Here is a 57,671-nt window from a genome sequence, read left to right on the forward strand (position 1 = left end):
ACACGACCCTGAGCTGCATGGCACCAGCTTTAATGATTTTAAAGACGCCAGTGGCAACAGCATCGGCCGTATGGTCGAAAATTTAGTGGGTAACACAACCAATAAAATTATCACCTATCATTGGGATTCAGTGCGTGATGGTGAAACGGTAGATTTAACCTCTGTAGTACAAAAAACACCGCTGTTTGGCTGGTATGTTGGTACTGGCATTAGCGCTAAAGAAGTTGATGAACGTTATTGGAATACCGCTAAGTGGTTGCTGGGCCTTTCCATGCTTATTGCCATTGCGCTGACTTTTGCTATTGCTCGCTTTGGTTCATCGCTGACTAATGCCTTAGGCGGCGAAATTGATGAAGTAATTGGTATTGTTAAAAACGTCTCTCGCGGCAACTTAAACTCACATATTCGCCAAGATGCTCCTCCAGAGAGCATTATTGCTGCCATGCATTACATGCAGCAAGGTTTACGTGGCGTTGTTGGCGGCATTAAAGGCGTTACAGATAGCTTAAAGAATCAAAGTGTCGATAACGAATCTCGCTCTGTTGAACTCGATAAACTGACTCGTAGCCTTAATGAAGAAACTCAAATGGTTGCTTCAGCAATTACCGAGTTAACAGCCTCAGCGCAAACGGTTGTTGAACATGCCGAACAAGCAGCCTACTCAGTGCAAGAAGCTGAGCAGCAAGGTCAAAGTGCAAGTCACTTAACCAGCGAGGCTGCTGACACCATCGCGCTTTTAGAGCAGCAAATTGACAGCGCTGGTAATAATATTCAAGTACTCGATGATGAGGTAAATAACATCGCAAATGTACTCAGTGTTATTCAAGGTATTGCCGAGCAAACCAACTTGCTTGCGCTTAATGCTGCGATAGAAGCCGCCCGTGCTGGTGAGCAAGGGCGAGGCTTTGCTGTAGTTGCTGATGAAGTGCGCGGACTTGCCCAGCGCACGCAAACCAGCACAGAAGAAATTCGTAATATGATTGGCAAACTGCAAGCAGCAACCCAAGATGCCAAATCATCAGTGTCCCTAAGTATGACAACCAGCGAACAAACCGTTGAAAAGTCGAAAAAAGCGAATGACGAGCTAAAACGGGTAGCAAGCTCACTCAGCGCCATAGCACAAATGAGCCATCAGATAGCTATTGCTGCAAAAGAGCAACTAGATGCCGGTGAAGACACAGCCAAACGCATCGTAACTATCTCAGACACGGCTTCACAAACGGCTGATGTATCTAATCAGGCTCATACAGCAACCGATTTGATCAAAGGCCTTACTAACGATTTAGAAACTGAAACCGCTAAATTCAGCTAACCTTCGCTAACTTAAAACGAGAAAGCCCAGCAACTGCTGGGCTTTCTTGTTATAAAATTTGCACTAAGACTTTATTTGTACCAAATCAAAATCGGCCATACCAGGCACCATTTGTTGTAAGCGTGATTCAGTGACATCTAACGAGTTCAAACACTCACAGTACTCAGATGCCTTCATCTCTAACTGCTCTGCTTTCTTTTGCAGTGATTTATCAATTTCTTTTGAGATGATATCCATACGCTGCCCCATATCATTGATACGGTCTTCGATATTACCTTCGCGCGACTTAAAAGCATCCCCTAGCGAGACTAAAATAGCGCCAAGTGAACCGTGAACTGCAGAGTGAATTTTTTGGCTGATTTCTTTGGTAAAAAAATCATCGATTTTCGACAGCGACTGCGGGGCAATAAAGAAAAAGTCATCACCACGCTTAAATTTATCCATTAATGCACGTTCAACATATTGCAGCTGAGTTTTTAGCACTTCAGGCTCTTTGTCTGACATGCCCTCAACAACTTGCTCGATGGCACTTAAGCCAAGGTTTACACCATCTGTTGCCAGGTCAACAAGTTCAGGGACGGTTTGTCTGATCCCTCGGCTGAACTGCTCAACTACTTTGCTTTCTTCGGGACTTAAATCAACCCAATAACCTCGTATAAACAATTGGTTATCGTTGTTAATTTGCACGCGAGTTTGACCCTTATCAACAATACGAATGACATCATCGGTAATGATTAAGCCATGGCTTAGCTCTACATCACATTGTTTTTTTTCTAAGGTTGCGTAGCTGGAAAAGCTAGAGAATGTAATGGCCGCTGCTAACAACGAGCGAGAAAAGAACGCCATATACACCTCAAAAAGACAAAAAAGGAAGGCCGCTAGATTAGCAAATATCCAATTTTATGCAAGTAAAACGCCTAGCTATGCTAGGCGCTTTGAAGTAAAAATGGATTAAATTGGTGAGCCCGGTGGCATTGGCAACACTTTAAAGTTTGCAGGCCATTCACCGCTTTCTAAAAAGAGACTGATTTGCTCACTTAAATATTGCTTAAATGCACTGTTCCCAACGGATGCACTGCCTAGCATTGATTCTTGCTGGTAACTCTTTGCGAGTTTAGCTAAGTAATAACGCAATTGAGCTTGTACTTCGGGTGCCACTTCATTGCTTGCAACTAAATCAGCAAATTGTTTCGCTGTTAAAAGCTGCACACGTTGGCTAATTTTACCAGCCATCCCTGAAGCAACCTGCTGTTCGAAAATTTGCTGATAAGTTTGTGCTAATAGTGCATCTAAACCATAAAGTGCATCACTTCGTGCTTGTTGCTGCGCTAAACGGTTAATGCGTTGGCTATTAAAAAGTAGGCTCAAACTATGTGCAGCTGCAACCTCTGGCAGTGCCATCGCATCAAGCGTTAGTCCTGTACGACCAACAATGCTCTCCCGTGATTTTGATTCACCATAGGCTTTTGGTGGAATAAGCGCTAATACCGACTCAGGTAAAACAAGGTTCTCTGCTTTTAATGTCGCAAGCATAGCATCCACTGCAGCTTGTTGTGTTTGCTTTGCAACAACCTGTGCCCCTTTAGGTTGTGAGCCATCACGCACTTCGTATTCGTAATTCACGCCAGCAATTAGCTTAACAGCAGCTTCAACTTGATAGCGATGGAATAGATAAAGCGGCACCAGCATTTCTTCTAATTGCGACAAAGCAGTGCCTGTTTTGATGTTTTCTATACCAAAGTTAGTCAGCGCTTGCTTACGAACATCAAGTACACGCATTAGCTCATCACTTGGTGAACGACCATTATCCCATAAATGCCCTGTTGGATGAGCACCACCTTGAGCGCGGGCATCACTGTCTGAGATAAACTCCAGCCCTTTGTTTTTATTCTCAGCTAAAATTGCGGCCAATTGCTGTGCTTCATCTTGATTTGTGAAATCGCTATAACCGTATTTAACAACTTGGGTATCCCAAACGCCCATACCAGAAGCATAGCCTCGGCTAACATCTAACTTACCTTGTTCATTAAAGCTAAGTAGCGGGTGTGGATAATCCATCACAGAGGCTCTATCTGCCACTGAGGCTGCAAAGTTATGAGAAATACCTAAAGTATGCCCCACTTCATGAGCACTTAACTGACGAATACGATCAAGTGCCATTGCTTGTAAGCGCTTAGCCACTTCATTCCCTTCAAAATAAGGTGCAGCTAATGCTTCTGCAATTAAGATGTCTTGACGAACACGTAATGAACCCAGAGTCACATGGCCTTTTATAATTTCGCCTGTCCGCGGGTCAATCACAGAGCTACCATACGACCAACCACGCGTTGCACGGTGCACCCATTGGATCACGTTGTAGCGTACATCCATAGGGTCGGCATCATCTGGTAGCACTTTAACTATAAAAGCATTCTTGTAGCCTGCTGCGTTAAATGCATCATTCCACCATTTAGCACCATCAAGTAATGCTGATTTAACTGGCTCAGGTACGCCCGGATCTAAATAATAAACTATCGGCTCAACGGGTTCGCTGATTGGTAGGCTTGGATCTTTTTTCGCTAAACGATGGCGAGGGATGTAACGCACATACATAGACTCACCCAGCGCAGCCGCATAGTCTTTATGTTCAATACTCCAGAAACCTGCTTGAGGGTGGAACTTACGCGGGGTGTAGTTATCATCAGGCAGTTCAATTAATGAATGATGCATATGCACCGTTAGCGCGTAAGGGTCTGCACTCACTTGGCGAACATACTTACCAGGCTTATTACCTTGAAAAGTAAGTACTGCTTCTAATTCAGTATTTTTTTCAAATGCTTTTGAGCGTGCTAAATAAACCGCACTGCGGTTGCTATCTAAGTTAAAACTTCCCTGGCCAGTTGCCGATAAACGACGGCTCACACCATGAACATCGCTTAATAAATAAGGTGTGTAATCCACTAATACGGCGGTTTCTGACTGAGCAACAACACTAAACCCTGCTAAGATACTTGATGCAAATGCCTCTTTAATACTTTGTTGTTCCGCAAGGTTATTAGTGTTAGCACGGTAATAAGTATTTATGGCTCTTAACATCACCTTATCGCCAAAACGTTCAAACTGAACTAAGTGAGTATCACCTAGCTGACCGCGATCTAAGCCAATATCGTTTGAACCGACACCATAAGGTAAGCTTTGTTGTAATAAAAATTGCTGCTCGAGTTTATCCACCTCAAGATACAATTTGCCGTTTTCTGTATCGTAGTAAAATGAAAAATAGCCTGAAAAATGAGTCATTTTTTCAGTAAAATCATTTATAGACTTAATTGCTGCGTGTGCTTGAGTTATCATAGTAAGTAGCACAGCTAAGAGCAGATATCGTAGTAATGGTATTTTTTGCATAATCTTATCTTTGTTATTCGCGTTTTAAATACTGTATAGGTATTAAGCAGTATAAAGTACCGCCAAGAAAAATCAGCTATTTAAGACGAAATTCAGCGCTTGCTAAGACATTCTCTCTCACACTAAAAATGTCTGGCTACAACGTTATCAGGAAAATAGAATGCGTAGACTCCCACCGGTATTGTTAGAAGATGGTTGCCCTCGTGAACTGATCTCATTGATCAGAACGGTACTTGCGGCATGTAAAGAGATTTCATTTCGTGTTGGTCAAGGCGCCCTATCTGGCGTATTAGGCTCAACCCTAGACGAAAACATTCAGGGTGAAACACAGAAAAAACTCGACGTTCTAACTAACCAACTTTTAAAAGATATTTTATTAGAATCGGGCTACGTAAAAGCCATTGCCTCTGAAGAAGAAGACTTCACCGTTGCGGGTAACCCTAATGCCAACTACATTGTTGCATTCGACCCACTTGATGGTTCATCAAATACAGATATCAACTCACTCGTTGGTACGATTTTCTCAATTATGGCGGCGCCTGAAGGTGCAGATCCGGCCGACCCAAGTATCTTTATGCAACCGGGTAAAAACCAAGTAGCGGCTGGTTACGTGTTATATGGCCCATCAACGGTGCTAGCATTAACAACAGGCAAAGGTACACGCTTTTTCACCTTAGATAAAACTCACGGTACCTTCTTATTAACAGAAGACTTTGCAAAAGTACCTGAAGATACTAGCGAATTTGCTATCAATGCTTCAAACCAACGTCATTGGCAGCCAGCGATGCAAAATTACATCAATGACTTAATTGCTGGTGACACAGGCCCGCGTGGTCGTAACTTCAACATGCGCTGGATTGCTGCAATGGTGGGTGATGTGCACCGTGTATTATGTCGTGGTGGTATTTTTACTTACCCAACCGACACGAAAGATCCAAATAAACCTAACAAATTACGTTTATTATACGAAGCAAACCCAATGGCAATGTTAATCGAACAAGCTGGCGGTATAGCCTCTACTGGTACTGAGCGCATCATGGATATTCAACCTGATGCAATCCACCAACGTGTGGCGGTGATCTTAGGTTCGAAAAACGAAGTTGAAACCTGTTTAAACTACCATAAATAGCAACAAGCAAATGCCTTAAGCTAAATAAGCTTAGGGCTAAAAGAAGCTATTTCATCACTTCTAATAGCTTCTTTAGCGTACTTTTACTCAATTCACCCATTTGCTCGTTATTGCTTAAAGCGTAAATAGCCCCTTCTACGGCACTTTCGTCTATGTCTTGTCGTGACTCTAGTACGTTCGCCCAAAGTTCTAATTCATCAATATCTATTTCGCCGTTAATAGCACGCTGTAGAACCTGACAGAACACTTCTTGCGTTAGAATATACACATCATCTTGGATGTCAGGAGTGCTTGTAATAACTGAAATTGCCTCAAATCGATTATCACCAAAACGAGCAAACTCTCCTAATGCGTCTAATTTATCCATTTGCTATGCTTACCTTTTCAATCTCAAAGCACCTTTTAATTAATGACAACCCTTACATGCTCACGATGCAAAGCAACCCTTAACTGCCAAGCCGACAATATTAATGCCTGTTGGTGTAATGAGCTACCCAACATTTTACCACTCGATGAGACCGCAACAGAATGTTTATGCCGAGACTGTACTATAAATAAAATAAATTCATTTTTATCAGAACTTTACCAAAAGCCTCTTGAACAGCAGCTTGCCTTTGCTAAGCCTTATTTTACTCAGGGTAACTTAATAGAAAACCTCGATTACACTATGCAAAACAATTACATGGTATTTAGCCGCTGGTTCTTTTTAAAGCGCGGCCATTGCTGTAGTAATGGTTGTACGAACTGCCCTTATTCCGATAGCTAACACCTAAACAGATTATTTATTCAATTATTTTGCATTTAATTGCAAATAACGCATGGACGATGAGAATAAAAATACATTATAATTGGATATAAATTCACTAAATCATCAATTTTTAAGCTTAAATTACTAGTAACGTCTATTTTTTGAGCATAAATTTACTGTAACTAACTCGGAATCTATCATGAACACCTTTAAGCCTGCTCTACTTGCAAGTGCAATTTCTGCGGTTTTAATTAATAGCAATATGGCGTTTGCTGCTGAAGATGCTATCGAAGTTGATAAATCAATTGAAACTATCCAAATCACTGCAACACGACGTGCAGGTTCTGTGCAAGATGCACCGCTTAATATCACAGCCCTAAATGGCGATGTAATTAGCGACCAAAACATTGGTGATCTTGAAGATGTCGCTCGTTGGGTACCCGGTTTAACAATTTCTGATCAAGGTGGTCGTGAAGGTTCTCCTATTATCGTTCGTGGCCTGAACACAAATACCTCTGACCGTATTTCTGACAGTGGCACTGTGGCAACTTATGTTGGTGAAATTCCACTTAGCATTGATTTACGTTTGACTGATGTTGACCGTGTTGAAGTGTTAATTGGCCCACAAGGTACACTATACGGAGCTGGTACTTTAGGTGGTGCAATCCGTTATTTATTAAAACAACCTGAGCTTGATATCACCGAAGGTAAAGTAACAGGCGATGTATTTAGCATCAACGAAAGTGACGGTACAGGCGGTGAGTTTGGCGTGGTATTCAATACTCCGCTAATTGAAGAAAAACTAGCCCTTCGTGCTAGCTTAAATTATTACGATAACCCAGGTTACATTGACTACACTCACGTGGTTCTAGAACCTGGCGTATCAAACCCTAACCCTGATTTTTCAGACAGCAGCGATGTAAATGCCAACTTAAAAAGCGTAAGCGATGTTAACGATGAGCAAATCACCACAGCACGTTTATCACTACGCTGGCTTGCCACCGAAGATGTTGATGCAACGCTAAACTACTTCTATCAAAAGCAAGAAAATGGCGGTAATTCGACGTCTCAATACGGCTCACTTGCAGATAGCAGTGCACTACAAGGTATCCCTGGAAAATACGAAAATGTAGCTCGTCTGCTTGAACCCGGTGAAGAAGAAAACGATTTATTAAGCTTAGAAGTAAAAGCAGATCTTGGTTTTGCTGAGCTGGTATCTGCATCTGGTTGGTCTAGCTATGAGCAATCTGGTCAGCGCGATCAAACTGATCTTCTTTACGATATTTGGTCAGGGTATGCCGACTTCCCTTCTTTTGTTGGCTACACGCACGACACCTCAGATCGCGATACCTTTACGCAAGAGCTTCGTTTAGTTTCAAATAGCAGTAGCGCTTTTAACTGGATTGTAGGCGGCTTCTATAACAAAGTAGAAAGTCACTCAGATGATCGTGAGTACACGCCGGGTCTGACTGAGTACTGGGGTGGCGGTATTCCAAATGTTGAACAAGACCTTGAGTACATTCTAATTTCTGATAGCGAAACCACTGAAAAAGCACTTTTTGGTGAAATTGGCTACAGCATCACAGATCAACTTGATGTCACTGTTGGCGCTCGTTTTTATGAATACGATGTATCAACAACATCAGGCTCTGCAACGCCGCTTTATTCTGGTGACTTTGATTCACTAGATAATCTTGTTATGGAAAATGTAAGCGCAAGCGATAGCGGTAACTTATTTAAGTTTAATGCTAATTACACATTTGATAATGGTGTGCTTGCTTACTTTACCGTAAGTGAAGGTTTCCGTATTGGTGGTGGTAACGGTATTGCTCCTTGCCCTGATGTATTACCTGAGCAACAAATTGTTTGTGCCCTGCCAAACGAAGAAGATTACAAACCAGATACAACGGTCAACTACGAGCTAGGCTTTAAGTCATCATGGTTACGTAACCGCCTACATTTCAATGCAGCGCTATTTAATGTTGATTGGAAAGATGCGCAAGTTGGTAGCAGTACAGTAAATGGCCAAGAGTTAATTACTTCGAATGCAGGCTCTGCTAATTCGAAAGGTGTCGAACTTTCTACTCGCGCAATGATTGGTGATAACTGGGCAGCTTATGCAACATACGCATATGCAAAAGCCGAATTAACCGAAGATGCACCTTACTTATTTGGCGTATTAGGTGACGACTTAGCGCAGTACCAAAGCTACTATGATGGCGCTAAAGGCGACCGTTTACCGGGTGCTCCTGAGCATCAATTCTCTTTTGGTCTTCGTTACGAGCAAGATATCCTAGGTGATAAACTATTAAGCGTAAACTACGGTATCACAGCACAAAGCGATGTGATCACCAAAGTAGGCTTAAAAGCAGATGGCGAAGTATTACCAGGTTATGCACTAAGTAACTTATCTGCCAAAATTACTGGCGATATGTGGTCTGCAACCCTTTACGTAGACAACTTATTCGATAAGTACGCGTTCACTTCTGTACGTCGTGATAAGTCTTGGGCTGGTATGTCGCAATATGCTGAGCTTAACAAAGAGCTACCTGAGCTACAGCGTGTTTATGGTCACTACACCACCGCACCTCGTACAATCGGTATGAAGTTTAGCTACAACTTTGAGCTGTAATTAAATACTGAATAAAAGCCTTGCCGCTTTTAGGCAAGGCTTTTAAGATAATCTCATGCTAAATACCCAACAAGCGCTTCGCGCTAATATCCAACAGTTGTTAGCCAACAAGCAACTACATGATGCACATCATCTACTTGTGCAGCGCCTAAAGCAAAATCCTGAAGACCACGTTTGTTACTTTTTACTGAGCGAAGTCAACACTGCAGCGGGCGATATCAACAAAGCCATTAAGCTGCTTGAAAAAGCGCTTAATTTAGCGCCTTTGCCGATATATCATTTAGCACTTGCCAAGCTGTATGTACTGTTAGGTAAAGTAAGTAATGCGGCTGTGCATTATCAAGACGCTTTGCAAACAGCTGACTTTAGTGCCGCTGACTTTGATACACTAGCCAATATTGCTAACCGTTTAGGGCATTATGAAGACGCCTTTAGCTTTCAAAAGTCGGCTTATAAACGCAATAAATATAACCCACAAATTAGCTATAATTTGGCGGTATCATATAAAATTCACGGACTGTTTGATGAAGCAAAAAGTTTGCTACAGCAACTTACTACCCAGCAACCTAGCTTTTATCAAGCTCATTACTCACAGGCTGAACTAAATACTGATGTAGAGTCGAAGCTACAAATCCAGAAACTACAAACCTTGGCGAATAAAGAAAAAAGCATTATTGATCAACAAGTGTATTTTCATAGTCTTGCTCTTAATTATGAGCATCTTAATGACTACAAAAATGCATTTAAATACTTTGTACTAAGTAAGCAAGCCATAGCCTATAAACTTAATTATCAAGCCACGCAACATCGCTATTTTTGTCAAAAGCTCATTACTCAAAGCACACAGCAAGTGCTTGAAAGTAGTGACTCTGAGTTCTCACCCGTTTTTGTTGTTGGCATGCCCCGCTCTGGCACAACTTTAGTTGAAAAAATCCTTAATCAAAGTTCACAGCTGCAAGGGATTGGAGAATTAAACGATATAGCGCAATTGATACAACACGCCACGCAATCGGCTCGAGTGATTGATAGCGAATTGCTTGATAAGGCATATGAATCTGAAGCGATAAAGACAGCGCTTGCTAACTATCAACAAAGAGCCCAGCTGCTCAGTGATGGCCTTAGAAGCTGTGATAAACAGCCATTTAACTTTTATTATATTGATTTTATATTAGCGGCATTTCCTAATGCTAAAATTGTTTGTATGCAGCGAGACTGGCACGATTGCAGTATCGCCAATTTTAGGCAGATGTATAGTCCGCAAAGTGTGTTTCATCACTACAGTTTTACTCTTGAAGATATTGCCTCATTCCATCAAGATTACTCGGCATTAGTCAGTCACTTTGCCAACAAGTATCCTGAAAACGTTTTTTTACAAAGCTATGAGCAATTAGTGGCAGAGCCGATTAAGCAAACACAGAAGCTCTATGCTTTTTGTGATTTAAGCTGGCAGGAAAACTGCCTAACTTTTTATAAAAACAATGCGGCTTCAGCTACGGCGAGCAAAAAGCAAATTCGCCAGCCACTGAATAAAAACAGTATCGGCAGCTGGCAAAATTACGCTGAATTTATTGATGCGGACCTGTTTCAATAGGTAACTCGTGACGAGCGCCCCACTCACTCCATGAGCCATCGTAAACACGTAAGTTAGAGTAACCGCATTCATCGGCGCACAATGCAATTGCACAAGCTGTTACACCTGAACCACAGCTAAATTGCAACTGAGTATGATGCGCTGCAATATGTTGATCAAATAATATCTGCAACTCGCTAAGCGGTTTTAGCTCACCGTTATTTAGTACACTTGCAAGTGATAAACTGCGACTATTTGGAATATGCCCACTACGCATGCCTTCACGCGGCTCGGCCTGTTCACCTGTAAATCGCTCATAAGGGCGAGCATCGAGTGTTAGTGTGCTTTGCTCATCAAGTGAGTTAAGTACTTGCTCAGCACTGATAAAGTAATTAACACGAGGGCTTGCAACAAAGTTGCCTTGACCAGAAGCAGCTGAATAGCTGGCTTGTGTTGCAAAGCCAAGTGCCTGCCACTTAGCTAAACCACCACTTAAAACCTTTACGTTATCAAAGCCCATTGCTTTAAACATCCACCACGCACGCGCTGAACTGAATAAACCTTGGTCTTCATAAATCACAATCAGTGAGTCTTGATTAACCCCAGCACGCTGCATATGTTCTGTGAACTGCTCGCTACTGCACATCATACTTGGTACAGGATTGCTGTTATCTGCCAGCGTCTTTTTGAAATCAAAACGCTGTGCATTAGGCAGCATAGCTTTAGGTGCGTATTCTCCCGGTAAACCAGGGCGTACCATTCCAGCATCAAAAATGATCAAATTATCATGGCTTAAATGCTCGTTAAGCCATTCTGGCGAGACTATGTTCTTCATTAGCTTTCCTTTTGCGATAGCTGAGCGAATGTATCTTGTTGAGTTAAGCGCTTTTCAACCGCTTCAACATGCTCAGTTGTACATTCTTTCCAAACACCGGGCAAGCAATACACATGCTTTAAGTAGGTAAAAAATTTATCTCTCAGAATACTGTTGGACTGCCAGCCATTTTGTAGTTTTTCTAAGCACTTAATCAAAGTAGCTTGATCACTTGCGTGTAGTACAAGCTCATCAATGTTGTAACAAGCAAGCCCTAAGGTAAGCACTTTTTTATCAAGTAATAAAGATTCTAAGCCAACGGTCGAGTTAATAGTGATCACGGCTTCAGCGTTATTGATAAGTTCTCGAGTACAATTTCCGTTGGCAAAAACGGCAACATCATCTTTATCGTACAAGTGTTCATAGTGCTTATGCCATGAAGGATGTTCTTTAATAACAACTTTAAGTTCTGGATCATTTAACTTTTTTACGGCTGAAACAACAGCATCGTAATACTCTTCCATTGACTTAAGCCAAGGTGAGTAACAAGCTATTTGTGTATCGTGTGGAACTTGAAATGGCACAAATAAGTATTTTTTTGGTAACTCAACTGCGTCAAATTTGCAGCGCTTTTTGTGATTCGCTCTAGGGATTAAATCAGGCGCAGAAAATGGCAACTTCCCTTGTGGATCAAAATTTAAATAGAATTGACTATCTCGCGGTACAGAAGCCGCAAAGTTAATACCTTGAGGGTCTAAACTTGTTGTTCCGGGCAATAACCCATTTTCATAAAAGTAGGTAGTCACTCCTAGTGATTTCGCAGCTATACAAACAGTAACATTCGGTAGTTTATTACCATTCCAAATGACTAACGCTTCAGGAGGTTCTGACTTCAATAAATCATAATACTTAGCGTACCGACATTGCTCTACAAACTGCATCACTTTAGAGTAAGCTTTGATAAGTAATGGGTTACACCAAAGATCATTTCGGGCTTGCTTACGTAGTAGTTGTTCCGAAATTATTTTACTAAAATCAATTTTAATCGCTTTGCTAAAGTATTTTAAAGCAGTTAACCTGAGGAAGCCCATACAGTGCACTTTACAATTTAAGGGGAGTTTCCTAATTAATTTTTTGTAATAGCGGGCGTGCACATTATTGCGAGAGATAAATAAAAAAGCCATATACTGATCTTAGTTTAGATTGAACTTAAGCGCATACAGCTATTTTATTAATTATAAATGACAGTTTGAAGGCTGCCTTACAACTTCTATTATTTCTGTTGTAGAGATAGAGGGAGTACGCTCTAAATAAATCACATCACAAATTTGCTTAAATTGATCAAACCGACCAGCCCAATCATCCCCCATAACGAGCAAATGGGCTTGATGGTCTTTTATGTACTCACCTTTCAATTCTAGAGAGTGCTCTACAAATACTTCGTCAACACACTTTAAAGAACTAATAATTTTCAGCCTATCAGCTTCACTGTATACAGGCTTTCGACCTTTCTTTGAGAAGTTTAGTTCATCAGAAGATACACCAACTATCAAATAATCTCCCAGTGCTTTAGCTCGCTCTAAAATATTGATATGTCCCACATGAAAAATATCAAACGTGCCAAAAGTAATTACCCGTTTCATTGATGTTCCTCTAAATAAGAAACAATTCTCTTAGCAGAGTGACCATCCGTAAGACCTGCCAGTTTATAAACTATTTCTTTTCTTTTTTCTTTAAATTCGGCAGATTCATTAAAACTTGAACTTAATAACTGCTTTAACTCTTTATAACTTTCAGCACGCGCACATAACTCATTGAAGTATTTGATATCTTCATCCAATCGAGCTTTCAATCTATAAGAAAAAATACCTCTGTATGACCAACGCAGCTTGTAAAAATCACACCAGATAACAGGTTTTTCTAATGCTGCAAATTCAAAAATGGCTGACGATGCATCAGAAACCATAATATCAGCAAGTTCTAAAAAAGGAGTAAGATCAAAATCGAATTCATTTGCAAGGTAAACATTCTTAGCACTAGCCCACTTCTCAAGTTTTAGGCGTTGCTTTTTGTACTTCGGCTTAAATAAGCTAAAGAAATGAGGCTTAACGATAATATTAAATTCATTAAAGTGCTCAGGGAAATCATCGCTAAAGCACTCTAAAGAGCTTGGATAAAAAGTAGGCGCATAGAGCAAAGTTTTCTTTGACGGATCTAAGCCGAGATTTTTGAGGTTAATGCTTTCAAGAGTCTGATTAAAAATAGGGTCTAACTTGGCGTAGCCACTATCAATAAAGTTGCCTTCAGGATAAAGCGTTTTTAAACGTTGAAGCCGGTGCTCTCCCTCAACAAACCGTACTGTCATCTTATTATTCGATACATCGTAATAGCATTGTTTTGGACCTATTCCATGTTGCATCAGTACAGTCTTTTTATTTAGATCCTCAGCGCCAGCAAATGTATTTCCAAACACAACCCAATCTGCATCTGAACTCTGATAAAATTCAAAGGTTTCTCTTGCACTTGTTAACCATTTTGCAACTATTGCATTTTCATAGATAAAGCCACGACATACACCAAGACTACGCTCATCTTGGTCTTCATAGAAAACCATCGAAACTTTGTGGCCTTTTTCCTTCAACTCCTTTAAAACAGGCAAATACTGTGGAATGTAATATAGATGTTGAACATCAAAATATAACTGCATTATTTACAACTTAATAACTTCAACCAATAGCTATTGTACATAAATTACATTTCTGTTTCAGCCCACAATTAAAGTTTGTTCTAGCTAGATATTAATTACCTCAGGGCGAAGTGGCGCAAGTCTGCTAAGGATTTTATTTTGTACCGTTTGCGAAACGTGTTGTTCATCCATCGCATTGATTAAAAGCTCTACCACACGGTTAAAGTCTTTTTTAGAAATATTCATTCCGGTGTGAATATCAACCATATTATCGCCTTCGTATTCACAAGGGCCATCGGTGACACTGCACAAATGAGTGATAAAGCCTTGGCGAAAATGCGCAACATTGGTTTGTTTAAAATAAGCTAAAATTTGTTCGTCACGGCCTATTTGATTGATAAAACTATCAACTAGTTTTTCGATCCCTTGTTCGCCATTTAGTTGCTGGTATAAGGTGCCGTTGTTGCTACTTGCACAGCCGACTAACATCACGGCAAATACAAACGTAAAAAATGTTTTCATCATTACCAATACCCTGTAACAGAAAGATACCAACCTGTTTGATCCTTAGCCCCAGCAATACTTCCTAAGTCTAACCAAGCAGCGGTGACACTAACATACTTATTGGGAAACCAAGCAACAAACACATCCTGCCAATCTTGCTCCCCTAAGCCAAGATTATTAGACTTTTCCCGATACTCAACACCAACGGCTATTTGATGGGTTAAAAACACCGCGGTAGACGCTTCAAATAACAACTCTTTATCGCTATCAGGGCCGCCAAAACCTAACAAACCTAGTTGATTAGCATCGCTATAACGAAAAGTGGTATTCCAAAACCAGTTATACCCAACAAGCGCTCCTAAATGTAATTTACTAGCAGCAAGATAAATATCAGTACCACTGGTGTCTTCTGCGCCTAATAGGTTAGCGATACTGCCGTCATCCAGTGATTTATGTTGTACACCCAAGCTCAACTGCGGCCATTTACTGTAAACGATATCGCCGTATAAGCGTACTTTTGCCCCTGTAATTGATTGTTCGATATCGGTATTTAATGCGGGAACTTCGAAGCGTTGCTCTGCGTAACTAAATTCAACGCGATCATAAATATTTAGTTGCGCGCCACAAACATCTAAGCTGTAATCACTCACATCAGCGCGACTACAAAAGCCATTTATAGCTATTTCATCATCACTTGCATAGCCTGCAAGCTGTGCCCAAGGAACAATACCACCACCCGCACTACCTTCAACCTGGGAGACACCAGGCGTTGCTAATAATTTACCCGATGCTGCGAGCCCTGAACTTGCAAAAGCAAGGCAAATTAACCCAAACAACCAATTAAGACGCTTCATTGTACACCTCTAACCACTGCAAAAACTGCTCTGATTTTAGTGGTCTACTTAAGTAATAGCCTTGTGCATAATCGCATTTATTTTGCACTAAAATATCCAGTGACTCTTTGTTCTCAACGCCTTCCGCTACAACCGAAAAACCCAGCTGGTGACCTAGAGTAACTGTAGATTGCACTATGTATTGATCTTGTCGTGACTGATCTAATTGCAAAATAAAACACTTATCAAGCTTTAGCTCATCAATCGGTAATGACTTTAAGCGCCCGAGAGATGTTTGCCCTACACCATAGTCATCCAACGAGATTTTAACACCCAAGGTTTTGAGGTTTTCGAGTGCCTTAATGCCTTGATCTTCGTTCTCTATCATATCTCGCTCTGTGAGCTCAATCGTAATTAAACGCCCATTAACATCATGTTTCTCAAGTTGTTTAGCAAGGTGAGAGTAAAAGCTAGGGTATGCAATATCTTGTGCAGAGACATTAATTGCAGCCTGCATGGTAACACCTTGCTGTTGCCATGCAGCAACTTGAGACACTACGGTTTTCACAACCCAAGAAGTAAGCTCAACAATCACCCCCGATTGTTCTGCTAAATCAATAAACAGCTCAGGCGAAACCCACTGACCATCTTTACGCTGCCAACGAATTAATGACTCAACTTTATCAATGCAATTGGTTTTAATATTTAGTTTTGGTTGATAGGTCATGAAAAGCTGGCCATCATCATCAACGAGGGCTTGTTTAAGTTCATCGATTATTGCAAGGCGCTCAAGGTGCTCTTCGTCTTCACCTTCTTGATAATAATGAATAGTTTTATGCTCGCAAGATGCGGTATCAACAGCAATTAACGAGCGACGCATTAAGTCCTCAGGGCTGACATTTTGTGAAAGGCAATGCACCACCCCAACACTAAAGCGTAAAGTAATATTTAAGCCTTGAATTAAGTAGCCAGCCTGTAACTGAGCAACAAGCTTCATTACTGCATCTTTAAACTGCTTAGTTTCATCTGCTGGAAGTAAGGTTAAAAATTCATCGCCGCCAATCCGAGCATTCACACCATTATGATGTGCCGAGTATTCACCAATACGCTCAGCAACTGCTTTTAAACAATCATCACCAATACGCGGGCCTAATTTATCATTGATATGACGAAGACCTCTTATATCTATGGCAACGAGTGTGTATTCAGCGCCTTCAGCAAACAAGTTCTCCATGTTTTCTAACATCGCAGAACGGGTATAAAAGCCAGTTAATGAATCATGGCTAGCTTGAAAACTTATTTGCTGTTCACGTTCTTTGATGTCGTTACCCATGTTGTTAAAGGCATCGACTAACGTGGTGATTTCGCTGCTTTGCTTTTTACCTACAAATTCAGCTTTATAATTGCCACGAGCAAATTGCTGAGCAAGTAAGGTTAGCTTTGAAAGCGGTGTCGTGAGGTTTTTAGCCAAGATACCACTGGTCAATACGCCTATCACAACCGTAATCGCAGCAAGCACAATAATGGTGAAAAATAGCTGTTCAAACTCACGATAACTCTGGGTTAAATCAGCACTTAACAGCACTGAGACTATGTGCCCGGGCAAGGATGGCAGTTCAACCAGTCGATTTCTATAAACCGGCTTTTCACCAAAAATACGTTGCGTTGTCTCGTTATTAAAATGCGCTAATACTGAATTAGTTTGAGGTTGCTTGGTTAGTGAGGTCTCTACAACACCATCATCTTCACCAATAAAACTCACATCCATTGTGGTAAGGTTTTTTAGCTCTGCAGCAACAAGGTCATTAATTTCAAAGCCCACTAAACTGTAGGCAACAGTACGAGGCGCACGTACCGGCAATAAGATAACTTGGTATAGGGTTTGATCAAGAACAATAAAATTAGATTGCTCTGCATTAATGAGCAATTCATTCATCAGTGCAGAAAACTCATCAGGTGTATGGTTAAATTCAGTATTTGCAGAGACCAATTGCCCAGATAAATCAATGAGCAACATCAAATCAGCATTTATTCGACGACTATGGTTATTCAATACACTGCTAATGGTATCAGCATCTTGGGTAGCAATAGCTTGTTTAAAACCAAAGTCTGCTGTGAGTACCTTTGCAGCCGTTAATAGCAGGCTTTCTTTAGCGCTTAAATATTGCTTAAAAACATTTTCAGCGACATTAATATCTTCACGTAACTTTTGATCATTAAACCGATTAGTCGACCACCAAGAGCTCGCTAAACTGACTAAACTAGTTAATAAAACGAGGCTTACGCATAAGGCTATGATCCGCCCTCTTAAACTATGAATCATTATCTGCCTTAAACATCTCACCAAACGTATTACGCGGTGCAGGTGCATTTGTTTCAATTGTAATATCAGCAGCTTGTTCAGTTACAGTGACTGATAATTTTTTATTAATTTCACTTGCTTGATTTGGGTGCCAAATCGTTATATTCGTTGGAACTGTAATATCTTTTAATTGTACTTTGCCATCTTGTGCTGTTTTTAGTGTATTAGCGCCATTTGCTACATAGATATAACCCACCATAGAATCGTGAATATTACAGCCTAGGACTACCACCCCGGCGTTATCAAATAACTCTGGTTTTTCTGGACGGTCAGCATATAGCTTAATATTGAAAGGTTTAGCGCTGGAAAAAGAATAAACATGATGGCGAATATTATCACTATTAGGAAAATCAACAGACTGACCTTGCTGTATTACCAATACATTAGGTGAAAACTGCTTATTAACCTGATCCATCACTGCGACAGGCAACTGCGTGTGCACTAAATTTTTATTACCTTGTAATTCAATTACAGCATCGGCTAAAGGCTCACCAAATTGATCTCGAACGGTAAATGAAATATCCGCTGCAAATACATTCGCAGCGCAGCACATAAATACAAAAGAACATACCGTGCGAGCACAGTGCGCAAAAAACGTCATAATTGAACCTTGCTTAGCTTAGTTTGCTAATAAGTATAGATTAATCTTAGCTTAAGTTAATGAGAGAAGGTATGAAAAGCAAGAAAAAAGCCAAGCAGTTTTACTAGAAAACCAACTTGGCTTTAATAATATTGACTTAGAGCATAACTAAGTTAAAAAACAGCAATTAATCGTGCTTAATTAAGCCGTAATCGTTATCTAATATAGCGATGACTTCACTTCGTGGATCGCTTGGAATAGTGATTTTTTGCCCAATAATTTTACTCGCAATACCAACGTAGGTATCAGACACTTCAAGCATCACTGATTCTGGCAAGGTGTAGTCTTTAGCAAGCTGCTCACGCTCGCCCATACGGTCTTTATTTAATAACACATCGCTGTCTGGCACGTTATTAATTAATAACTGGCGGAAACCCTCTTTTGAGTTTTCAATGATTTTACCGTCACGGTAAGCTGGGCCATCCCAAATACGTGATGAATCAGGCGTGCCCACTTCATCAATGTAGATAAGCTTATCTGAACCATCAATGTCTTCAACATAACCAAATTCAAATTTAGTATCGACAAAGATTTGGTCTAGCTGTGCAAGTTCATCACTAATCAGCTTGAAGCCTTCAACAAGTAATTGCTCATATTTAGCAACATCATCTTCAGACTTAAAGTTAAAAACAGCTAAGTTATTCGTGATGTTTTCACGGGTAATGTTCACATCATCTACTTCAGGAATGTCAGCAACACCTGTGATAATGCCTTTTGTTGATGGCGTGATTAACACTTCATCTAGCTTTTGATTCGCAGCTAAGCCCTCTGGTAAATCAATACCGCAGAAATTACGGGTGCCTTTTGCATAATCACGCCACATGCTGCCAGTAATATATTGGCGCGCAATAGCTTCTACTTTTACAGTGCTTGCTTTACGTACAATCCATACATAAGGATGAGGAATATCAACGATATGATTACCAGCAAGACCTGCTTTATCAAATAACTTAAACCAATGAGATGCCACTGAGTTTAATGCAATGCCTTTACCTGGCACACCATTTAAACCGTTTTCACCTTGCCAAATACAATCAAACGCAGAAATACGGTCAGAAATAACCATAATAGCTAGCTCAGTTCCTTTTGGAACTTGATAACCTTTTTCATTAATTAAACGAGCGCTGTCTTCATCAGTTAACCAATAAACTGAACGCACTTTACCGCTGTGTACTGCACCTTTAGTACGGATCGGTAAATCATCGTTTACGTCTAAAACTTTATAGCTAGTCATGCTATCTCCGAAAGTATTTGGCATGCTCTTGTGAGCACATGTATGGGATTGGGGTTATGGCCGCCTATAATAATCTAGACGCCTTGAAAGCTCAATCATTGCCCGATTATCTACTTACAATTGACCGCACCAAATACAATAAAAACTTAATTATTCTGCAATTTTGCTGTCATAAACAATATTTCGTTATAATATTGCCTCGCAATAGGAGGTTTTCTTGGATTACTTAGCAGCTACAAAAGAAAAAAAATACTTAATGTATATTTCGCAAAACTATTCGTACGCGATTTTGCGCCCATTACAACGGGAGATTTTAGCGCGTGGCGGTGAGGTTAAGTGGTTTTTAGAGGGTGATGAAGTAAATAAGCATTTCTTGCATCCAGATGAATCTAGTTTAGAAACTATAGAAGATGTCATCCAGTGGCAGCCGAATATTTCATACATCCCAGGAAATGTCATCCCTAACTTTATACCCGGAAAAAAAGTAGCTGTCTTTCATGGATTTAACTCTGGAAAACTAAATAGAAAAGGGTACGAAGATCATTTTAATATTAGAGGCTGCTTTGACCTATATTGTACACAAGGCCCTAATACAACTTCTAGATTTGAGGAACTAGCTGAAAAGCATGGTTTCTTTTTAACTAAAGAAACAGGTTGGCCTACTCTAGATCCATTATTTTCAAAAATAGACAACAATCCATACGTAGATGAAGGCGATAAAAGACAAACTCTTTTAATTTGTTCAACTTTTTCTCGAAATCTCTCTCTAGCACCTAAATTATACGAACAAATTAAAGCATACAGTGAGCAAGGTAAGTGGCGAATTTTAATGCAATTCCACCCAAAAATGCCAAGCGAGCTTGTTGATAAATACAAGGCTCTACAAAACGAAAATCTAACCTTTGTAGAGACAGATAATGTATTACCGCTGTTGCAAGCGGCGGATGTCATGCTGTGTGATACTTCCTCTATATTGCTTATGTTTATCTTACAAAGAAAACCTGTCGTGACTTTTTGTAACCAAGCACCTGGAGAACACCTTATAGATATCACTGATGCCGATAAGCTAACTGAGGCAATTGATTATGCTTTCACACGACCACCTGAATTAATGGCTAAAATTGAACACTTTTGCCAACAGTTACACCCGTATCAGGACGGCTTATCGAGTCAACGTGTACTTGCTGCAAGCAATGAATTACTATTGAGCAATCCAGCACTTAAGCCAAAACCACGTAATTTTATTCGTAACTTTAAAATGCGTAGAAATTTAAATTACTGGCGATGGTAACAATTGATAGGTCGTTATGATCACGCTTGCAAACGTGCTATTCAAGTGGCACACAAAACAACCTGAGCCAACGATCAATATTACTGAATTACATATTGATCAAGGCGAACATGTTTTTCTTCACGGCCCGAGTGGTTGTGGTAAATCAACGTTATTATCACTGCTCGCTGGTGTTACAGTGCCAACACAAGGGAGTATTGAACTCCTCGGTAAAGCGATAAACCAATTTAATAATAGTAAACGAGATCGTTTTCGTGCCGATCATATAGGCTACATTTTTCAAAACTTTAATTTACTCCCTTATTTATCGCCTATTGAAAATGTGACCTTGGGGTGCCAGTTTTCAAAGCAAAGGCAAAAAAAAGCATTAGAAAATAGTACAACAATAACAGCAGAGGCAAGCCGCTTACTCAGCGCTCTAGGACTAAACGATACCCTGCAACATCAAGCTGTTGCTGAGCTTAGTATTGGTCAGCAGCAAAGAGTTGCCGCAGCACGAGCCTTTATTGGCAGCCCTGAAATTATCATTGCAGATGAACCAACTTCAGCACTCGACACGCAAAATCGCCAAGCTTTTGTAAAGTTGTTATTTGAGCAAGCAAGTGCGGCTAACAGCACGCTGGTGTTTGTTAGCCATGATGAAACTCTACAAACACTATTTAGCCGTAGTATCAGCCTTGTCGATTTACAAGGAGGTACACATGCTACTCGTTAAACTCGCCGTAAAAAGTTTATTAAACCGTAAGGCCAGCGCCCTACTCACATTATTTACAATAGCTATTAGCGTAATGTTACTAATGTCGATTGAGCGCGTTCGAGTTGATGCTAAAAGTAGCTTCAGTAATACAATTTCGGGCACTGATTTAATTGTCGGTGCTCGTACCGGTGACATTCAACTGTTGCTATCTTCGGTGTTTCGTATTGGTCATGCTAACAATGGCGTGAGCTGGAAAAGTTACCAATACATCACTGAACAACGTGGTGTTAAATGGGCTATTCCTATGTCGCTAGGCGACAGCCATAAAGGTCTTGCTGTACTTGGAACAAGTAAAGACTATTTTGAGCACTATCGCTTTGCTAAAAAGCAGCAGCTAAGCTTTTCACAAGGTCATGCATTTAATCATTTGTTTGAAGTGGTATTAGGTGCAGAGGTTGCCAATACCTTAGGTTATCAGCTAGGCGATGAAGTGGTGATTGCTCATGGTATGGGCAATACCAGCTTTCATAATCATGACGATAATCCATTTAAAGTGGTCGGTATTTTAAAGCCAACAGGTACACCTGTTGATAAAACATTGCATATTCCGCTAGCTGCAATTGACGTAATTCATGGCAGCCATTCGCATCAGCATGAACCAGCCCTAACTGCTACAGACGACCACGACCACGACCACGACCACGACCATCATGATGATGTTGATCTCGTTGGTACACCAAAACAAATAACCGCTTTTTTACTTGGCTTTGATTCACCGCTTTATACCTTACAAGTGCGTCGTAATATCAACCAATACAAAGATGAAGCACTGCTTGCCATCATGCCAGGTGTTACCCTGCGTGAACTATGGGAAATGCTTTCTATCGTGGAAAAAATCTTGCTGTTATTTTCTATTGTGGTGGTACTGATCAGTTTACTTGGCATGTTAACGAGTCTCCTTTCTAGCCTTAATCAACGCCGCAGGGAGCTTGCTATTTTGCGCTCTGTAGGGGCCAGACCATGGCATATTTTCACTTTGATCAGTGTCGAGTCTTTACTCATAACAGGGCTCGGCTGTGTTGTTGGCACCGCTTTGTTCTATGCCTTAATGTTGCTCGGCGCAGATTACTTGCAAAGTCATGCCGGAATAAGCCTAAATATAGCTTTATTGTCATCCTATGAACTCATGTTATTAGCTGCGATAATGGTCGCAGGCTTTATTGTTGGGTTAATTCCTGCAACCCGCGCGTATTTCTACTCTCTTGCTGATGGCATGAGTATTAAAATTTAAGGAATGTTATGCCGTTTTTTCGAAAATTCGTCGCTTTAGTCGCATTATTCGTGTGTGTAGCTGCTAATGCTGGCGCTCCAAAAGAAATCTTCTGGGAAGATTTAATTCCAAAAGGTCATGTACAAATCGACACTCAAGCACAAGCAAACCATGAAGGTAGCGAGCAAAACTGGGTTCAACCTGACCTTGATGCGCCAGTAGTTAAAGAACTTGATGGTAAATCAGTGAGTTTACCAGGCTTTGTTGTACCACTTGAAGGTGACAGCGAAGTGATCACTGAATTTTTACTCGTACCTTATTTCGGCGCATGTATTCATGTACCGCCGCCACCGCCAAATCAAATTGTGCATGTCACCATCAAAGGCGGTGTACCAATCGAGAGCCTATACGATGCGATTGTAGTGACAGGTGTTATCAGCACAGAAACTTGGTCTGGTGACATTGCTCAAGTTGGCTACAAGATGAAAGCGGTGGGTGTAGCACCATTTGAGTTATAAACTTTAAAGAGCATGCTTTAGCATGCTCTTTAAATTAATCAACCACCTTTTCTTTTTCTAATTCCTGTTCGCTCAATTCATACCATCCGCCACCAAGAGCTTTATAGAGGGTTGCTAAGCTTTGTAAGCGATCATTTTTGGCTTGTGATAAGGCGATTTCTGCCGAAAATAACTGACGCTGCGCATCCATTAAATCAAGGGAACTGGCAACACCATTGCTATACCTAAGACGTGCTAATCGATAGTAATCTTGACTACTGAGCACCAAACTCCGTTGCGCATCATAGCTTTGCTCTGCCGACTGATAATTAGATAGCTGATTGCTCACTTCTTGCAGTGCCACCAGCACTGTTTTTTGATATTTAATACTGGCCTGGTATGCCCGCTGTTCCGCTACCGTTAAATTTGCCTGATTGCGTCCCATATTGAATATTGGCATTAACAACTCTGAACCTAACAGCCAAACCTGCGAATTACTGGCGAGCAAATCACTAAAATCAGTACTTTCACTGCCAAGTTCAGCATACAAATTAAGTTTTGGAAATAACGCTGCTTTTGCGACACCAATCTCAGCCATTGCCGCTTGCCATTGATACATTGCTTGCTGCACATCTGGCCTGCGTTTTAGAAGCTCGCTAGGTAACCCTGTTGGTAGTTGCTTAGGAAGGGTTTGCACAGATAACTCATTGCCACCTTGCACATCGGCATTGGCATCACCAATTAAAAACTTCAACTGATTAGTAATGCGCCTTTCATTATGCTGCAAAGGTGGGATTTTAACCTTCGCTGATTCAAGTTCAACTTCAGCTTGGCGCTGCTCTAGCCCAGAAATAATGCCGCCCTTCTTGCGAATACGCGCAATTTCAAGCTCTTTCTCGCGAAGTTTAATTGTACTCAGGCTGATCTTTAATTGCTCTTCAACTTCTTTGAGGGCAAAAAACTGCTGCGCTACATCAGCAATCAAGGCTAACTGCAACGCAGTTCTAGCTTGTTCTTGGCTATAATAATTTGCCAGTGCGGCTTCGCTTGCGCGTCGGTTGCTGCCAAATAAATCTAGCTCCCAGCTTAAGTAACCTTTTAAGTCAAACGTGTTTTCTGGACTGCTATTAAGCTCTTCTTCCCGCTCCGAGGTGAGACCTACATTCACATCAGGCCATAAGGCTGCATCAGCAATCCGATACCGAGCACGCGCTTCAATAATTTTCGATTGTGCAATTAACATATCTTGATTATTGATCAGCGCTTGGCTAATCAGCTTTTGCAAATGAGGGTCGCTATAAATTTGCTTCCAGCCTGCTAAAGCCTCCGACTGAGGCGTAGCTGTTATCCCCATAAAATTAACAACTTCACTATGTTCAGGTACTTCAAAATCAGGCCCTACAGCACAACCTTGAATGCAAGCGAAACAAAGCAATGGCAACAGTTTATGCATCAACTTGCTCCTTTACTAATGCTTTATAGGCCGGTGGTGTTTGCTGTTTTTTTACAAAGCGTGCTGCGGTAATAAAAAACAGTGGCACTAAAACGATGCCGATAGAGCTTGCTAATAACATACCTCCTAAAATAGGCATAGATACCGACTGCCGACCAACTGCTCCGGGGCCAGATGCTAGTACTAAAGGCAAAACACCAAGTACAAAAGAGGCTGCGGTCATTAAAATAGGTCGAAACCGTGAACGTGCCGCTTCTATCGCGGCATCAGTGGCATTCATGCCTTCTTGATAAAGCTGGTTTGCTACTTCAACAATCAATATAGAGTTCTTAGCAGCAAGGCCTATCAAAGCAATAAAGGCAACTTGAAAAAATAAGTTATTTTCGTGCCCCGTCATTAAGGTCAATACAGAGGCCCCTAACATGGCAATGGGGCTTATTAGTAGTACAGCAAACGGCAAGCTCCAACTTTCATAGAGCGCTGCTAAAAATAAAAATACAAACACGATAGCAAGAGTTATCGCGATACCAAGCTGACCCGATGAGCGAATTTCTTGATAGGTTAAACCGGTCCATTCATAACCAAGGTTAGGTGGTAGCTTTGCCATTTCTTCTTTGATCACGTTAATTACATCACCCGATGCATAACCCTCAGCAGGCGATACATTCACCATCGCACTAGTAAACATATTAAAACGGTTTATCGCAGAAGGACCGGTTGTTAAATTAAGTTTAGCAAGCACATTTGATGGCACCATAGCGCCATTCTTTGAACGCACATAAAATTCATTGAGGTTTTCAGGGCGTGCTCTGAATTCATCTTCGGCTTGGACTTTAACTCGATAAACCCGGCCAAATAAGTTAAAATCGTTGATGGTTGAAGAACCTGTGAGTACTTTCATGGTACTGTAGACATCCGCAATCGGCACTTCTAATGCCATGGCTTTTTCTCTATCTAGCTCTAAAAACAGCTGAGGTACTGAGCCGCGCAATGAGCTACTTGCTTTAGCAACTTCAGGACGGTTATTTAAGTTAGCGAGCAGTACCTCTAGCGATTCAACCAAACTAGTTAAGTTGCCACCCGTTTTTTCTTGTAATGCGAACTCTACACCAGATCCGGAACCAAGCCCTGCAACTGCTGAGGGTTGAAACACATTAAACTCCGCATCAGGGATAGCATACAGTTGTTTGCGAATATCATTCATCACACTTGTAACACTAAAACCTTGTTCTGCACGCACTTGCCATGGCTGTAAAATAACTTCCATTTGACCATGTGATTGCGCACTCCCAGCACGGCGGTTTTCCCCTGCTAACGTGAATGAATAAGCAACCCCAGCATGGTTCATAACAAATTGGTTTGCTTTACTTATTACCTCATTAGTACGTGAAACCGTTGCCGCATCTGGCAAAGTAATATCAACAAAAAAGCGCCCTTGATCTTCTTGCGGCATAAAGCTGCTAGGTAGTTGGCTAAACACAAAATAGCAGCCTCCTACCATAATAAAAAAACCAATATAACTACGTTTTGCTTTTTTTGAGCATACCTTAACAAGCCATGTATATTTTTTACCCACACTTTCAAGCCAGGTATTAAACTTAACAAATATCTTATTGTTTGAGGGGGGGCTAGGTTTTAAGAAAACCGCACATAAAGCGGGGCTCAAGGTTAGCGCAACTAAGGTTGAAATAAGCACCGCAACCGTAATTGAAATCGCAAACTCTCGATACATGATGCCTGTAATACCTGCTAAAAACGACACAGGTACAAACACCGCGGCAAGTACTAAGGAAGTTGCAACAATTGCCCCAGAAAGCTCTGTCATCGCTTGCTTAGTCGCAGCAACAACATCCATATTTTGCTCATTGATCAACCGCTCAACACTTTCGACCACCACAATAGCATCATCAACGACTATGCCTATCGCCAAGACCATGGCCAATAAACTGACATTATTAATAGTAAAACCAAATGCAGCAAGGGCGATAAAAGTACCAATTATAGACACCGGCACAGCTAAAGCAGGTATCAAGGTCGTTCGCCAGTTTTGCAAAAATAAATACACCACTAAAATCACTAAGATCAGCGCTTGAATAAGGGTATTGATCACTTCATTAATCGACAGCTTGATAAACTCTGATGCATCATAAAATAACTGCCATTTCACTCCTTTCGGAAAAGCCTCGCTCAGTCGTTCCATCTCAGCCTTAACACGCTCAGTAACCGCTAATGCATTAGAGCCTGGTAACATATAAACCTGCAAAATAGTGGCGGGCTGCTCATTAAGTTTTGAATTTAAAGTATACGCAGACGACGCTAGCTCAACTCTTGCAACATCTCGCAAGCGGATCATCGAGCCGTCGCTGTTAACTCGCAGCATAATGTTATTAAACTCATCAACCTTATTAAGCCTTCCTTGCGCTCGTACCGGAAAGTTAAGCTTAATTGCATCGCTCATTGGCTGAGCGCCAATCTCCCCTGCAGCGGCCTCTTTATTTTGTGCTTTGATTGCTGCGGTCACATCATTCACGGTTAACTCGTAGCCCGCTAAAATATCAGGCTTTAACCATACCCGCATAGCATACGAACGCGAGCCGGTGTTACGCACTTTACCAACCCCCGGCACACGCTTTAAAGCCGCCTCAACATTGATGCTAGCGTAGTTACTCAAATAGATTTCGTCATAGCGAGGGTCATCAGAGGTCAGTGCCAGTTTCAATAGCTCAACCGAACTTTCATTAGAGACATTCACCCCTTCAGTTTGCACATCAACCGGTAAATTACTGCCAGCTTGGCTTGCTGTGTTTTGCACATCAACAAGAGCGAGATCAGGATCGGTGCCAACATCAAAGGTGAGTGTAATTCCAACGCTGCCAGAGTTAGTTGCCTTTGACTCCATATACAACATATTCGGTGTGCCATTTAATTCTTGCTCAAGAGGAATGGCTACCGACTCAGATGCTGTCTCTGCCGTTGCGCCAGGGAATGAAGCAGACACTTTAACCGACGGCGGAGCAATATCTGGGTATTGATCAATCGGTAGGGTAAAAAGCGACACCAACCCTGTCAGTAAAATAACTAACGAAATAACGATAGCAAACACTGGGCGCTTGATAAAAAAGTGCGAAAACATAGTTAAGCTCCCTGCTGATTTTTTTCATCATCTTGTTTGTTTGGTTTATCTGGAGCGAGTGGAATATTGTCAGTGTTAGGCGTTATTTGGCGTTTTTCAAACTCTTCTAAAGGAATAGCTTTAACTTGCTGGCCATGGCGAATGCGATGCAAACCTTTAACCACTACTTGCTCACCAGCACTCAAGCCACCGCTGGCAACAATTCCTTGTTCACCGTAATGTTCAACGACAATAAAGCGCCGCTCTATCTCACCTGAATCAAGCACGACCATAACATAAATACCGCCCTGTTCTACTTGTGTAGCTTCCTCAGGAACGACAATAGCATCAGTTAGCTCTGATAATTTAATGCGTGCTTTTGTATATTGCCCAGGTAGCAATTCACTGTTTGGGTTAGGCAGTTTTGCTCTTACTTTGAAAGTACCAGTTTTAGGGCTGATTTTAGGATCAGTAAAGCTCACATCTCCCCAATATCGATACTCGCTGCCATCAGGTAATGAAATTCGTACAAACCCTTCAAGCGCTTTGCCCTTTTGTTCGGCCTGTAATTGTTCCATCATGCTATTCATGCGCCGCTTAGCATTCAAGTAATCAAGTGCCGACATATTAAAATTAACGAAAATAGGGTCTATTTGCTGGATGGTCGTTAATAAAGAAATACCATTACTGCCGACCAAAGCACCAAGATCGGCTTCAGAGCTGCCAACCATGCCGCTAATTGGTGCCGTAATACGGGTATATTCTAAATCGAGCTTAGTTTCTTCAAGTTCAGCTTGGGTTGCTGATAATGACGCTTGCGCTTGCTCTTGAATAGAAATTGCATTGTCATAGTCGAGTTGGCTTGCTGCGTCTTGCTCGTAAAGGGGTTTTAGACGGGTAACATCTCGCTTTGCTTTAGCAAGCGCCGCTTGGTCTTTTTGTAGTGCAGCTTTAACGCGATTAAGCTTAGCCCGGTAAGGCCTATCATCTATGGTATAGAGTAAATCACCTTCGTTTACCCAGCTACCTTCAACAAACTCAACGCTTTGCACAAAACCAGTAATCCTCGCTCGCACTTCAACATCAAGCGAAGCATCTGTGCGTGCCACGTAATTCCCATACAGAGGCACATCAAACTGCTTAACCTCAGCAGTGACCACTTCTTCAACGATAACTTGAGGTTGTTCTTTAGAGCAACCTACCAGTGCCGCCAAGTACACACATCCTATGACGTATTTGTTTAATAGCATACAACCTTCTCATTCCTTAAGCCTGTCTCTATCTTGCTACCTGTTGCAATACTACATAGATGAAGGGTTCATTGTTATTTTTGACAATTAGAACAATACACTGTGCTTCTTTGTCCCAATCTAATTTCTTTTAATGGTTCTTTACAATTTACACATGGCTCACCCTTACGACCATAAACCAGCAATTGCTGGGCAAAATAACCTGGCTTACCATCACTTTGGGCAAAATCTTTTAACGTTGTGCCGCCTTGCGTTATAGCTGCAGCAAGTGTTTCTTTAATAATAGGCACTAATTGCTGATAACGCTTTAAAGACACCTTGCCAGCTTCTCGTTTAGGATGAATTCCAGCCTTAAATAACGACTCATTGGCATAGATATTACCCACGCCAACCACCACAGCGTTATCCATAACAAACTGTTTAATAGGTACTTTTTTATTTCTAGACTGCTCGTAAACACGCTTTGCAGTAAACTCATCTGTTAGCGGCTCTGGTCCGAGCTTGGTCAGCAAAGTATGGCATTCACCTGGCGCTTGCCATAAGCAAGCGCCAAATCGACGCGCGTCGTTCAGCCTTAATGCTTTACCAGAGGCTAAAATAAATTCAATATGATCGTGTTTTTTTAATGGTTCATCAGCACCCACAACACGTAAATTACCCGACATACCTAAGTGCAAAATTACACTACCTAGCTCACAACCAAGTAATAAATACTTTGCTCTGCGCTCCACTGAAGTAAGTTTAAGTCCTTGTAATTGATATACATCATCAGGCACTGGCCAACGCATACTGGCGTTATGAATATTTACTTTGGTCACTGTTTGGTTAAGCACATGCGGCGTTATTCCCAAACGGCTAACTTCAACTTCTGGTAATTCAGGCATCTGTGACTCTCTTAAAACGGATATAACGGAAATAACTTAGCTGCATCAGCTTGTTCAAGCTCAAATACCCGTTGTAATCGCTTATCTAATAAATAGTATTGCTGATCTATATTGTACAATTGGTACACTGCAGGCAACTGCTCCCCGGCTAACCACACTGAAGCAACATAATCAGCCGACGTCTGTGAAATTTTACTAACAGGAAGACTGGCAATAGTTAGTTGCTGATGCTGCCACAGCTCAACAAGTTGCTCGAGCTGCTGCTCATCGCCTTGCCATGTGGTTTCGTGCAGTGATTGGCTACGCCAAGAGGTGCCGATACGCTCAATTTTTAATTCAGGAAAGGCCATTGCCAAAATGAAGCTTTGCTCTGGGAGTAATGCTTGTACTCCTTCTTCAACGGGCTGTGTATTGAGCTTTTTATGGAGGCCATTGAAGAAAAAAATCATCAATAGCATCGAAATAATCACCACATTATTCCATGCTTTTCGGCTCAAGCGCATCAGTATCTTCCTCAGTTTTCAATATCTTAAAGTGTAACCAAAAAGGGCATTAATTGGCAGTTGTAATTGATCAACAAAATTTCATGTCTGTTATGTATCAATCTGTCGATACTTTGCTAAAATATCCGCCAAATTTAAAGGAGTTCCGTCAATGTCAATGTATGTAGTGGGTCATAAGATCCCTGATTCAGATTCAATTTGCGGTGCAATTGCGCTTGCTTACTTAAAAAACCAGATCAATGAACCTGCGATCCCGACGCGTTTAGGTGAAGTATCGCCTGAAACACAATTTATTCTAGATAAATTCGGTTTCGAAGCACCTGAGCTAAAACTTAGCTATGCAGGCGAAGACGTTTATATTGTTGACCACACAGAAAAAACACAAGCACCTGATGACATCGATGAAGCACGTGTTGTGGGTGTTGTTGATCACCACAAACTAGGCGACTTAACATCGTCAACACCACTTGAGTGTTGGATCCGCCCAGTTGGTTGTTCAAACACTATCATCAAAATGATGTATGACTTCTACAACGTAGAAATTCCAAAAGATATCGCTGGCATCATGTTATGCGCTATCTTAAGCGACACTGTGATCTTTAAATCACCAACATGTACAACGGCAGACATCAAGTGTGTTGAAGCACTTGCTGAAATCGCTGGCATCGAAGATTTCAAAGAGCTTGGCATGGAAATGTTCAAGGTTAAATCAGCTGTTGAAGGCACTCCAGCACGTGATTTAGTTATGCGTGATTTTAAAGACTTCAACATGAACGGTAAGCTAGTAGGTATTGGCCAGCTAGAAGTTATCGACCTTGCTGTATTTGATGAAATCAAAGCAGACCTTGAAGCTGACATCGCAAAGCTTAAAGAAGAAGGCGGTCGACACTCAGTATTACTACTGTTAACTGATATCATGAAAGAAGGCTCAGAAATGCTAATTTCGTCTGATGACGTATCAGTAATCGAAGCTGCCTATGATGCTAAATCAGAAGATGGTCGCGTTTGGTTAGATGGCGTATTAAGCCGTAAGAAGCAAGTAGTACCACCACTACAAGGCGCTTTCGCAAAAATCTAATCTAAACTATTAGATACAAAAAAGCCGATGTATCATCGGCTTTTTTTGTGTCTAAAATTTTCGCGGTAGTTAGATTTGCGTTGCATTACGCTGACGTAACACTTCAAATAAACAAATACCGGTCGCAACTGACACATTTAAACTAGATACCGAACCAGCCATTGGGATTTTAACTAATAGATCACAATGCTCACGAGTAAGGCGGCGCATACCATCACCTTCTGCCCCCATAACAACAGCCATTGGCCCAGTTAGATTTGCATCGAATAACTCAGTATCAGTTTCACCAGCAGTGCCAACAACCCAGACACCTGCGTCTTTAATTTCACGTAACGTACGCGCAAGATTAGTGACTTGTACCAATGGCACTGTTTCGGCTGCACCGCACGCTACTTTACGCGCTGTGCCGTTGAGTTTTGCAGATTTATCTTTAGGAACGATAATCGCGTGTACGCCAGCAGCATCAGCACTACGTAAACATGCACCTAAATTATGCGGATCAGTAATGCCATCAAGCACCAATAAGAAAGGCGTTTCTTCACGGGCTATGATCTCATCAAGATCTTTTTCGTTATACATACGCGCCGCTTTTACATTAGCGATAATGCCTTGGTGCTGCTCACCATTTGCTTTGTTATCAAGCGCTTTACGCTGCATAAATTGTACAGAAATACCGAATTTACGTGCTTGGTCAATAACCGGGTTTAAACGTTTATCTTCACGCCCTTTTAAAGCGTATATTTCTAAAAAGCGCTCAGGCTCTTTTGCTAATATTGCTTCAACTGAGTGAAAACCAAAAATTAATTCATTACTCACGTATTGTTTGCTCCTCGGCTACTTTGTTTGCGGGCATTCTTACCCGGTCTTTTTGCCTTTTTGGTGGCTTTTTTCTTACTCTTCTTCTTGCCAGCTTTTACAGCATCTGCTTGTTTACTATTGGGCTTTTTTCGCCCTTTAGAAGAAGGAGAAGACTTGCCACGTTTTTCGTTCTCTTTGTCGCCTGATTTTGCCTCAGGGCGGCTAGATTGTGCTTTTTTACCAGGAATTTTACCTGCTTTAAGCTGTGCACGAACACTTGGTTTTGACGATGCACTACGACGACGCGCATAACGGTCTTGTTGCGCTTCACCGGCTAACACTAAATTTATGCGTCGCTCATCAAGACTTACAGATGAAACCTGAACCGTTACTTTATCGCCTAATCGAAAAACGCTGTGTGTTTGTTCACCAATTAAGCAATGCTTAGCACCATCGTAGTGGAAGTATTCATTACCTAAATTGGTTACATGGATCATACCGTCAATTTGTAAGTCGTCTAAGCGCACAAATAAACCAAAGTTAGTCACCGATGAGATCACCCCACCAAATTCGTCACCAACATGGTCTTGCATATATTCACATTTGAGCCAATCAGCTACTTCGCGAGTTGCATCATCTGCACGGCGTTCAGTGGTTGAACACTGCTCACCTAAAATATCAACTTCGTCATCAGTGTATGCATATTCACCGGATGTTTGCTGACCTTGTGCTTTAAGCACTGCTTTGATTGCACGGTGTACTACCAAATCAGGGTAACGACGAATAGGTGATGTAAAGTGCGCATAGGCCGGTAAAGCTAAACCAAAGTGGCCAATATTATCAGGCTGATAAACCGCTTGCTTCATCGAGCGTAGCAACATGGTTTGAATAAGCTCAGCTTCTGGGCGGTCGCCTAGTTTTGCCAACACTTGGGTGATTTCTTTTGGTGTTGGTTCATCAGAAATCGCACTTTCGATGCCAAGCTCTGATAAAAAGTTTCTGAAAAAGCCAAGCTTTTCAGCATCTGGTTCATCATGTACACGGTAAAGCGCACTCGCTTCATGCTTTTCTAATAAACGTGCTGCCGATACGTTTGCTAAAATCATGCACTCTTCGATAAGTTTGTGTGCATCATTACGAACCACTGGCACAATTGATTCGATCTTACGATGTGCATTAAACACAAAGCGCGTTTCTAAGGTTTCAAACTCAATCGCACCACGGTCTTGGCGAGCAGCTTTAAGTGCCATGTACATTTGCTGTAAGTCAGTTAAATGTGGCACCATTTGGGCGTACTCTTCACGCAGCTTTTCATCGCCTTGTAAAATCGCATTCACTTTAGTGTAGGTAAAACGAGCGTGTGAATTCATCACCGCTTCGTAAAATTTATACCCAGACAACTTACCCGCTTCTGACACCGTCATCTCAGCAACCATACATAAACGGTCAACTTCTGGGTTCAATGAGCACAAGCCATTCGATAGCACTTTTGGCAGCATCGGAATAACTTGCTCAGGGAAATAAACTGAGTTACCACGTTCAATCGCTTCTTTATTCAGAGGCGTATTCATACCTACGTAGTGCGACACATCGGCAATAGCTACCCATAAACGCCAACCACCTGATGGTTTGCGCTCACAGTAAACGGCATCATCAAAGTCACGGGCATCTTCACCGTCGATTGTAACTAGCGGTAAGTCACGTAAATCAACGCGACCTTGCTTTGCTTGTTCATCAACAAACTCACCTAAATGAGCAACTTGCTTTTCAACCGCTTCTGGCCAAACGTGGGGAATATCGTGATTGCGTAGTGCAACTTCAATTTCCATACCCGGTGCTAAGTGCTCACCCAGTACCTCAGTGACTTTGCCTACCGCATTCATATGTCGGCTTGGGTTTTGGGTAATTTGCACCTGCACCATTTGGTTGTGGCGCGCGCCATTTTCACTACCCGGTAGTATCATAATATCTTGCGTTATACGTGGGTCTTCTGCCACGACAACAGCAATACCATGCTCAACAAAATAGCGACCAACAATCGGGGCACGTTCATTGGTCAGTACCTTAATGATACGTGCATCGCATTTACCACTTGAGCCTTTGCGATTGCCTTTAGCAAGCACAATGTCACCGTGCAACACCATATTCATTTGGTGCTTTGCGATAAACCAATCTTTACTCTCACCTTCAACTTCTAAAAAGCCGAATCCGTCACGATGACCAATGACCTTGCCTTTAACTAGGCCTGATTCATCTATCAATGCGTAGCATTTAAACTTATTGAAATACAGTTGACCATCGCGCTCCATAGCACGTAAACGACGTTTGAACGCTATTTGACGCTCTGTATCATTCACATGTAATTCGTCACAAAGTTGTGTGAAGTTTGCTGGTTTGGCGCGAGATTCTAAGTGAGTAAGTATAAACTCACGGCTAGGGACGGGGTTTTCGTACTTTTCTTGTTCTCGACTGAGATTTGGATCCTGTTTTGACATTCACTATCTTGTTAGTTGGTTATGTTGTTATTTTAACCCATAACCTAACAATGAGACAGGCAAAAGCTATGAAACTTTTAAGAAATTGATTAATTCTGCCAAAAATGACGCTTTGATATTCTTTGCAACAAACACTCTGTGTTAATATTTTCGGAAAATAACAACAAGCTAACATAATTATATGGATATTAACTTAACCCACTACCTCGCAACGATGGCCTATAACAGCGCCTACATTGGTCTATTCATTGCGATCATAGCCGTTGCAAAGCTATCGTATAATTTAGCGACCCCTTATAACACCACCAGCCAGTTAACCGATAATGCCAACAGTGCTTTAGGTTTATCTATTGGCGGCTACTTAGGGGCAATTACCATTATTTATGGCTTTGTTTTAGCTGGACCTAGCCAAGGTTTGCTAAGTGATTTAATGAATGTATCACTGTACAGCGTATTAGGTATGGTGCTGCTGACTTGCTCACGTATTTTAAATGACAAATTACTGCTGCGTTTGTTCTGTAACCAAGAGCAATTAATTAACCAACAAAACGAGGCTGTAGGCCTAGTACAAGCGGCAAACTATATGGCCGCGGCACTGATTATCGGTGGCGCATTAACCGGAGAAGGCACCTGGTTATCGGCCATTGTGTTTTACTTTTTAGGGCAACTAATGCTGATCATTTTTGCCAAAGGCTATGATCACCTCACTGCTTTTAATCTTCACGAACAGCTCGAAAAAGGCAACAAAGCCGTTGCACTTAGCTTTTCTGGCACCATGTTGGCGTTAGCTATTATCTTGTGTCATGCGCTCATTGGTGGCTTTCATACTTGGCAACAGAGCTTAAGCTTATTCTTTATTGACGCATTATTTGGCTTTTTAATTTTACCAATTGTGCGTTACCTCGTTGATAAAATTATCTTTAGCAAAATTTCGCTCGACCAAGCAATGCACGACAAAAACACCGCTGTTGCGGTTATTGAAAGCAGCATTGCAATCTGTGTAGCTGTTATCATCACTATCGCTATTTAAGCTTATTTATGGAGTAATGGATGAACATCTATAAGCTTTTTATAATTGCCGCTATCACATTTGTTGTTTGCTTAGTGATACGAGCAGATCTACAAGCGCCACTTATTAGTGGCCAATATGGCAACTTTAAAGACTACGACGGACAAGACAAAGCCTACCTATTTACAGTGCCAGAAGATGGCCAAATGATGCGCTTAGAAATAAAAGGCAGACTGCCTTTAAACTCATGGAAAGCCATTGATATCGAAATTTTTGACCCTGATGGTCACTATTTATTTAGTTACTCTGATGAACTTTGGGCTGAAACCGGACACGATTCAGATGGTAAATGGACTGAGTACCGTGACTATACTCACCACGATGTTCACTTCCCTAAAAAGGGACAATATAGCGCCTACGTCAGCAGTACTTTCGGCCCAAATAAACGTGCCAAACATTTCAGCTATACATTTCGTATTATCCCAATCAAAGGTAACAGCAATTTCATGCTACCGCTGTTATGGATTTCTGGTTTTATTGGTGGTGTAGCGCTGTTTGTAATGCTGCATCGTTTAGAGGCAAAGCGTGAAGGAACTGATATCACTTATAAGCCAATCAATAAGTTAAATCCTGAAGCTATAAAAGCAATGGAATCACGTATCTCAGTTTGGCCTATTGTCTTACTGTTTTTAGCCCCCGTGCTCTTCTTTTCTTTCTTGGCATATGGCAAAGGTGACAAAGAGCAAGATTGGCAAGTTTACTCCTATCACCACCTCACAATAAGCGTTGATAAACAATTACGTGAACAAAGTATTGGTAGTGCAGGTTTCCGTTCACGAGGCGGCCCAGGTGGTAAATAAATCAATTCGCGAAAGCCACATTTTACTGTTTAGTATTTTTGTTGCTGGCCTTTGCTCTATTATCTATGAGCTACTGATTGCAACTACCGGTGCCTACTTTTTGGGTGATAGCATCACCCAATTTTCCCTGACAATTGGCGTCTATATGGCGGCAATGGGAGTTGGCTCTTATTTTTCGCGTTTTGTGCCTGATAAGCCATTGCTGGTGTATTTTATTGGTTTTGAGCTACTGCTTGCACTACTTGGCGGCTTGAGTGTGCCATTACTGTATTTCTGTTATGCGTTTGGCTTACCACTGCAAGCAATTAGTATTTTACTCACCACGTTAATAGGGGTTTTGATTGGCTTAGAAATTCCGCTTTTAAGTCGCCTAATGGAAAAACATTATACGCTAAAAGCAAACCTCGCCAACGTGTTATCTATTGACTACTTTGGTGCACTGCTCGCGACGTTACTGTTTCCTTTTTTATTTTTACCTTGGCTTGGGGTTTTTAAAACAGCCCTAAGCTTTGGCTTAATGAATCTGAGTATTGCGCTATTATTGCTGTGGTACTTTATCGACCATATCAGCCCAAACCGTCGAAAAGTACTGAGGCTCACTCTTGTTTTAGTTAGCTCAATATTGGTGCTTTGTTTATTTGCCAGTAAACAGCTCACCCATATTTGGCAAAGCCAAATCTACGATGACCGTGTTGTACACTCAGAACAAACGCCCTACCAACAAATTGTACTGACTCGTCATAAAGATGATATTCGGCTTTATTTAAACGGTGGCTTACAGTTTTCATCGATTGATGAGTATCGCTATCACGAAGCGCTTATTCATCCAGCTATGGTGCGTCATGGCAATGCAAAGCGTATTCTCATTTTAGGCGGTGGCGATGGCTTAGCAGCGAGAGAACTTTTGAAATACCCGCAAGTAGAGTCTATTACCCTCGTCGATTTAGACCCAGCAGTCGCTAGGCTTGCGCAAACTAATCACAACCTCACAACACTTAACAAGCACTCACTCAGTGACCCTAAAGTGACTGTTATTCATCAAGATGCCTATGTCTTTATTGAGCAAAGCGAACAGCTGTTCGATATTATTTTTATTGATTTACCGGATCCAAAAGCAATCAATTTAGCACGGCTTTATAGCCAGCAGTTTTATCAACTGGTAAAAACACGAATGCTAAATAACGGTATTGTGGTAACCCAAGCTACCAGTCCATTTTTTGCGAAACAGGCATTTTGGTCTATCAATAACACGCTCAGTGCTGCAGGCTTTGCTCATACCTTGCCTTATCACTTGAATGTGCCTTCTTTTGGTGAATGGGGCTTTGTTATGGCTTGCAACTTAATGTGTAGCAACCACCAAGTATTGCCTGTTAACACCCGCTATTACCGCCCTGAAAATGACGCACAACTGTTTATTTTTACTCCAGACATTAGCGCTAGCAATGAAAAAGTATCGACACTTGATGAGCCAAATGTGCTGCACTATTACTTACAAGGTTGGAAATATTGGAACTAAACGAATGGATTAGCCCATTTGGGGAGTTTACAAAGTAAAGGATTACCGTTAAAAAGAGAGTTAATAACAACAATAATAAGGTTTGTAATGCAGGCGCACAAACAAAGCCTAATGTACTTACACATTGCAGTACTCCTATTTGGTGGTACTGCATTATTCGCCAAGCTGGTTAGCCTGAGCGCATTAGATATTACCGTTTACCGAACAGCAATTGCAGGCTGTGCGCTACTGGTCTTACTCGCATTGCAAAAGAAAGCCATCAAGCTTCACTCTCGTCGTGATTACCTTATAGCCTTATTACTTGGTGTAACTGTCGGAATTCATTGGCTCACCTACTTTGCAGGCATGCAATTGGCAGGTATTGCTGTCGGTATGATTGCCTTTTTTACTTACCCTGTTATCACGGTGTTTTTAGAGCCTTTTTTTCATGGCAGCAAACCGCAGCTCAAGGATATTTTTAGCGCCTTGGTGGTGATGCTGGGTATTTATTTACTTATTCCTGATGCCAGCTTAGGCAATGATGTAACCTTAGGAATTGCAATTGGTATATTATCAGCGTTCTTTTTTGCTTTTAGGAATATCGTTCACAAGCGTTATTTTAGTCAATATGGTGGCCCACAAACCATGCTTTATCAAACGTGGATCGCCTGCATTATGTTATGCGCCTTTGTAGAAGTGCCGCCATTACAAGTTGATACAATTAATTGGCTGTTATTAATTACTGTAGGGGTTATTTTTACAGCAGCACCGCATTCACTGTTTGCAGCAAGTTTAAAAAACTTATCAGCTTCAACCGCTGGTTTGATATCGTGTTTGCAACCTCTATACGGTACGTTTTTCGCTTTTTTGATTTTGCATGAGCAACCTTCAATTAGCACTCTTATTGGCGGCGCAATGGTGATTAGTGCCGCTTTTTATGAAACATGGTCAGTGACTCGCAGGTATAAGCAATGATGAAAGTTTTCGCTCACAGAGGTGCCAGTGGTACCTACCCAGAAAATACCCAGAGCGCCATTATCGCCGCTGTAGACTTGGCAGTAGATGGTATCGAAATTGATGTGCAAAGCTGCCTTGATGATTACATGATTATTCATGACACTTGGCTTGATCGCACAACCTCAGGTCGCGGTAAAGTAAACGCCTGCTCAAAAGAGCAAATTCAGCAATACGATGCAGGAAATGGCGAATGTGTGCCGACTTTACAGCAAGCAATCGATTGGGTTGGTGATAAAACCCTACTTAATCTAGAGCTCAAACATACTTTTTCGTTAGACAAGTTTGTTGAGCTTATTGAGTCAAATGTCAGTACCGGGAAAATTTCTAGGGATAACCTGTTAGTCTCTTCGTTCGATCATCACCAACTGATGTGGCTAAAGCAAAAACTGCCTTGGGTAAAGATTGGCGCACTCACCGCTTCTATTCCTATTAATTACAGCGAGTTTGCGCAAAAACTCCATGCCTATAGCATTCATGTAGATAAAAACTTTATAAACCATGAATTTGTTGCTGATGCAAAACAACGCGGCCTTCAAGTTTATGCTTACACGGTCGATAAAGTAGAAGATATCGAATTAATGCTAGAGTATGGCGTAGATGGTATTTTTACTAATTTTCCATGTCATACACAAATGACACTACAGTCACTGTAACTCAACAAAACTAAGCTATACTGTTGAATTATGTGACATTGAATAATAAAAAATTACGCCAAAATGAATCAACACACCACCTTAATGAGTAGCTATATGCGCATTTACAATTTTATCGAACAAACATTCTTTTACACCCTTACACGTAAGATTGTCGGTAATTTAGGTTTTGTGTTTGCGTTTCAAGCGATTACTTTGATCTGGTTATACAGCAGTCTTTCAGAACAACAAGCGAGTATGGGGCTGTTTTGGTTGATGGCGCTCATTATCGTCGCGAGTTTTATTTTTACTATTTTCTACATGCGCTTTTTGATTGTACGACCGGTGCAGGCCATGCGCGATACACTTGATCAAATCAATCGCCATGATGCTGATTTATCTGCCAAGCTACCGCATTTTACCTACGATGAATTTCGTGATTTAAGTGAGCAGTACAATACATTTACGACTCATTTAGCAAAACTATTAGCCACCACTTATCAAAGTGCACAAGCCAGTGCCGATAGTAGCTCTAAGATGACTCACTCGATGCAGCAAACCGCCCAGATGAGCCACAAGCAAATAGAATTCAGCCAAACAATTACCGACTCAAGTAATCAAATAACATCGAGCCTTGAGAATATCTCTGCCAATACTGACAGCGTTCATCACGTTAATAATGAACACTTAAACTTTGTTAAGCACTCGGCCACTGAGCTATCGGCGCTGGTTAAAAAAGTCGCGATGATAAGCCAAATTTTGGGGAACTTCTCAGCGACAGTATCTGGCCTCAAAGAAAACAGTGAAAATATTCGCACTATTTTAAAAATGGTCGAAGAGTTTTCGGATCAAACCAATTTGCTTGCTCTCAATGCTGCAATTGAAGCAGCACGAGCTGGTGAAGCCGGCCGTGGTTTTGCTGTGGTTGCCGATGAAGTCAGATCGCTATCTGTCAAAGTGAACGACGCAACCCGCCAGATCAGTGACTTTATTAATCAAATGAATAGTCTGGTAAGCGAAACAAATAAAGAATCTGAGCAATTAATTAGCCATTCGAGTGAAGCTGAAACCGCGATTAGTAATACCTCTACAGGTTTTACTAATATGCTTGGTGAATTTGAGCAAAATCAACAGCAACTGCAGCAAATTGTTAGCGCAGTGCACTTATTAGAGCAAACCCAAACCCACACTCATCAAACGGTTGAGCAAATAGTTGCTTTAGGCGAGCAAGCGAAACAACAAATTGATGAATCACTCGCGGATTGCCAACAGTCGCACAAACTAAGCCAACAAACCCAAGAGCAATTAAAACGCTTTGTGTAATCGGCTTTTAACTGCTGCTCTGAGTCAAACTATGTTAAAGTAGCCGCTTCTTGGCTACTTTTTTATTGACCGTGACAACACCCGCTATTGATTATGAACAACTCGCACTGCAAATAAAGCAATGGGGTAAAGACCTTGGCTTTGCAGAAGTCGGGATCACTGATATTGACCTAACTAAGCACGAAGCTCAGCTACAACGCTGGTTAGATTTAGGCTATCACGGTGAGATGGAATACATGGCAGCCCATGGTATGAAGCGAGCGCGCCCTGCAGAGCTGGTCCCTGGCACGCAGCGAGTCATCTCAGTAAAAATGAACTACCTGCCGCCTGATGCGAGTTTTGCTAAAAACCTTAAACAAACCGACAAAGCGTACATCAGTCGCTATGCATTAGGTCGTGATTATCACAAGTTAATTCGTAACCGTTTGAAAAAGTTAGGCCAGCAAATAGAGCAGCAAGTTGGCCAGCTCGGTTTTCGTCCTTTTGTTGACTCTGCCCCTGTACTTGAAAGGCAACTGGCCGAAAAAGCAGGCTTAGGTTGGCGTGGAAAACATAGTTTATTAATCAATAAAGAAGCGGGATCTTGGTTTTTTTTAGGTGAGCTGTTTGTTGATATACCGCTGCCTATTGATGAAGAAAATAGTTTTGAAGGTTGCGGTAAATGTGTTGCCTGTATGACACTGTGCCCAACTGGTGCAATTGTCGAGCCTTATGTAGTTGATGCCCGTAAATGTATCTCTTATCTTACTATTGAGTTGCAAGGCGCTATTCCAGAAGAGTATCGCCCACTATTAGGTAATCGCGTCTATGGCTGTGATGACTGCCAGTTAGTGTGCCCATGGAATCGCTATGGTCAGCTCACCGATGAAGCTGACTTTCACCCAAGAAAGCAGCTTAAAGATCAAGACTTACTGACTTTATTTGCATGGGATGAAGCAACCTTTCTTAAAAATACCGAAGGCAGCCCTATTCGCCGTATTGGCCACGAGCGTTGGTTAAGAAACCTAGCAGTAGGACTCGGTAACGCTGATTACCACGAGCAAATAATCGAGGCTTTAGAGCAAAGATTAACAACAGCCACGCCTTTAGTCGCAGAGCATATCGAGTGGGCACTTGCTCAACAAAAAAATAAGCGCCAGTTAAAGCTTCGTAAAACTGCGCGCTTAATTCGTATTGTTGAAAAAGGTCTGCCAAGAGATGCTTGATAGCTAGCTTTACTCTATCGTTTTAATAATTGCGATAGGTCATTCTCAATCTCTTTAAAAGCCGCTTTTACGCCTTTAACCGACTCTTCACGGGCCACTGAGTTTTGAATGGTTTCGTCGACCTTTTGGTAGATAAACACCTCCTGATCTTCATCTAAGCCCATAGTCGGTATACGTTGCTCTAAATCTTCTTGAAGCTGCTTAAAAATCGCTTCGTTATTGATACGGTTTTCGTTTAAAAGCTCAATCAAGCCAGTAAATTTACTATGCACCTTACTCACGGCATCATTCAATTGTTGTTGCTGCTCAAGGAGCTCTTTTTTTGTAATAATCGCTTTAAGCTGCTGCTCAGTAACACTCACTAAAAAGCAAATATGATCTCGAATTCGACCGTGTTTATCTGGATCTTGCTCCGGCATGTTCAAGATAAGCAAACTAATCATTTCATAGTTAACTAAAATCCGATTTGAGAACTCATGCAAACGCCCTTTACTTTTCAGCATTTCAAACAGCTCAATCACAATTGGCGAACACACACCCGACACCGAAAAATGTAATATTTCATTATGTAACCGAAACTCAACGTTACTTTGCAACTCAAATGCGCTTAGGCAATTTAAAAAGGCTCTACCGAGTTCTTGTTCATTATCAATCGAGCCTATATGCTCTATATAGTTAACAATTTGACCCATTTCGCTGCTATTTGCCATAGCATTAAATGCAGTTGAAGTCGCATCTTCAACTTGCTGTTCTAGCGATTCTTTTTCAATCAGCACTTGATTTAAATGCTGTAGCTTAAGCTTGAGCTCATTATGGCTAAATGGCTTCACAATGTAGTCTTCTGCTCCGACGGAGTAGCCTTCCATGCGCTCCTCAACAGTGCCTCTGGCTGAGACAAACATCACAATAATTTTTTGCGTATTAGGGTTTTCTTTCAGCTTACGGCATACGTCATAACCACTCATTTGTGGCATACTCACATCAAGTAAAATCACTTGTGGGTCGAACTTCTCTACGACTTCTAAACATTCAGGGCCGCTATTAACCATTTTCAACTCAAATTCAAGATCCTCTAAGATCTCTTCAATTATCTCTAAATTAAATGGTTCATCATCTACCGCTAAAATACGTTTCAAGGCCATAATTATCTCTTCCCTTTTATTAATTGATCGATATAGATTGCTGCTCGTTTGCCAAGTGTTGCGGCAAGTCTATTTCTAAGGGTAACCGCACCAAAATAGTGGCGCCCCCGTACTCATTGTTACTTGCCGAAATAGTGCCTTGATGTAAGGCTACAAATTCACGACAAATAGCTAATCCAAGCCCGGTGCCTCCCGCACCACTGTTGGTTTTACTGCTTTGCTCAAACTTAGCAAAAATCTTTTCGAGCTCTTGTTCAGGAATACCTATTCCTCGGTCAATAACAGCGATTTCGGCCATCTGCTCATTGACCGCTAAACTAATATCAATTTCACTATTCGGTTCACTAAATTTCAGTGCATTACCTATCAAGTTACGCATAATTTGGTTCACTTGTTCTTCGTCGCAATCAAGCACAATACCTTGTTCAAAACCTATCGGCCGAATTGCTATATTTCTTTCAAGGGCTGTGCCTGACACATCATCAATACTAGTTTTTATAATATTGCTTAAGTTATGCTTTTGCGGATTGAACGGGAATTTCCCGACATCAAGTTTCGATAGATCGAGCAAGTTATTTAGAAGCGACAATAATCGTTCACCACTTTGCTCAATTCTCGATAGGTATTTGTTTAACTTGTCTTTACTTAAATCGTCGTTGGCAACCTTATCAAGCCCAAACCGAGCAAAGCTAAGAATTGAATGCATGGGGGTTCTTAGCTCATGAGACATATTAGCCAAAAACTCAGATTTACTATGGCTTGCTGCTTCAGCAACATTTTTAGCATGCTCTAGCTGTGCGGTACGTGCTTTAACCTCTTCTTCAAGTAAGTCTTTAGCTTCAACGAGTAAATCTTCTTTCTCTTTAAGGTGCGTTACATTTTTAAAGATCACCGCTAATGCTATTTCACCATGATGATCAATTTCGTTAAACGAGCCAACTAAAGGTACCTCGCTGCCGTTTTTCTTGAGTAGTCGCAAGTCACAACTAAACTGACGGTTCTTATTTAAAGTCGCGATCTTATCTTTAATTCGCTCAGTTGAAGCAACATCAAAAAACTCAAATACCGAGCAATTCTCAAACTCTTTTAACGGTTTTTCAAAAAGCAGCTCACAGGCGTCGTTAGTTTCTATAACCTTACCACCGCGTTCAAATAAAATAATGGCATCTGGGGTATGTTTAAAAATGACCCGAAGTAAACTGTCTTTTTCAATGAGTGCATCAACGGTATTTTGCAAACGCTCAACTAATTCAGTGTTGTGGCGTCTTAATAATTCGGTTTGCCAAAGTTTATGTACTGATTGCAATAAACTATTATCATCAACCGGCTTAATAAGAACATCTTCCACCCCTTGGCGAATAGCCGCTACCATTGAGACTTGGTCAGGCTTTGAGGTATAAAGCAAGCAACGACTATTTGGCTGATGTGTTTTGAGCTTATTAAAGAGCTCAAGGCCTGTACCATTAGGAAAAGTAAAATCGCTGATGAGTAAATCAATATTGTGCTCTTTAAAAACATCCAGAGCTGATGCTGTGTTATCTGCGGTGTAAGTTTTAATATGTGCCCCTTTGAGATTTAGGGCAACTTGAGCCAAACGTTCTGCGCTATGGTCAACAAGAAGTACTGTAGGAAGTTGAAGAATATTGTTACTTTCTAACTCAAGCACCCCCTCTAATAAAGAGCTAATTTCTTTATTTGCAAAAAAGGGGTAAATCACCACAGCATTAGGTAACAAGCGATTTACTTCACTAAAATGTTCAAGTAAATCACTACGCTGCGCTTTAGGCGCTAACAGCAAGAAGTGCTCTTGTGAGAATACCCCCATTAGCGTTTTAATAACTGTGGTTGGCACACCATGAGACGCAGCCACAAGATCAAAGTCTTGCTCTAAAACAGCATCATCGACCATTGCAAAATGTAATAGCTCAACCCTACAACCAATGAGCTCAAGTAGAACCTTGACCCGCATTGCTAAAACACTATTGCTATCAACAATTAAAATTCTTCGCACAGTAGACTAGACTCGCTTAATAATAAATACCTATTTTAGCGTAGCCTAAAATCGCAATGGGTCACAATTTGTACCGCATTTTTTATTAGCTTTTAACGAATTAACTGTCTAAACGCTTACCTAAAATTGTCAGACTGTATGCTTTATTATCCATAATCGCAATCTCAGGAAGTTCTCCCCAGACCTTGTAATTAAAACGATTAAACAGATTTATGCTTGGTAGATTATGACTAAAAATAAAGGCCAACAAAACCTTAATGCCGAGCGTTTTTGCATGGTGTTCTGAAAATGTAAGCAATTGTTTTCCAAGCCCCTGCCCTTGAGCTTGTTGTGTGATATAAATGCTAATTTCAACAGTACCATCATAGGCTGGGCGGCCATAAAAAGACTTATAGCTTAACCAAGCGAGCACTTTACCTTGTTGCTCAAAAACAAAGATCGGTCTTTTTTCTGTGTGACTTTCAAACCAAGCTTGTTTGTCTGCAACCGATACCTCTTCTGTATCTGCGGTTACCATACGCCCAGGAATGGTCTCGTTATAAATAGCGACTATGTCAGTTAAATCGTTTTGTGTTGCTTTTCGAATCGTCATAAATAGCTGAAATTAAATGATCACTTTGCCGCATATTAGCGTATATTCAACACAAATAACTAGCGGGAAATAACTATGTATAAATATGCCTTGTTACTTGCAGCAGGCCTAATAACAACAAACCTTGCAGCACAAACCACTGAAGCCGCAGAAGCGCCTAAAGCAAGCAGCCAATGTGACGATTTCACCAATGTTACGATGAGGAAATTGCGTTCGAAAGAGTCTATTAATTTTTGCGAATTCAAAAACAAACCACTTTTAATCGTCAATACCGCAAGTAATTGTGGCTTTACAGGTCAATTTGAAGGCTTAGAAGCTCTCCATAAGGAATACAAAGACCAGGGCTTAGTTGTATTGGGTTTTCCATCTGATGACTTTTTCCAAGAAGAAGACGATGAAAAAGACACTGCAAAAGTATGTTTCATCAATTATGGGGTGACTTTTAATATGTTGGCTACCAGTGCCGTTCGCGGAAGTGATGCAAACCCCATATTCAAACATTTAAACGAAGTTACAAGCTCACCTAACTGGAACTTTTACAAATACTTAGTGTCTGCAGATCGTAAGACAGTGCAGCGCTTTAACAGTAAAACCAAGCCACAATCGCAGACTTTACGCGATGCAATTGAAGCTGAGCTGACTGCAAAATAAATTTAATTTTTCGTTCGGTAAATATTGAACTAAACTAGTAATTTAATACTAAAACACACATTAGGAGATGTTATGGCAGTAGCCAGTGCAAGACACATTCTCGTAGACAGTGAAGCTCACTGTTTAGATTTAAAACAGCAAATTGAGCAAGGAGCTGACTTTGCAGAACTTGCTCGTGCTCATTCTAATTGCCCATCAGGTCAAGATGGCGGTGCATTAGGTGAGTTTGGCCCTGGCATGATGGTTCCTGAATTCGACAAAGTCGTATTCTCTGCACCAATTAACCAAGTACAAGGTCCAGTGCAAACCCAGTTTGGTTATCACCTTCTAGAAGTAACAAGCCGTACTGACTAATTTACAAATTGATTTCAAAAAGCCGCTTCACAGCGGCTTTTTTTTGCAAAGGATACCATCATGCAATTACTAGGCTCGACCACATCACCTTTTGTGCGCCGTATTCGAATTTGGGCGGCACTTAATAACCTACCTATTGATTTTATTAATTTGGATATTTTCTCTGAGCAAGACAGACAAACCATGATTGCCCACAACCCTGCCAGAAAAATTCCTGTATTAATCGACCATGATTTTACCTTATGTGATTCCAACTCAATTATTCGCTACTTGCTCGAGAAAGCTGATCAGCCGTTACTTAGCTGGCAGCAAGAGAACTATTTAACCATTATCAATGCCTGCAATGATTCACTGGTAGAAATTTTACTTTGTCAGCGTTCAGGGTTTGATACCAACAGCGACAAACTATTTTTTAATTTACAGAATGAACGAATTGTTGAAACATTAGCCTATTTAAATAGTCATTTATCAGAGCCAGTATTTAAAAGCTGTGAATACCTCAACATCAGTTTATACTGCTTGCTAGATTGGATCCGCTTCCGTGAATTAACTGATTTTAGCCAACTAAAAAACTTAGTTGATTTTTATCATAAATTCGCCGACAAAGCGGCGGTACAACAAACAGATCCACGAATATAAAGATAAGGGTTACGCAAATGAGCGATATCGAAATTGAATCAGAATTAGTTAGCTTTGTAGAAAAAGTTCGTTTGAACGAATCTATGTGGGCACTGGGTGCCGAAGATGGTGGTTTTGTTGTCTGTGAATCAAACCAATTTAGCGACACAGATGTGCTATTACTTTGGGGCACTGAAGACGCTGCAAAAGCACAATGTAAAGATGAGTGGCAAGACTATACGCCCGTTGAAATTGGCCTAGACGAATTTCTTGATGAGTGGGTTGAAGACCTTAACGAAGATGATGCACTTGTGGGTTTAAACTGGAACGATGATCAAGTTTGCGTTGAAATCGAACCGGTTGGTCTAGCTAAAGCGCTTTGTGATTAATAGCAATCCTTAGTCTTACAACGACACTGCTACTTTTATAGCAGTGTCGTTAAGCTGGAAACTTGATACTTATACCCAAACCTCCTCAAGATGCAGAATTCAGCGTTTCACAGGTGCTTAATATCAAGGCGTTACTTTGCAACAATGGCAGTCCCTTTTAAAAAGTAACAACGATGAGAGTAAGTGCCTGTGAAGCGCCCGAAGGGTTGGTTTAAAAGCGATTTATACTGCGTTATTGATTTTAACAATAGAACCACTATTACTTGCAATCAATGCCTTGCCTAAATCGCTTTTAATTCCAACTGAAACTCGCATCTTGAGGAGGTTTGGGTATATCAGGTATACTCTTCGACACATCTTTATTATCAAGGTATTAGGTTGAAGTCCCATCTTGGCCGTAGGCCCTTTTCGGCTATGGAATTACATACCCTATATAATGGTTACATTTACGGTGATCAGCGTTTGGTGCGTGAACAAGCTAAGCACTGGCACTTTTGGCTTCCTTTATTTGCCTACTACACCGGTGCATACAGTGATGAAATTGGCCATTTAACCCTTGATAATATTGTCACCCTAGATGGTGTCCGCTGCTTTGATTTTCATACTCATGGCAAGATAAAGCCCCGCTATGTGCCTATCCACAATGCATTACTCGATGCAGGACTTAACCAATACTTAAGCTATTTAAGCGAACAAAACCAGCAACGGCTGATGTTTGATTTACCTGCTAAATCAGGTCGCTATAGCGAAAAAGTGCGTATTTGGTTTTCTGGTGAAGGTGAACGCGCTGGTTATTTACAAAAATGCGCTATTCCCAGTGTTGATCAACAAGGTATGAAAACTGCGATTAGTAGCTTACGACTTAACTTTGAACAACAAGTTCGCATTCACGCACTGCAAGCCAACTGTAAAGACGCCTTTAACTACTTACTTGGTTTTAAAGATTACAATGAGCAACGCTTTATTGATATGCAGTTATTAAATACCGTGCTACAAAATGTGCGACAAATAAACCCACAACTGCATTGGCAACGTTTCATCGACCGCCATAATTAGCTGACAAACTTTGTTACTAACTATTTATTACTGTTCAAATTAAAACCTGATAGCATGGTGATTCGCCCCTCATAGCAGGTGCCTTTCTAACAACAAAAAATCAGGGATACTTATGTTCTTAAAATGCCTATTAACGGTGAGTGTTGCACTTGCTGTTAGCTCTGCCCATGCCAATGAATATGTTATCGAAAAGCTTGCCAAGCCTAGTTCACAACAAGTAGCACTTACGCTTGATCCTGCAAAGGACAATTTTTCTGGTCATACCGAAATTGCCCTAGAAGTTCTAAAAGCGACAAATTATATCGAATTAAACGGTATTGATTATGCCGTTAGCATGGCAAAAATTTTAGGTGCAGAAAACTGTGACCTAAGCGCTGAAATGCTAAAAACAGGTAAAGTTAAATTTTCTTGTGATGAAAAAATTCAACCTGGGAAATACACATTAAAAGTTGATTTTACAGCACCTTACAACCGTCAAAGTGTTGGTTTATATAAAACTCTAGATCAAGGTACGCCTTATCTTTTCACACAATTTGAAATGAGTGATGCTCGTCGCGCATTCCCTGTTTTTGATGAGCCAAGTTATAAAATTCCATTTCAACTAACAATCACTGCGCCAACATCACAAAAAGTGTATGCCAATACACCGGTATTAAAAACCAAAGTTGATGGCGATATGACAACGCACTTTTTCGACAAAACACCACCGATTCCTTCTTACTTAGTAGCAATGGCTGTCGGCCCATTTGAAGAGCTCGAAATTAAAGGCATGCCAATTCCTGGCCGCGTTCTGACTCCACAAGGTAAAATTCATCTTGCTGACTACGCAAAAGAAAATATGCCTCGAGTGTTAAAAGCACTGGAAGATTATTTTGGCATTCCTTACGTTTACAAAAAACTAGACTCAGTGGCAGTGCCAGAATTCCCATTTGGCGCGATGGAAAATGCTGGTCTAGTTACTTACCGTGAAGACATTTTACTGGTAGATCTAGCAACAGCAACGCGCAGTAAAAAAGAGCGTAATGTATCAATCATTGCCCATGAATTAGCGCACCAATGGTACGGTAACCTAGTTACCATGAAATGGTGGAATGACTTATGGTTAAACGAAGCGTTCGCAAGCTGGATGGCAGCGAAGATCACTGCGCAAATCAACCCAGAGTTTGAATCACACTTAGACTTACCACAAAATTATGTAATGGCATTAGACGCGCGTTTAAGTACTAAGCCTATTCGTAAGCCAATCAAAACCGAAGCAGATATCATGGATGGCTTAGGCCTTGCTTACAGTAAAGGCAGCGCAGTGTTATCTATGGTTGAAAACTGGATAGGCGAAGAGGCATTCCAACAGGGTATTCGTGCTTATTTGAAGAAATTCTCTTATAAAAATGCAGAAGCAGCCGATCTTTGGCAAGCATTAGGCGAAGCGTCTAATAAAGATGTAGCAAGTGTTCTGAAATCGTTTATCGAACAATCATCTTTCCCTCTTATTAAAGTAACGCAAGATGGTAAGAAAATTAATATCAGCCAAAGCCGCTTTGTAAATGCTGGCGTTGATGCACCTGCACAGCTTTGGAATGTTCCGGTTTCTATTAAGTATGGTGCGGGCGACAAAGTTAAAACCGCAAGTGTACTGCTGAACAGAGAAACACAGCAACTAACTCTCGACTTTGAACCTGAGTGGATCTACCCAGATCAAGGGGCTATGGGTTATTACCGTTGGGTGTTAAATGATGCACAGTTTAATGCTCTATTAGAGAATGCTGCTGACAAGCTAACGGTGCGTGAGCGCTTAGCGCTACTTTCTGCAGTTGATTCATTACTTGATGCAGGTGTTATCTCTGCGGCTCACTTAATGCAAACTTTAGAAGCTTTTGTGAGTGATGCTCACCCATTAGTGGCAAACACAGCATTAGGTTACCTTGCTGCTCAAAAACGCGTATTCGAAGACGACAGCAACCGTGACCTATGGCCTAAGTTTATCCGTAACAGCATTGCACCTGCGGCGAAGCAGTATGGCTTAACAGCAAAAGTAGGTGAAGACGCTGCGGTATCGCAATTACGTGCGCAAGTTATTGCCCGTTTAGGTTTTGATGGCCAAGATCAAAAAGTCATTGATACCGCAAAAGCACAAGCGGCGTTGTACTTAAGCAACCCTGAAAATGTTGACCCATATTTAGCATCAACTTACTTAAACCTTGCGGCTTACCATGGTGATGCCAAGTTACTTGAAAAGTACAAGCAAACCTTTAAAACCACCAAAGATCCTCAAGTTCGTACTAAAATGCTGGCAGCGATGGGTTACTTTGGTAAACCTGAGTTACAAAAAGCGGTTCTAGAGTACAGCTTAACAGATAACGTAACAGCCTCTGATATGCGTACGTTATTAGGTGGTTTGGGTTATGGTAAAGAGCGTGAAGCACTGTTTATTGAATGGATTTACAACAATTACGATGCTATCACTAAGAACTTACCTCCGTTCTTTGTTCCAAACTTACCATTCTTCACAACCGCAAGCTGTGATGCGCAAAGCCTAGAGAAAACTAAAACCTTCTTCAACGATAAAATCACTGAAGTACCAGGTTATGCTCGCTCTCTTAGTAAGCTTGAAGAAAGTGTTAATGATTGTATCGCACTGAAAAAACGTGAGTTAAATTCAGTGAATAGTTTCCTAAAACGCTAATTAAAGCAAATACGAAAAGGGCCACAATGTGGCCCTTTTTTATTGCGCTAAAATAGCAGTTAACTTAGTTATAAATTGCTCAGCCGCTTCAGGTGAGGTGACTTTAAATGCAATACCATAATGAATGGGCTGTGCACTTTTATAAATGCGCGTTGGAAAACGGGTCATTTCACTACTGTGAAAGTAGTCTTTGATACGCGTAATGCCCTCTATTGACTCGAAATCAGCACTGAATACTTCAAAAATAGGTCTAATAACGATTTTTGCTTGGCCACTTTGCTCATGAACATAAAATGCCTCTTTTGAGCTAGCTGGCATAAATTCGTTAATATTCTTAATTTTAAAATTACTGCGGCAGCCCGCTTTTACCAGCTGTACACTCACTTGCTCGGCAGAAAAAGACAAAGGCGTTCCTTACATATAACGTGGATAGTTTAGCCACAGTACAGCAATCAGGCTGAAACCGTTACTCATTTATTACATACAAATGCCAGCTTGCTCTGTTTGTAATTTAAACGCGAGATTGAACCTTCACAAAAGCGTCTTAAATCGAGCCACTGTGATACTACTTCAGGCTCTGTCAAACTGCGCTTATGAACTCGGTTATTAACCGCATAGGCTACAGTGTCTTTGTCAATTAAAGCAAAGTCTTGCACCGACTCCGGTAATCTAAATAAATCATTAACTTCCTCAGTTTGCGGCGTAAAGCGTGCAACCCAGTTTTGGCTATCTTTGTTATAACTAAACAAATAACTGTTTGTGTGTTCATCAAAAATTAAAGTACGGCCAATATCACCGGCAATGACACGCGGTTTAGCAGCTGCAACACGAGTGTATTGCAACGTATGCGGCTCACCTAAGATGAACATAATCAGATCTTCATCAGCGCCCCAAGCGTGGTAGCCAACCGGCTCAATCCATTCAAAAACTCGGCTAGCAACAGATTCTTCTGCTAATGGATACTGCCATAACTTTTGCTTGCCATCTGCTTCGACCACGATTGCCGACAAGGCTTGCTGATTTGGCATCAGCGTAGGCGAGTATTCACTGACAGGCGTGTTGGTGATATTCACGCTGCTCTTAGATGTAAAGTTATAAAACGCAATATCGGTTTGTGACTGGCCATTTTCGTCAACAACCTCATGGGTATAGTAAAGCCCTGTATCAACTAAAAATGGTTGATTATTATAAGCTTTATCATCTGTTACTCGCGACACCTGCATACCATATGGGGTGTCTAACTCGGCAAGTAATATTTCGCTTTTAGGCATCGCTGCATGTAAGTGACTGGTAAAAAATGTCCCTGCTGCGACGAAAAGTAAAGACGAAATCAATTTCATGTTGTTCTCTCGTTTTAATTTTTATCAGCCCATGATAGCGTTAATTAATCCGCCAGTCACTTGACCTTACCATGCTCGACCTTTATAACTAGGACGTGTTCGTTTTTTATCAGTTTCTACTGATTGATTTTATGCACGATAATACCAATCGAGCTAAGTAACTGACCATTTAACACGCTAGAATGGTTAACAATTTAAGCCGACTGGTATCAACAATAACGAGAATAATTATGTCAGCTAAACACCCAATCATCGCTATTACCGGTTCATCTGGGGCGGGGACTACCACAACCACCAATGCTATTAAGCACATTTTTAGAAGCTTAAGCATTGATGCAGCCTTCATCGAAGGCGATAGCTTTCATCGTTATACGCGTCCAGAGATGGATAAAAAAGTTCGTGAAGCACAACAAGAAGGCAAGCATATTAGCTACTTTGGCCGAGAAGCTAACGATTTTGGCGCCCTTGAGGAGCTTTTTTACCAATATGGCGAAACCGGGCAAGGTAAAATCAGACGCTACTTACATACCTTTGACGAAGCGGTTCCTTATAACCAACTACCGGGCACCTTTACCCCTTGGCAAGATTTAGAATCAAATACAGATATCTTATTCTATGAAGGTTTACATGGTGGTGCTGTCGATGAGAATCATGATGTTGCTAAGCATGTTGATTTATTGATTGGCATGGTGCCTATTATTAACCTTGAGTGGATCCAAAAGCTCATTCGCGACACCTCTGAACGAGGCCACTCTCGTGAAGCGGTAATGGGCTCTATTGTGCGTTCAATGGACGACTACATAAACCATATTACTCCGCAGTTTTCGCGTACTCATATTAACTTCCAGCGAGTGCCTACCGTTGATACCTCAAACCCATTCAGCGCAAAAGATATTCCTTCTTTAGATGAAAGCTTTGTTGTTATCCGCTTTCGCGGCATAGATGACGTGGATTTTCCCTACTACTTGAGCATGATTGAAGGCAGTTTTATGTCTCGTATTAATACGCTTGTGGTGCCTGGAGGCAAAATGGGCTTAGCAATGGAGCTCGTTTTAACGCCGTTAATTAAAGATATTATTTTGAAAAAGCGCGCACTTGAAAATTTAGCCCCGGTTGACTTGCCGATTTAACTCACTCGGGTACACTGCTGACTCTGTCGAAAATAATGGAGTCGTCGGCTTGAAACAAACATTACGTGTTATTGTCGGTTCAAAGAACCCTGTTAAAATTAACGCAGCTAAACATGTCTTTAGTCTTTACTTCCCAAACCATACGATTGAATGCCTAGGCGAACATGCGCCTTCTGGTGTTCCAGATCAGCCGCTAGGCGAAGACGAAACCCGTATTGGCGCTGAAAATCGTGTTAAATATTGCCAAAACCACTTTGATGCCGACTTTTATGCAGCAATGGAAGGTGGCGCAGAACAATTTAGTTATGGCGCAGCAACCTTTGCCTTTGTGGTGATTGCAAACACGCAACAATTTAGCGTTGGTCGCAGTAGTAACCTGCCGTTACCGCAACCTTTTTACGATGCCTTGCTAGCTGGTAAAGAACTAGGTGATGTCATGGATGATGCATTCAATACCGTTAATATTAAACAACAAGGTGGCGCTATTGGCTTACTAACCAATCACCTTGCTACGCGTGAAAGCACTTATGTACAAGCGCTGACACTGGCAATGGCGCCATTTTTACACCCTACTCTATTCAATCAGTAATTAGGATAACCATGAAGTATAGCCACGTATTATTCGATGCCGATGAAACGCTATTTAGCTTTAATGCATTTGAAGGTTTAAAAGTGATGTTCGCTAATTACGGCGTAGAATTTACTGATTCAGATTATCATCATTACCAAGCAACCAATAAGCCGCTTTGGGTTGCTTATCAAAAGCACGAAATTACTGCTAGTGAGCTGCAGATAACTCGCTTTACAGAATGGGCGAATAAACTCGATGTGCCAGCAAAAGCACTGAACGATGGCTTCTTAGACGCTATGGCTTCTATTTGTGTGCCACTACCCGGTGCCGTTGAATTACTAACAAAATTAAAACCACACGCCAAGCTAGGCATCATTACCAATGGATTTGCTAAGTTACAACAAAAACGCCTAGAGCACACTGGTCTACAGGATATGTTCGATTGGCTTGTTATTTCAGAATTAGTCGGTAAAGCAAAGCCTGCCCCAGAAATTTTTCAACATACATTTCAACTCATGGGTAATCCGCCAAAAGAGCAGATTTTAATGGTTGGTGATACCGCCGCCAGCGATATTTTAGGCGGACACAATGTCGGTATCGACACTTGCTGGTTGCAACATCCTGGGGTTGAGTTACCAGAAGATATTAAACCAACCTATCAAATCAATCAGTTGGTCGAGCTTGAAGCGATTCTTGGCTTATAGTTCTAGATAAATGATTGGCAAAAAAAAATGACGCTTAAAGCGTCATTTTTTATAACTGTAATATGCTTGCGATTAAGCTGTCGCTACTTCTAGGCCTGGTGCTGGCATCGTTACTGGGGTATCGAATGTTGCCCATTCCCATGCTGACTCAGTCGCCATAATTTTACGAAGTAGTTTATTGTTTAAATCATGGCCTGATTTATAAGCCGTGATTTTACCTAGAATGTTGTGGCCAGTCATAAACATATCGCCCACACAGTCTAAGATCTTGTGTTTCACAAACTCATCGCTATAACGTAAGCCGTTTGGATTTAGTACTTTAAACTCATCCAATACAACTGCGTTATCCATGCTACCACCTAATGCTAGGTTGTTAGCGTGCATATACTCGATATCTTTCATAAAGCCGAAAGTACGTGCGCGGCTGATTTCTTCAGTGAAGCTTTGTGCCGTGATATCTAAACCGATACGTTGGCGGCTTTCATTGATTGCTGGGTGATCAAACGCAATTTCAAAATCGATGTGGAAACCATCGTATGGTTCGATCTCAGCCCATTTATCGCCTTCTTCAATACGTACTTTTTCTTTAATACGAATAAAGCGCTTAGCTGCATTTACTTCTTTAATGCCGCCTTTTTGTAACAAATAGATGAATGGTAATGCACTACCATCCATGATTGGTACTTCTGAGCTGTCTAATTCAACAATTAGATTATCAATACCCATTGCCGCTACCGCCGCAATAAGGTGCTCAGTCGTAGATAAACGAACGCCATCTTTGTTTGTTAAACAGGTACATAGTTGCGTATCACCAACGGCTTCTGGTGTTGTTTCAAAATCAACAACCGGATCAAGGTCTACGCGACGAAATACTATCCCAGTATTTGCGCTCGCAGGTCGGAGAGTAATAGTGACCTTCTCACCTTTATGAAGTCCAATTCCTATGGCTTTGACTACTTCTGCAATCGTACGCTGTTTAATCATAGGTTCGCTCACTTATAGTTACAGTTAGACGGCGAATTGTATCATAAATACATCCAGCTGCCAATTTGTTTATTTATCAAACAAAATAACCAGTAAAAGTCTATTTAGTCAGCTTGCTTTCTAAGAAAAGCAGGGATATCGAAATAATCTCCCCCTTCTGACTTATCAGATTTTTTGCTGCTCTCAGTGCTGCTAGATACTGAGCTGCTCGTTGTACTTTGTTGTACTGGCTCTTGCTTTTCAGACGCAGATGACATGCTTACATCATCGCTGCTACCTTGACTTGCAAAGCTTGGTACATACATGCTGCTCGTTGTTTGGTTCATTGAGCTTTGTACATCAGAACCTGATGCTTTCTTAAAGCCATTATCAACAATACCAAACTGTGGACGACGATCGCCGCCTAAACCTGTTGCAACAACCGTTACACGTAACTCGTCGCTCATTTCAGGGTCAATTACCGCACCTACAACCACTGTTGCGTTTTCTGACGCAAGTGCTTTAACGTGGTTACCAACGATTTCAAATTCTTCAATCGCAATATCCATACCTGCAGTGATATTAACTAGGATACCTTTAGCACCTGTTAAATCGACATCTTCAAGTAGTGGGCTTGAGATAGCTGCTTCTGCCGCTTCTTGTGCTCGGTCAGGACCAGACGCAGATGCTGTACCCATCATCGCAGTCCCCATCGCTGACATAACAGTACGTACGTCGGCGAAATCCACGTTG

The 57,671-nt window shown here is 41.2% G+C and carries 52 protein-coding genes (2 of these 52 cut by a window edge); 26 read left to right on the forward strand and 26 right to left on the reverse strand.

Translation table 11 applies throughout. The features are described 5' to 3' along the window. On the forward strand, window positions 1-1,312 hold the 3' portion of the coding sequence (locus HYD28_16130; protein QLE10583.1) for a cache domain-containing protein. It extends 263 nt beyond the left edge of the window; only the last 1,312 of its 1,575 coding nucleotides appear in the window; its start codon lies beyond the left edge, outside the window; its stop codon occupies window positions 1,310-1,312. Between the two features lie 63 nt (window positions 1,313-1,375). On the opposite strand, the gene HYD28_16135 is transcribed toward HYD28_16130, so the two are convergent. Then, complete coding sequence (locus HYD28_16135; GenBank protein QLE10361.1) at window positions 1,376-2,158, reverse strand: YggN family protein; 783 nt, start codon at window positions 2,156-2,158, stop codon at window positions 1,376-1,378. Window positions 2,159-2,263: 105 nt separating this feature from the next. Beyond that, window positions 2,264-4,693, reverse strand: coding sequence for a zinc-dependent metalloprotease (locus tag HYD28_16140; protein ID QLE10362.1), 2,430 nt, complete (start codon window positions 4,691-4,693; stop codon window positions 2,264-2,266). 160 nt (window positions 4,694-4,853) lie between these two features. On the opposite strand from HYD28_16140, the gene HYD28_16145 reads away from it, so the two are divergent. Continuing rightward, complete coding sequence (locus HYD28_16145) at window positions 4,854-5,822, forward strand: class 1 fructose-bisphosphatase (GenBank protein QLE10363.1); 969 nt, start codon at window positions 4,854-4,856, stop codon at window positions 5,820-5,822. 46 nt (window positions 5,823-5,868) lie between these two features. On the opposite strand, the gene HYD28_16150 is transcribed toward HYD28_16145, so the two are convergent. Beyond that, window positions 5,869-6,189 (reverse strand): hypothetical protein, encoded by a 321-nt coding sequence (locus HYD28_16150; GenBank protein QLE10364.1) that lies wholly within the window; start codon window positions 6,187-6,189, stop codon window positions 5,869-5,871. A 42-nt stretch (window positions 6,190-6,231) separates the two neighbouring features. On the opposite strand from HYD28_16150, the gene HYD28_16155 reads away from it, so the two are divergent. From HYD28_16155 to HYD28_16165, 3 genes are all read left to right on the forward strand, one after another. Continuing rightward, window positions 6,232-6,588: a hypothetical protein gene (locus HYD28_16155; protein ID QLE10365.1), complete on the forward strand. Its 357-nt coding sequence runs from the start codon at window positions 6,232-6,234 to the stop codon at window positions 6,586-6,588. A gap of 181 nt (window positions 6,589-6,769) precedes the next feature. Beyond that, window positions 6,770-9,202 (forward strand): TonB-dependent receptor, encoded by a 2,433-nt coding sequence (locus HYD28_16160; protein QLE10366.1) that lies wholly within the window; start codon window positions 6,770-6,772, stop codon window positions 9,200-9,202. A gap of 55 nt (window positions 9,203-9,257) precedes the next feature. Then, window positions 9,258-10,793, forward strand: a complete 1,536-nt coding sequence (locus HYD28_16165) for a sulfotransferase (GenBank protein ID QLE10367.1) — start codon at window positions 9,258-9,260, stop codon at window positions 10,791-10,793. Here the strand turns inward: HYD28_16165 and HYD28_16170 are convergent. The 9 genes from HYD28_16170 to HYD28_16210 all read right to left on the reverse strand — a co-directional run bounded on the left by HYD28_16170 (window position 10,768) and on the right by HYD28_16210 (window position 19,845). Further along, window positions 10,768-11,607: a sulfurtransferase gene (locus tag HYD28_16170; GenBank protein QLE10368.1), complete on the reverse strand. Its 840-nt coding sequence runs from the start codon at window positions 11,605-11,607 to the stop codon at window positions 10,768-10,770. The genes HYD28_16165 and HYD28_16170 overlap by 26 nt on opposite strands. After that, the gene (locus HYD28_16175) at window positions 11,607-12,770 is read right to left on the reverse strand and encodes a capsular biosynthesis protein (GenBank protein ID QLE10369.1); all 1,164 of its coding nucleotides are present in this window, start codon (window positions 12,768-12,770) and stop codon (window positions 11,607-11,609) included. Before HYD28_16175 ends, HYD28_16170 begins: the two co-directional genes overlap by 1 nt. Before the next feature lie 51 nt (window positions 12,771-12,821). After that, a complete protein-coding gene (locus tag HYD28_16180) occupies window positions 12,822-13,229 on the reverse strand; it encodes an adenylyltransferase/cytidyltransferase family protein (protein QLE10370.1) in 408 nt (135 codons plus the stop codon). Further along, on the reverse strand, window positions 13,226-14,293 hold the full coding sequence (locus HYD28_16185) for a CDP-glycerol glycerophosphotransferase family protein (protein QLE10371.1): 1,068 nt from the start codon (window positions 14,291-14,293) through the stop codon (window positions 13,226-13,228). Before HYD28_16185 ends, HYD28_16180 begins: the two co-directional genes overlap by 4 nt. A gap of 84 nt (window positions 14,294-14,377) precedes the next feature. Continuing rightward, entirely contained in the window at window positions 14,378-14,794 is a 417-nt protein-coding gene (locus tag HYD28_16190) for a group 1 truncated hemoglobin (protein ID QLE10584.1), read from the reverse strand. A 2-nt stretch (window positions 14,795-14,796) separates the two neighbouring features. Continuing rightward, entirely contained in the window at window positions 14,797-15,630 is an 834-nt protein-coding gene (locus HYD28_16195; protein QLE10372.1) for a DUF3034 family protein, read from the reverse strand. Further along, window positions 15,617-17,932, reverse strand: a complete 2,316-nt coding sequence (locus tag HYD28_16200) for an EAL domain-containing protein (protein ID QLE10373.1) — start codon at window positions 17,930-17,932, stop codon at window positions 15,617-15,619. The genes HYD28_16195 and HYD28_16200 overlap by 14 nt, the downstream gene beginning before the upstream one ends. Continuing rightward, the gene (locus tag HYD28_16205; GenBank protein ID QLE10585.1) at window positions 17,922-18,524 is read right to left on the reverse strand and encodes a methylamine utilization protein; all 603 of its coding nucleotides are present in this window, start codon (window positions 18,522-18,524) and stop codon (window positions 17,922-17,924) included. Before HYD28_16205 ends, HYD28_16200 begins: the two co-directional genes overlap by 11 nt. A 214-nt stretch (window positions 18,525-18,738) precedes the next feature. Continuing rightward, window positions 18,739-19,845, reverse strand: a complete 1,107-nt coding sequence (locus HYD28_16210; GenBank protein QLE10374.1) for a phosphoribosylaminoimidazolesuccinocarboxamide synthase — start codon at window positions 19,843-19,845, stop codon at window positions 18,739-18,741. A 217-nt stretch (window positions 19,846-20,062) separates the two neighbouring features. Here HYD28_16210 and HYD28_16215 point away from each other — a divergent pair, with 217 nt between their 5' ends. The 4 genes from HYD28_16215 to HYD28_16230 are packed head-to-tail and all read left to right on the forward strand — an operon-like array spanning window position 20,063 to window position 23,621. Further along, a complete protein-coding gene (locus HYD28_16215; GenBank protein ID QLE10375.1) occupies window positions 20,063-21,136 on the forward strand; it encodes a CDP-glycerol glycerophosphotransferase family protein in 1,074 nt (357 codons plus the stop codon). Window positions 21,137-21,152: 16 nt separating this feature from the next. After that, entirely contained in the window at window positions 21,153-21,851 is a 699-nt protein-coding gene (locus HYD28_16220) for an ABC transporter ATP-binding protein (protein ID QLE10376.1), read from the forward strand. After that, window positions 21,838-23,124: an ABC transporter permease gene (locus HYD28_16225; GenBank protein ID QLE10377.1), complete on the forward strand. Its 1,287-nt coding sequence runs from the start codon at window positions 21,838-21,840 to the stop codon at window positions 23,122-23,124. Before HYD28_16220 ends, HYD28_16225 begins: the two co-directional genes overlap by 14 nt. 8 nt (window positions 23,125-23,132) lie before the next feature. After that, the gene (locus HYD28_16230) at window positions 23,133-23,621 is read left to right on the forward strand and encodes a DUF3299 domain-containing protein (protein QLE10378.1); all 489 of its coding nucleotides are present in this window, start codon (window positions 23,133-23,135) and stop codon (window positions 23,619-23,621) included. A gap of 34 nt (window positions 23,622-23,655) precedes the next feature. Here the strand turns inward: HYD28_16230 and HYD28_16235 are convergent, their stop codons facing one another. The 5 genes from HYD28_16235 to HYD28_16255 form a co-directional block, all read right to left on the reverse strand. Then, a complete protein-coding gene (locus tag HYD28_16235) occupies window positions 23,656-25,053 on the reverse strand; it encodes an efflux transporter outer membrane subunit (protein QLE10379.1) in 1,398 nt (465 codons plus the stop codon). Then, window positions 25,046-28,186: an efflux RND transporter permease subunit gene (locus HYD28_16240; protein ID QLE10380.1), complete on the reverse strand. Its 3,141-nt coding sequence runs from the start codon at window positions 28,184-28,186 to the stop codon at window positions 25,046-25,048. Before HYD28_16240 ends, HYD28_16235 begins: the two co-directional genes overlap by 8 nt. 2 nt (window positions 28,187-28,188) lie before the next feature. Further along, entirely contained in the window at window positions 28,189-29,415 is a 1,227-nt protein-coding gene (locus HYD28_16245; GenBank protein QLE10381.1) for an efflux RND transporter periplasmic adaptor subunit, read from the reverse strand. 74 nt (window positions 29,416-29,489) lie between these two features. After that, on the reverse strand, window positions 29,490-30,299 hold the full coding sequence (gene mutM, locus HYD28_16250) for a bifunctional DNA-formamidopyrimidine glycosylase/DNA-(apurinic or apyrimidinic site) lyase (protein QLE10382.1): 810 nt from the start codon (window positions 30,297-30,299) through the stop codon (window positions 29,490-29,492). 11 nt (window positions 30,300-30,310) lie between these two features. Then, the gene (locus tag HYD28_16255; protein QLE10383.1) at window positions 30,311-30,802 is read right to left on the reverse strand and encodes a hypothetical protein; all 492 of its coding nucleotides are present in this window, start codon (window positions 30,800-30,802) and stop codon (window positions 30,311-30,313) included. Window positions 30,803-30,953: 151 nt separating this feature from the next. Between HYD28_16255 and HYD28_16260 the strand changes: the two genes are divergently transcribed. Then, complete coding sequence (locus tag HYD28_16260; GenBank protein QLE10384.1) at window positions 30,954-31,880, forward strand: manganese-dependent inorganic pyrophosphatase; 927 nt, start codon at window positions 30,954-30,956, stop codon at window positions 31,878-31,880. A 69-nt stretch (window positions 31,881-31,949) separates the two neighbouring features. Here the strand turns inward: HYD28_16260 and rlmB are convergent, their stop codons facing one another. Together rlmB and rnr are read right to left on the reverse strand one after the other, a co-directional pair. Next, window positions 31,950-32,696: a 23S rRNA (guanosine(2251)-2'-O)-methyltransferase RlmB gene (gene rlmB / locus HYD28_16265; GenBank protein QLE10385.1), complete on the reverse strand. Its 747-nt coding sequence runs from the start codon at window positions 32,694-32,696 to the stop codon at window positions 31,950-31,952. Then, complete coding sequence (gene rnr / locus HYD28_16270; GenBank protein QLE10386.1) at window positions 32,693-35,173, reverse strand: ribonuclease R; 2,481 nt, start codon at window positions 35,171-35,173, stop codon at window positions 32,693-32,695. Before rnr ends, rlmB begins: the two co-directional genes overlap by 4 nt. A gap of 181 nt (window positions 35,174-35,354) precedes the next feature. Here rnr and HYD28_16275 point away from each other — a divergent pair, with 181 nt between their 5' ends. From HYD28_16275 to queG, 7 genes are all read left to right on the forward strand, one after another. Beyond that, a complete protein-coding gene (locus tag HYD28_16275) occupies window positions 35,355-36,203 on the forward strand; it encodes a DUF350 domain-containing protein (GenBank protein QLE10387.1) in 849 nt (282 codons plus the stop codon). Window positions 36,204-36,223: 20 nt separating this feature from the next. Continuing rightward, the gene (locus tag HYD28_16280) at window positions 36,224-37,042 is read left to right on the forward strand and encodes a hypothetical protein (GenBank protein QLE10388.1); all 819 of its coding nucleotides are present in this window, start codon (window positions 36,224-36,226) and stop codon (window positions 37,040-37,042) included. Beyond that, entirely contained in the window at window positions 37,032-38,558 is a 1,527-nt protein-coding gene (locus HYD28_16285; GenBank protein QLE10389.1) for a polyamine aminopropyltransferase, read from the forward strand. Before HYD28_16280 ends, HYD28_16285 begins: the two co-directional genes overlap by 11 nt. 87 nt (window positions 38,559-38,645) lie before the next feature. Then, window positions 38,646-39,512, forward strand: coding sequence for an EamA family transporter (locus HYD28_16290; protein QLE10390.1), 867 nt, complete (start codon window positions 38,646-38,648; stop codon window positions 39,510-39,512). Beyond that, window positions 39,509-40,207 carry a glycerophosphodiester phosphodiesterase gene (locus tag HYD28_16295; GenBank protein ID QLE10391.1) on the forward strand — a complete coding sequence of 233 codons (699 nt, stop codon included), beginning with the start codon at window positions 39,509-39,511 and terminating at the stop codon, window positions 40,205-40,207. Before HYD28_16290 ends, HYD28_16295 begins: the two co-directional genes overlap by 4 nt. 84 nt (window positions 40,208-40,291) lie before the next feature. Next, the gene (locus HYD28_16300; GenBank protein ID QLE10586.1) at window positions 40,292-41,509 is read left to right on the forward strand and encodes a methyl-accepting chemotaxis protein; all 1,218 of its coding nucleotides are present in this window, start codon (window positions 40,292-40,294) and stop codon (window positions 41,507-41,509) included. Between the two features lie 71 nt (window positions 41,510-41,580). Continuing rightward, window positions 41,581-42,714: a tRNA epoxyqueuosine(34) reductase QueG gene (gene queG, locus HYD28_16305; GenBank protein ID QLE10587.1), complete on the forward strand. Its 1,134-nt coding sequence runs from the start codon at window positions 41,581-41,583 to the stop codon at window positions 42,712-42,714. A 14-nt stretch (window positions 42,715-42,728) separates the two neighbouring features. Here queG and HYD28_16310 read toward each other — a convergent pair whose 3' ends face one another. From HYD28_16310 to HYD28_16320, 3 genes are all read right to left on the reverse strand, one after another. Beyond that, window positions 42,729-43,856 carry a response regulator gene (locus HYD28_16310; GenBank protein QLE10392.1) on the reverse strand — a complete coding sequence of 376 codons (1,128 nt, stop codon included), beginning with the start codon at window positions 43,854-43,856 and terminating at the stop codon, window positions 42,729-42,731. A gap of 19 nt (window positions 43,857-43,875) precedes the next feature. Further along, window positions 43,876-45,825 (reverse strand): response regulator, encoded by a 1,950-nt coding sequence (locus HYD28_16315; protein ID QLE10588.1) that lies wholly within the window; start codon window positions 45,823-45,825, stop codon window positions 43,876-43,878. Window positions 45,826-45,967: 142 nt separating this feature from the next. Continuing rightward, complete coding sequence (locus HYD28_16320) at window positions 45,968-46,459, reverse strand: N-acetyltransferase family protein (protein QLE10393.1); 492 nt, start codon at window positions 46,457-46,459, stop codon at window positions 45,968-45,970. A 75-nt stretch (window positions 46,460-46,534) separates the two neighbouring features. On the opposite strand from HYD28_16320, the gene HYD28_16325 reads away from it, so the two are divergent. The 6 genes from HYD28_16325 (at window position 46,535) to HYD28_16350 (ending at window position 52,210) form a co-directional block, all read left to right on the forward strand. After that, on the forward strand, window positions 46,535-47,110 hold the full coding sequence (locus tag HYD28_16325; protein QLE10394.1) for a glutathione peroxidase: 576 nt from the start codon (window positions 46,535-46,537) through the stop codon (window positions 47,108-47,110). 72 nt (window positions 47,111-47,182) lie between these two features. Further along, window positions 47,183-47,464: a peptidylprolyl isomerase gene (locus HYD28_16330; GenBank protein QLE10395.1), complete on the forward strand. Its 282-nt coding sequence runs from the start codon at window positions 47,183-47,185 to the stop codon at window positions 47,462-47,464. Window positions 47,465-47,524: 60 nt separating this feature from the next. After that, window positions 47,525-48,103: a glutathione S-transferase family protein gene (locus HYD28_16335; protein QLE10396.1), complete on the forward strand. Its 579-nt coding sequence runs from the start codon at window positions 47,525-47,527 to the stop codon at window positions 48,101-48,103. A gap of 17 nt (window positions 48,104-48,120) precedes the next feature. Further along, window positions 48,121-48,471 carry a DUF2750 domain-containing protein gene (locus tag HYD28_16340; GenBank protein QLE10397.1) on the forward strand — a complete coding sequence of 117 codons (351 nt, stop codon included), beginning with the start codon at window positions 48,121-48,123 and terminating at the stop codon, window positions 48,469-48,471. 378 nt (window positions 48,472-48,849) lie between these two features. Continuing rightward, entirely contained in the window at window positions 48,850-49,527 is a 678-nt protein-coding gene (locus tag HYD28_16345) for a hypothetical protein (GenBank protein QLE10398.1), read from the forward strand. Window positions 49,528-49,639: 112 nt separating this feature from the next. Then, window positions 49,640-52,210: a M1 family metallopeptidase gene (locus HYD28_16350; protein QLE10399.1), complete on the forward strand. Its 2,571-nt coding sequence runs from the start codon at window positions 49,640-49,642 to the stop codon at window positions 52,208-52,210. A gap of 39 nt (window positions 52,211-52,249) precedes the next feature. Here HYD28_16350 and HYD28_16355 read toward each other — a convergent pair whose 3' ends face one another. Next, a complete protein-coding gene (locus HYD28_16355; GenBank protein ID QLE10400.1) occupies window positions 52,250-52,615 on the reverse strand; it encodes a hypothetical protein in 366 nt (121 codons plus the stop codon). A gap of 65 nt (window positions 52,616-52,680) precedes the next feature. Then, complete coding sequence (locus tag HYD28_16360; GenBank protein QLE10401.1) at window positions 52,681-53,550, reverse strand: hypothetical protein; 870 nt, start codon at window positions 53,548-53,550, stop codon at window positions 52,681-52,683. 230 nt (window positions 53,551-53,780) lie between these two features. Between HYD28_16360 and HYD28_16365 the strand changes: the two genes are divergently transcribed. The 3 genes from HYD28_16365 to yjjG are packed head-to-tail and all read left to right on the forward strand — an operon-like array spanning window position 53,781 to window position 55,955. After that, on the forward strand, window positions 53,781-54,680 hold the full coding sequence (locus HYD28_16365; protein ID QLE10402.1) for a phosphoribulokinase: 900 nt from the start codon (window positions 53,781-53,783) through the stop codon (window positions 54,678-54,680). Window positions 54,681-54,729: 49 nt separating this feature from the next. Beyond that, the gene (yjjX, locus tag HYD28_16370) at window positions 54,730-55,269 is read left to right on the forward strand and encodes an inosine/xanthosine triphosphatase (GenBank protein ID QLE10403.1); all 540 of its coding nucleotides are present in this window, start codon (window positions 54,730-54,732) and stop codon (window positions 55,267-55,269) included. 11 nt (window positions 55,270-55,280) lie between these two features. Then, window positions 55,281-55,955, forward strand: coding sequence for a pyrimidine 5'-nucleotidase (yjjG, locus tag HYD28_16375; GenBank protein ID QLE10404.1), 675 nt, complete (start codon window positions 55,281-55,283; stop codon window positions 55,953-55,955). A 72-nt stretch (window positions 55,956-56,027) separates the two neighbouring features. Here the strand turns inward: yjjG and lpxC are convergent, their stop codons facing one another. Next, window positions 56,028-56,939, reverse strand: coding sequence for a UDP-3-O-acyl-N-acetylglucosamine deacetylase (gene lpxC, locus HYD28_16380; GenBank protein ID QLE10405.1), 912 nt, complete (start codon window positions 56,937-56,939; stop codon window positions 56,028-56,030). A gap of 104 nt (window positions 56,940-57,043) precedes the next feature. Then, on the reverse strand, window positions 57,044-57,671 hold the 3' portion of the coding sequence (gene ftsZ / locus HYD28_16385; GenBank protein QLE10406.1) for a cell division protein FtsZ. 620 nt of this gene lie beyond the right edge of the window; 628 of the gene's 1,248 nt are visible here — the last part of the coding sequence; the start codon falls outside the window, past its right edge; its stop codon occupies window positions 57,044-57,046.

It is taken from the genome of Pseudoalteromonas shioyasakiensis (assembly GCA_013391845.1).
In the GTDB taxonomy this organism is placed as follows: Bacteria; Pseudomonadota; Gammaproteobacteria; order Enterobacterales; family Alteromonadaceae; genus Pseudoalteromonas; species Pseudoalteromonas apostichopi.

Coding starts and splice junctions, on each gene's coding strand:
- HYD28_16135 (QLE10361.1), bottom strand. CDS start 2,158: ATGGCGTTCTTTTCTCGCTCGTTGTTAGCAGCGGCCATTACATTCTCT.
- HYD28_16140 (QLE10362.1), bottom strand. CDS start 4,693: ATGCAAAAAATACCATTACTACGATATCTGCTCTTAGCTGTGCTACTT.
- HYD28_16145 (QLE10363.1), top strand. CDS start 4,854: ATGCGTAGACTCCCACCGGTATTGTTAGAAGATGGTTGCCCTCGTGAA.
- HYD28_16150 (QLE10364.1), bottom strand. CDS start 6,189: ATGGATAAATTAGACGCATTAGGAGAGTTTGCTCGTTTTGGTGATAAT.
- HYD28_16155 (QLE10365.1), top strand. CDS start 6,232: ATGACAACCCTTACATGCTCACGATGCAAAGCAACCCTTAACTGCCAA.
- HYD28_16160 (QLE10366.1), top strand. CDS start 6,770: ATGAACACCTTTAAGCCTGCTCTACTTGCAAGTGCAATTTCTGCGGTT.
- HYD28_16165 (QLE10367.1), top strand. CDS start 9,258: ATGCTAAATACCCAACAAGCGCTTCGCGCTAATATCCAACAGTTGTTA.
- HYD28_16170 (QLE10368.1), bottom strand. CDS start 11,607: ATGAAGAACATAGTCTCGCCAGAATGGCTTAACGAGCATTTAAGCCAT.
- HYD28_16175 (QLE10369.1), bottom strand. CDS start 12,770: ATGGCTTTTTTATTTATCTCTCGCAATAATGTGCACGCCCGCTATTAC.
- HYD28_16180 (QLE10370.1), bottom strand. CDS start 13,229: ATGAAACGGGTAATTACTTTTGGCACGTTTGATATTTTTCATGTGGGA.
- HYD28_16185 (QLE10371.1), bottom strand. CDS start 14,293: ATGCAGTTATATTTTGATGTTCAACATCTATATTACATTCCACAGTAT.
- HYD28_16190 (QLE10584.1), bottom strand. CDS start 14,794: ATGAAAACATTTTTTACGTTTGTATTTGCCGTGATGTTAGTCGGCTGT.
- HYD28_16195 (QLE10372.1), bottom strand. CDS start 15,630: ATGAAGCGTCTTAATTGGTTGTTTGGGTTAATTTGCCTTGCTTTTGCA.
- HYD28_16200 (QLE10373.1), bottom strand. CDS start 17,932: ATGATTCATAGTTTAAGAGGGCGGATCATAGCCTTATGCGTAAGCCTC.
- HYD28_16205 (QLE10585.1), bottom strand. CDS start 18,524: ATGTGCTGCGCTGCGAATGTATTTGCAGCGGATATTTCATTTACCGTT.
- HYD28_16210 (QLE10374.1), bottom strand. CDS start 19,845: ATGACTAGCTATAAAGTTTTAGACGTAAACGATGATTTACCGATCCGT.
- HYD28_16220 (QLE10376.1), top strand. CDS start 21,153: ATGATCACGCTTGCAAACGTGCTATTCAAGTGGCACACAAAACAACCT.
- HYD28_16225 (QLE10377.1), top strand. CDS start 21,838: ATGCTACTCGTTAAACTCGCCGTAAAAAGTTTATTAAACCGTAAGGCC.
- HYD28_16230 (QLE10378.1), top strand. CDS start 23,133: ATGCCGTTTTTTCGAAAATTCGTCGCTTTAGTCGCATTATTCGTGTGT.
- HYD28_16235 (QLE10379.1), bottom strand. CDS start 25,053: ATGCATAAACTGTTGCCATTGCTTTGTTTCGCTTGCATTCAAGGTTGT.
- HYD28_16240 (QLE10380.1), bottom strand. CDS start 28,186: ATGTTTTCGCACTTTTTTATCAAGCGCCCAGTGTTTGCTATCGTTATT.
- HYD28_16245 (QLE10381.1), bottom strand. CDS start 29,415: ATGCTATTAAACAAATACGTCATAGGATGTGTGTACTTGGCGGCACTG.
- mutM (QLE10382.1), bottom strand. CDS start 30,299: ATGCCTGAATTACCAGAAGTTGAAGTTAGCCGTTTGGGAATAACGCCG.
- HYD28_16255 (QLE10383.1), bottom strand. CDS start 30,802: ATGCGCTTGAGCCGAAAAGCATGGAATAATGTGGTGATTATTTCGATG.
- HYD28_16260 (QLE10384.1), top strand. CDS start 30,954: ATGTCAATGTATGTAGTGGGTCATAAGATCCCTGATTCAGATTCAATT.
- rnr (QLE10386.1), bottom strand. CDS start 35,173: ATGTCAAAACAGGATCCAAATCTCAGTCGAGAACAAGAAAAGTACGAA.
- HYD28_16275 (QLE10387.1), top strand. CDS start 35,355: ATGGATATTAACTTAACCCACTACCTCGCAACGATGGCCTATAACAGC.
- HYD28_16280 (QLE10388.1), top strand. CDS start 36,224: ATGAACATCTATAAGCTTTTTATAATTGCCGCTATCACATTTGTTGTT.
- HYD28_16290 (QLE10390.1), top strand. CDS start 38,646: ATGCAGGCGCACAAACAAAGCCTAATGTACTTACACATTGCAGTACTC.
- HYD28_16295 (QLE10391.1), top strand. CDS start 39,509: ATGATGAAAGTTTTCGCTCACAGAGGTGCCAGTGGTACCTACCCAGAA.
- HYD28_16300 (QLE10586.1), top strand. CDS start 40,292: ATGAGTAGCTATATGCGCATTTACAATTTTATCGAACAAACATTCTTT.
- HYD28_16310 (QLE10392.1), bottom strand. CDS start 43,856: ATGGCCTTGAAACGTATTTTAGCGGTAGATGATGAACCATTTAATTTA.
- HYD28_16315 (QLE10588.1), bottom strand. CDS start 45,825: ATGCGGGTCAAGGTTCTACTTGAGCTCATTGGTTGTAGGGTTGAGCTA.
- HYD28_16320 (QLE10393.1), bottom strand. CDS start 46,459: ATGACGATTCGAAAAGCAACACAAAACGATTTAACTGACATAGTCGCT.
- HYD28_16325 (QLE10394.1), top strand. CDS start 46,535: ATGTATAAATATGCCTTGTTACTTGCAGCAGGCCTAATAACAACAAAC.
- HYD28_16330 (QLE10395.1), top strand. CDS start 47,183: ATGGCAGTAGCCAGTGCAAGACACATTCTCGTAGACAGTGAAGCTCAC.
- HYD28_16335 (QLE10396.1), top strand. CDS start 47,525: ATGCAATTACTAGGCTCGACCACATCACCTTTTGTGCGCCGTATTCGA.
- HYD28_16340 (QLE10397.1), top strand. CDS start 48,121: ATGAGCGATATCGAAATTGAATCAGAATTAGTTAGCTTTGTAGAAAAA.
- HYD28_16350 (QLE10399.1), top strand. CDS start 49,640: ATGTTCTTAAAATGCCTATTAACGGTGAGTGTTGCACTTGCTGTTAGC.
- HYD28_16360 (QLE10401.1), bottom strand. CDS start 53,550: ATGAAATTGATTTCGTCTTTACTTTTCGTCGCAGCAGGGACATTTTTT.
- HYD28_16365 (QLE10402.1), top strand. CDS start 53,781: ATGTCAGCTAAACACCCAATCATCGCTATTACCGGTTCATCTGGGGCG.
- yjjG (QLE10404.1), top strand. CDS start 55,281: ATGAAGTATAGCCACGTATTATTCGATGCCGATGAAACGCTATTTAGC.
- lpxC (QLE10405.1), bottom strand. CDS start 56,939: ATGATTAAACAGCGTACGATTGCAGAAGTAGTCAAAGCCATAGGAATT.